This window comes from Flavobacterium sp. ALJ2 (assembly GCF_015594725.1).
Lineage (GTDB): Bacteria > Bacteroidota > Bacteroidia > Flavobacteriales > Flavobacteriaceae > Flavobacterium.
In genome coordinates this window covers 1-57,671 of sequence record NZ_JADNRC010000007.1, presented here as the reverse complement: position 1 = coordinate 57,671, position 57,671 = coordinate 1, and the positions used below count along the sequence as shown (strand labels likewise).

Genomic DNA, 57,671 nt, shown 5'->3' with positions numbered 1-57,671 from the left:
TGCGGTTAAACCTGCTGTAACTCCTGGTTTATCATGACCTGAAACTTTTAATAAAATAATCTCTTTATCTTCTGTTGTCATTTTATCTTTATTGATTTAGAAGTGACAAAAATCGACAATCTATTGTTGATAAAAAAGAATATGCTTTGTTTTCTTGTAAAGAAAAAACACAAATCGGCATAATTTATTTAAATAATTTATTCTTTGTTTCCAAAGCTTAGAATAGCCTATATTGAAGCAACTCTAAATAAAAAAAGATTATTTAGAACAACTAGAGAGACAAGTAAATCTTGCCCTAAAATTATTCTAAATAATATTCTGATAATTACCTAATGGTAATTGTTTAATTTAACTACTTGGCATATTCTCATCAAAATTTACCATCCAGTTTACTCCAAACTTATCGGTAAACATTCCGAAATAAGCACCCCAAAAAGTTTTATCCATTGGCATAAATGGATTCCCTCCTGCTGAGAGTCCGTTAAAAATTCTATCGCCTTCTTGTGCACTTTCGACATTAATTGAAACTGAAAAATTCCCTCCAAAAGTTACAGCACCAGATTGTTCGGTACTATCGCTTCCCATTAAAATAGTTTGACCAATTGGTAAACTAACATGCATAATTCTTTCTGCTTCTTCACTGTCACTTGATGCTTGAGAACAATTCTCGTCTGCAGGCATATCTTTGAATTTTCCAATGTATCCAAATTCGCCTCCAAAAACTGATTTATAAAATAGAAATGCTTCTTCGCAATTTCCATTAAAAATTAAATAGGGATTTACTGCTGCCATGATATTTTATTTTTATTGTTAGTGTTTTTATTATTTTTCTTCTGATAATTCTTTTACCATTTCTAATCCTTTCGGAAAAACTTCTTTAAAATAATCTATATATTTCTCGAACGTATCAACTTTAGCTTCGAGAACTGTAAAACCATCTTCTTCGGTCAATCGATAGGTTTCCATTACTCCACTCCACTTTTTTGTTGCTTCATCGATGGGTAATTCTTTAAAGTCTTTTATTTCACCCAAATGCTTAAAAGCCATATATTCATTTGGAATTTTAGTTTCGATAACACTATACATTCCTTCTCCGTTAGGCGACATGAAATGTATTTTATCGCCTTCATTCCAATCACTTATAGTGTGTGAACCTTCGCAAAAAACACTTGTCCATTTTTTGTAGGTTTCATCCTCCCATAAAACTGACCAGATTTTTTCGACTGGAGCTTTAATTCTAATTGCAAACTCTAAAGTTTCCATGAGATTTTATTTTGGTATTTTACTAAAATCCATAAATAAAGAATTCCAGCGATGTCCATCTAAATCTGCAAAAGCACAACCATACATCCAATCACGACTTTCTGCAGGAGCTGCAAAAACATTTCCTCCTGCTTCTAGAACTTTTTGAGCAAGAGCATCTACTTCTTCTTTACTTTCAGCATCTATAGAAATTAACACTTCTGAACTTGTTTTTGTATCTGTTAATTTATTTTGAGAGAAATCTGTAAACATATTCTCTTCAAAAAGCATTATTACAAATTTACCTTCACCAACGAGCATACAAGTTGATTTTGGTGTGTCGTGTTCTTCATTAAATGAAAATCCAATTTTTGAGAAAAAGGCTTTCGATTTTGCTACATCTTTTACTGGCAAATTGAGCCATATTTGCTTTATCATTTTTTGATATTTTAAGTTTTACACTATTTATTTCAAACCATATAAGCAATGTAAGTTCATTTAAGCTGGGCTTACAAAACGCTGTTTTTATTTAATTTCATGTTTTTCAAAAAACTTTGTAACGCTGTCCCTTTATACCTTCCTTAATTACTCTCTACATAATTTTTAAAATTATCAAGAATAGCTTGCCATCCTTGCTGCTGAAAATTTTCTGGATTTTGTGTTTCGGGATCAAAACTTTCGATTATTTCTACTCCGTTTTGGGTTTCATTAAAACTAATTTCAACTTTTCTCCCATCAGAAATTATATATTCAATAGCTTCGTTCTCTTTTACCAAGGTATATTCTCCTTCAAAATCAAAACTCATGCTTCCGTCTCTGGCTGCCATTGTCGATTTAAATTTACCTCCTGTTTTTAAATCATTCTCAGCGTATGGTGTATGCCATTCTGGGGAAGCATTATTCCATTCTTGTATATGTTTTGGAACTGTCCATATTTCCCAAACTTTTGCTATTGGAGCCTTTACTGTGCTTTGAACTGTTATCATATTCAATTGATTAAAATTATCCTTTATAAATTGACTTTTAATTTTTTGGCGCTTGACTTTCATCCATGAAAAATATTTCCCAATGATGTCCATCTAAATCTAAAAAAGCTTTTTGATACATCCATCCGTAATCTTTGGCATCCATGTATTCTGTACCCCCAGCTTTTACTACTGCTTCAATTATTTTATCTACTTTTTCTCGGCTATCAACAGATAACGCCATTAAGACTTCGGTCGTGGTTGCTGTATTGCAAATTTGTTTTTGGGTGAATGTTTTAAAAAACTCTTCTAACAAAAGCATTGCAAATATATTTTCTCCGATTTCTAAACAAGCTGCTTTATCATCTGTGAAATTTAAATTGAATGTAAAACCTAGTTCCGTAAAAAAAGCCATACTGCGATTTAAATCTTTTACTGGAAGATTTAAGAAAATTTCTGTTTTCATTTTTATATAAATTTACAAATTATTTAAAGCAAATTTAAAGTAATCACCTAGTCTTTAGACTATAATAAAAGTCATTTTTAGGGTCATTTGAGACAAAAAAACTATTTTTGTATCGGCTATTTTCATTTAAAAAAAGAAATAATGAGTAAAAAAGTTGGGTTAATCGTTCCATATGACTATAAATTATTGAGTATTGCTGCTATACTGGAAGTTTTTGAAACTGCTAACAAACTACATCCTGAAGGTGAAAAACCGTTTGAAATATTCATTTTTCAATCCTCGGAACAAATAGAGCAAGAGAAATTATTTAATTATAAAGTTAATTCTATCCAATCCTCTGAAGAAAAACTCGGATTGGTTTTAATTCCTGCATTTACTACGGATGATATGAGAGGAATGATTGCTAAAAATAGCCATTTTATTCCTTGGTTAAAAAAACAACATTTACTTGGGGCAGAAATAGCCAGTTTTTGTACTGGTGCTTTCTTGCTTGGTGCTTCTGGATTATTAGATGAAAAGTTAGCTACGACCCATGTTGATGCCTGTAGTGCTTTTAACCAATCGTTTCCTTTAGTAAATTTAAAACCCGAAGAAACATTAACCGTCGACGGAACGCTTTATACAAGTGGTGGATCAACTTCTTCTTTTCATTTACTAATTCTTTTGGTTCAGAAATATTGCGGAAATGAAGTAGCTGTACAAATTGCTAAAATTTTTGCCATTGATTTAAATCGTCATAAGCAAAGTTATTTTAGCACTTTTCGTCCTAATCATTTACATAATGATATTCTTGTTGCTCAATTGCAACACAAAATAGAAAATGAATACAGCACAATAGAGAAACTGGAAGAAATCACTAAAGATATTCCAACCAGTAATAGAAATATGACTCGAAGATTTAAGCTGGTAGTTGGCATTCCTCCTATCGAATACTTGCAAAACATTCGTGTAGAAAGTTCTAAAAAATACCTTGAACAAACGCAACTTTCTATATCCGAGATTATCGAAAAAACTGGTTACAATGACCCGAAATCTTTTAGAAAAGTTTTTTACAAAATGGTAGGAATGAAACCGATAGAATATCGGGAGAAATTTAGAGTGAGATAAAAAAAACCTGTCCAAATAAATGAACAGGTTAGGATGAATCTTTGACAATGTTTAAAATTTTGTCGAAGATATTTAAAGATTTATGAAGCGATTTCTAATCGTTTCAATAAATTTTTATTTAATGTTTCTTTGGCGTACTCTTTATCAATTTCTAATATTTTAACATCTGAACTTGGTAAATCATACATGGCATCAGTTAGGATAGCTTCGCATAACGAACGTAATCCACGTGCTCCTAATTTATACTCCAAAGCTTTTTCTACAATAAAATCCAATGCTTCATCAGTAATCGTAAACTCTACCTCATCCATTAAAAACAATTTTTGATATTGTTTGATTAATGCATTTTTAGGCTGAGTAAGAATTGCACGCAATGTTTCTCTATCTAAAGGATCCATATGCGTTAAAACTGGTAAACGACCAATGATTTCAGGAATCAATCCAAAGTCTTTGATATCTTTTGGAATGATGTATTGCAATAAATTGTCTTTGTCGATATTATCCACATTTTTTGATGTACTATAACCAACTGCCTGACGGTTTAAACGTTTTGAAATAATACGTTCTACTCCATCAAAAGCTCCTCCGGCTATAAACAAAATATTTTGTGTGTTTACCTCAACAAATTTTTGGTCTGGATGTTTACGTCCTCCTTTTGGTGGTACATTTACAACTGTTCCTTCTAATAATTTTAATAATGCTTGTTGCACTCCTTCACCCGAAACATCACGTGTTATTGATGGATTATCGCTTTTACGAGCAATTTTATCTATTTCATCAATAAAAACGATTCCTCTTTCGGCTTTTTCCACATCGTAATCAGCAGCTTGAAGCAAACGTGTCAAAATGCTCTCTACGTCTTCTCCAACATATCCTGCTTCGGTTAAAACGGTAGCATCAACAATTGCCAAAGGAACGTCTAACATTTTTGCAATGGTTTTAGCCACCAATGTTTTTCCTGTTCCGGTTTGACCAACCATAATGATGTTACTTTTTTCTATCTCTACTTCGTCATCCAACTGTTGTTGCATTAAACGTTTGTAATGATTGTAAACCGCAACAGACATTACTTTTTTAGTTTGATCCTGACCAATTACATATTGATCTAAGAATGCTCTAATTTCTTTTGGTTTCTTTAATATTAAATCACCAACTAGTTTTGAGCTTCCACTTGATTTTAATTCTTCTAAAACAATTCCGTGTGCTTGTTCGATACACTTATCACAAATATGTGCATTAATACCAGCAATTAATAAATTGGTCTCTGGCTTTTTTCTCCCACAAAACGAACATTCTAATACTACTTTTGCCATTTTTTATATATCAAGTTTAAGGTTTCAAATTGCTAATATTAACTTGAAACCTTAAACTATTTTTTTTATCCTCTTCTCAAAACCTCATCAATCATTCCGTACTCTTTAGCTTCATCGGCAATCATCCAATAATCACGCTCACTATCTTTATGTACTTTATCAAAAGTTTGTCCTGAATGCTGAGAAATGATATTGTATAATTCATCTTTTAGTTTCAACATTTCGCGTAAATTGATTTCCATATCTGTAGCAACTCCTTGTGCCCCCCCAGATGGCTGGTGAATCATTACTCTTGAATGTGGTAAAGCCGAACGTTTTCCTGCTGCTCCTGCACATAATAAAACAGCTCCCATTGAAGCAGCCATACCTGTACAAATTGTAGCTACATCTGGCTTAATATATTGCATTGTATCATAGATTCCTAATCCTGCATAAACACTTCCTCCTGGAGAATTTAGATAAATCTGAATATCCTTAGATGCATCTGCGCTTTCTAAAAACAACAATTGTGCCTGAACGATATTTGCAATTTGATCATCAATCCCTGTTCCAAGGAAAATAATTCTATCCATCATTAATCTTGAAAAAACGTCTAACTGTGAAATATTCAACTGACGTTCTTCTATAATATATGGAGTCATATTAGTTGGATTCATTGCACTTACGATTTTATCGTAATACATAGCATTTACTCCTTGGTGCTTTGTAGCAAATTTTTTAAATTCTTTACCGTAGTTCATATTTTTTTGTTCTAAGTTGTACGTTACTATATTATATGTATAATTATTTAATCAAAGGTCATACCTCTATTTAATCAAAGGTCATACCTCTTTATAAACAATGCCAATATGTCTTATTTTAAATTTGAAGCCTAAAAAAAGAGCGCCAAAGAAAAATATTCTTTTGACGCTCAAATATACTTATTTTTTTTAGAAATTATTCTCCGTAAGAAGCAGCAATAAATTCTTCGTAAGTTACTTCTTTAGTTGTTGGATTTGCTTTTTCTTTAAACAATACCAATAACTTCTCAGCTACCACTTGTTCTGAAAGTCTTTTTACTTCTTCTTGGTTTGACAATACTCTTGCTACAATTCCCTGAACTTCTTCGTCTGTTGGATTTGTTTGTCCAAATTGAACCATTTGTTGTTTGATTGCAGTTGTTGTGAACGCTTTCAAATCTTCGAATGTGATTTGGATATTACTTTGAGCCATTGCTTTTCCTTCAATCAATTGAAAACGTAATCCTTTTTCTGATCTTGCGTATTCAACTTCTGCTTCTTCTGGAGATAATTTTTTCTCACCTACAGTTTGTAACCATTTTTTAAGGAATTCAGCTGGCAATTCAAATTTAGTGCTCTCAATTAAGAAATCTTGAACATCTGCTAATAATTTTTGATCTGCTTGCTGCGCAAATTGAAGCTCTGCATCTTCTTTAATTTTTGCTTTCAAATCTTCTAATGAAGCTACTTTACCTTCACCAAAAAGTTTGTCAAACAATTCTTGGTTTAATTCAGCTAATTCAGCTCCGTTGATAGCTTCGATAGTAAAGTTAACATCTACATCTAAACCGTGAACATCATCATGACCTACTTTTAAGTAATCCATTAATTGGTGATCATCTTCGAATAAACCTTTAGTATTTACAGTTACAACATCTCCAACTTTTTTACCGATGAATTTATCCGCAGTTTTTTTATCTTTAAAGATAGAAAGTGAAATTGTTGTAGTATTATTGATTCCTTTTTCTTCGTTTGCAAAAGTTCCTGTAATATCAGAATCAGCTGCAACTACGTCTTGAGGAATTGCTTTTCCAAATTGTTTTTGGATACGCTCTACTTGACCATCGATTAATTTATCATCAGCAGTAACGATATATTTTACGATATCATTTTTAGCTTCAAGATCAATTTCGAAATTAGGTACTAAACCAATTTCATATTCGAATACTAATTCTTCAGCATCCCAATCAAAATTTTCGTTTACTTTAGCAAGAGGAGTTCCAAGAAGATTTAATCTTTCAGATTGTACATAACGCTCCAAAGCCAAATCAACTACTTTTTTAACTTCTTCTTGTTTTATTGCTTTCCCGTATTGTTTTTCAACAAGGTCTTTAGGAACTTGTCCTTTTCTAAAACCTTTTACAGTTGCCAAAGGCATTTTTTCGTTTAATCTTTTTTGAACTTGACCTTTGTAATCCATATGAACAACGTTCAATACAATTGTCTCATTTACTGCGTTTATTGCTACTCTTTTAATATCCATCTTCTTCTTTAATTTACATAATAAAATTGGGTTGCAAAATTATAAAATTTTTGCAACCCAACCAAGCTTTTTAATATATTGATAAGAAGTGCTTTTTACACCCCTCCCTTCTTATTATTTTATCTATCTTCTCCTACTATTTTATACGTAATAGACTGTAGAATAGACAGAACGACACTAAATAGTAGTGCGGTCCAAAACGAGTCAACTGTAAACCCGCCAACAATTTTGGTACAGAACAAAATAATTATAGCATTAATAACCAACAAAAACAACCCAAACGTAATCAAAGTAACTGGCAATGTGAATAATACTAATATCGGCTTAACAAAAACATTAAGCAAACCTAATACTACTGCAACAATTAAAGCAATAGTAAAGCTAGCTACATGAACGCCTGGCATAAAATGGGCAATTAGCAATACTAAACCTGCGGTAATCAATATTCTGAGTAATAATTTCATGTTTTTTTCCGTTTTAAAATTTATTTAAAAGTAATAAAGTTTTCATTAAAAAATAATTATTTCTTCAAAAACTCAATAGATAGTCCATAAAACATCTTAGGGTTTTCGGCATGTAGCCAATGTCCAACATTAGGAATTGTCTCGATATTGGAGTCTGGAAAATGTTGCTTGATATTCTCAAAATCCGAATCTAAAATATATCTTGAAGCACCTCCTCTAATAAACAATGTAGCGTTATTAAAAACCAAATTAGCATCTAGTTCTTTTCCAATAACTTCTAAGTTAGTGTTAAAAACTGGTAAATTAAATCGGAACGCTAATTGTCCCGGCTCTAGCCAATACAGATTTTTCATTAAGAATTGTCTTGTACCAAAATCAGAGATATACGCTGCCAAAATAGCTTCAACATCATTACGACTTGGTTTTACCGAAAAATCAACCGCATTTAATCCAGCCAAAATATCTTGATGATGTTGCGGATAATACTTAGGAGCAATATCGGCAACGATTAATTTATTAACTTTCTCGGGATGTATTGCAGCAAAAAACATAGCTATTTTACCCCCCATCGAATGCCCTATAATATCGACTTTATCCAAGTTATTGGCTTGACAATACTCAAAAACATCTTGTACCATTGCCTCATAAGTAAATATATCTGAATGAAAACTACGCCCGTGGTTACGTAAATCTAAAATATGAACCTGAAAACCATCGGCAGCAAATTGAGTACCGAGCGTTTTCCAATTATCAGACATTCCCAAGAATCCATGAAGAATCAATAATGGTTTTCCCTCCCCTTCTATTTTTGAGTATAACATAACTATTTTAATTTTCGCAAATACATATTAACCACATTATCTAATCCAAGATAAAGTGCTTCTGAAATTAGGGCATGCCCTATTGAAACCTCTAATAATCCTGGAATATTTTGTTTAAAAAACTCAATATTATCCAAACTTAAATCATGTCCAGCATTGATTCCTAAATTAAGCTCATTTGCTAATTTAGCCGCTTCGGCATAAGAATCAATTCCCTTTTCGTTTCCTAGACTATATTGATGTGCAAAAGCCTCTGTATATAATTCGATTCTATCTGTCCCTGTTTTTTTAGCGCCTTCAATAATTTCAAGAACTGGATCTACAAAAATCGAAGTTCTGATTCCATTACGCTGAAACTCCTGAATCACTTCTGTCAAATACGATTGATTTTTTATAGTATCCCAACCTGCTGAAGATGTAATAGCTCCGATTGCATCTGGAACCAATGTTACTTGATCTGGCTTGCATTCTAAAACCAAATCAATAAAATTATGCTGTGGATTTCCTTCAATATTATATTCTGTATATACAATTGCTTTTAAATCGCGTGCATCCTGATAACGAATATGGCGTTCGTCTGGTCGAGGATGTATTGTAATTCCTTGACCTCCGAACTTCTGAATATCGGCAGCAACTTTTAATAAATCAGGTACATTTCCTCCTCGTGCATTACGTAACGTTGCAATTTTATTGATATTTACGCTTAACTTTGTCATATAAATGGATATTAATTCTAGTAACACTATATTTGTTACGACAAAAATACAAAGTAAAACTTAGGAGTTTTTGCTATTTTTTGATTATTTTGCATCAAATATTGCTAATTGAATTATGACAGACATTACTAATTACATTACCAATGACTTTAGGGCTATAAATAGTCAAGAAACCATCGCTTCGGTGCAGAATTTTTTTGCTGACCTGAGCTTCTCTCATTTTCCTGTTTTGGAAGACGGAGTATACATTGGCTGTATAGCCTCTGATGATATTGAAACTTTTGATGGTGACAAAAAAGTAATTGATTACAAATATACTCTCGAACACTTTTTTGCCCGAAACAATATGATTTGGCTGGATGTACTGGAAGTTTTCGCTAAAAACCACACTAACTTAATCCCCGTTTTAGACGAAAACAATATTTATCTTGGGTTTTACGAAATAGGTGACATTATCAAATTCTTTCATGAAACACCCTTTTTAAAAGAACAAGGCGGTGTAATAATCGTAAAAAAAGGACTTCTGGATTATTCTATGAGTGAGATTACTCAAATTGTAGAGAGCAACAATGGAAGAATCTTAGGTGCATTTGTTTCTGATGCCAACGCAGACAGTATTGAAATAACCATTAAAATTAGTCTAGGAGCTATGAACGAAATTATTCAAACCTTCCGAAGATACAATTACGAAATTATATCAGAACACCAAGAAGACACCTATATTAATAATTTAAAGGAACGCTCTGATTACTTAGACAAGTACCTTAATATATAAAAAATTAGGCGATGTGTCAATTAGATAATTTTCACATTATGCAATTGACAAATTATCTAATTGACACATTATTTAATCAAAAAGAATGAAAGTAGCTATCTACGGACAATACTATCTAAATAGTACAGACCCAATTATTAAAGACATATTTGTTTTTTTTACCTCGAATAATGTCGAAATGGTTATCGAAGCCAATTTCTTGAAAATGCTTCATGAAAAAAAGATAATCGAAAAAGAATACAAAACTTTCTCAACTCATACTGAATTAGATAGCAGCTTTGAAATGCTCATAAGTATTGGTGGAGATGGAACTATTTTAAGAGCTGCAACATTAATCCGTAATTCAGGTGTACCAATTTTAGGTATCAATGCAGGACGACTGGGATTTCTTGCTACTGTACAAAAAGAGAACATAGCAGCATTTATGCAATTTGTAATTGATAAAAAATATACCGTATCTGAAAGAACTTTATTAAGTTTAACGACAGAACCAAAAAATGAAGCAATAGAAGAACTTAATTTTGCAATGAATGAAGTTACAGTAAGCCGAAAAGATACTACCTCGATGATAACAGTAGATACTTATTTAAATGGGGAATATCTAAATTCATATTGGGCTGATGGATTAATTATATCAACACCAACAGGTTCAACAGGGTATTCATTAAGTTGTGGTGGTCCAATATTAACTCCAGATGTAAACAGCTTGGTGATTACACCGATTGCACCACATAATTTAACAGCCAGACCGCTTATAATACCAGACAATACCGAGATTAAACTTCGAGTATCAGGAAGAGAAGATCATTATCTTGTTTCATTAGATTCAAGAATAGCCTCAATAAAAAATGAATCTATTTTAACCATAAAAAAAACCAATTTTAAAATAAATATGGTTGAAATTCCTGGAGAAACTTTCTTAAAAACCTTACGCAACAAACTACTTTGGGGGGAAGACAAAAGAAATTAAGCTTTTTTCAAGCATAATTTATACTATTTGTAGCGGTTTTATCGTTTTACAAGTATCGTATATTCAGTAATTGCTGAGATATTTCGTCTATAATTCAAAAAAAGACAGTTTTAACTTTATCAGCATTGATTCGTATTGATTATTATTATATTTGCACGCAATTTTTAATTAAATGAACAAAATTTTTAATTTATTGTTATGTTTCTTTTCCTTTACAAGCATGAACGCTCAGATACATGAGGTTGGTGTTTTTTTAGGAGGTAGTAACTATATAGGAGATGTAGGAAGCACAACTTATATTTCACCAGACAAACCTGCCTTTGGCATATTGTACCGATGGAATAAAAGTCCGAGACACGCCTATCGCTTTTCATATACACAATCAACAATCACTGCAAATGATCTAGATTCAAGAGAAGGAGGTCGAAAACTAAGAGGATATCGTTTTGACAATACGATTAGAGAACTTTCTGCTGGTCTTGAATTTAATTTTTTTGACTTTAATTTACATGAAGGCAAAAGAAAGTTCACACCATATGTGTTTTCGGGTATTAATTATTTCAGATATGATGAATTATATATTCAATCTGGCGAAACAAAAAAAGAAAAAAACACAGGTTCATTCGCAATTCCAATGATATTAGGTGTGAAAACAAATTTAACTACTAATTTTGTTCTAGGATTAGAAGTTGGCGCACGATATACTTTTACGGATAATTTAGATGGAAGTAATCCAAATAATGATAATTTAAAATCATTACGTTTTGGAGACTTAAATAATAATGACTGGTATGTTTTTTCAGGAGTTACTTTAACGTATACATTTGGAAACAAACCTTGCTATTGCCCCTATTAAAAAAATGAATTTAGACACAATAGATAAAACAAACTTACCACGACATTTAGCCATCATAATGGATGGAAATGGGCGCTGGGCTAAACAGCAAGGTTTCTTAAGGGCTTTTGGTCATGAAAATGGAACAAAATCTGTAAAAGAAACTATCGAATCCTGTGCCAAGATAGGAATCGAATATTTAACATTATATGCCTTTTCAACCGAAAACTGGAATAGACCTAAGTTAGAGATTGAAACATTAATGAAGATACTTATAAATTCATTAAAGAAAGAGCTCAGTACATTGCAGAAGAACGACATCAAACTTAATGCAATTGGAAATTTAGAAAAATTACCTAAATCTGCACAGAAAGAACTGTTGGATGTTATTGAAAAAACAAAAAACAATACAAGGCTTACGCTCACATTAGCTTTAAGTTACAGCTCTAGAGAAGAACTTATAAACGCTGTTAGAATCATCAGTAATAAAGTTAAAAATAATATAATTTCAATAGACACTATTGACGATTCAATTATAAATGAGCATCTTTACACGCAAAATTTACCAGATGTAGATTTATTAATACGAACAAGTGGAGAACATAGAATAAGTAATTTTTTGTTATGGCAAATTGCCTATGCAGAACTATATTTTACTAATGTCTTATGGCCAGACTTTAAAGAAAAGGATTTATATGAGGCTATCATTAGTTATCAAAAAAGAGAACGTAGATTTGGAAAAACAAGTGAACAAATTAAATGATTTTTTAGTGTTACAAAAAAGAATAAAAATAGTACTTACCTTATTGGTTTTTGGTAGTTTTTCACAAATAAAAGCGCAAGAAAGAATTCCTTTTGACCAAGGGAAAAAATATATTCTTGCTGACGTATCTGTAATTGGTAAAATAAGCTTCAATGAGCAAACTGTTGTCACTTTTTCTGGCTTACAAAAAGGACAGGAAATAACAGTTCCTGGTGAAGAAATAAGTGGAGCCATCAAAAAGCTAGGAAAGCTAGGGCTTTTTGACGAAATTTCATTCTATGTAAACAGAATTGAGAATGATAGCATATATCTAGATTTAGATATTATAGAACTTCCAAAATTAAACGATGTAAAACTTGTTGGTATTAAGAAAGGTAAAATTGAAGGATTAATTAAAGACAATAGTTTAACAAAAAATAAAATTGTAAACGAAAATTTAATTACAACTACCAAGAATTACATCGAAAACAAATACAAAAAAGAAGGTTTCTACAATACCAAAGTAACCATTACTACTACTGCTGATACCACCTCTACAAACCAAGTAAACATGCTGGTTCGTGTAGACAAAGGGGATAAAGTAAAAATTAGCAAAATAGAATTTGAAGGCAACAAACAATTGTCAGATGCTACTTTGCGTAAGGCAATGAAAGATACCAAGCAAAAGAATCCTATTCGTATTTTTAAAGCCTCAAAGTTCATCAAAGACAAATACAAAGGTGATTTAGAAAAAGTTATTGCTAACTACAAAGAAAAAGGATATAGAGATGCTCGAATATTATCTGACACTATTGTTTACGATAAAAAGAAAAATACATTAGCCATAAAAGTAAATATTGAAGAAGGAAACAAATACTACTTTGGTAATATCAAATTCTTAGGAAACACTGTATATACAGACCAATTATTAAATCGTTATTTAGGTATTAAAAAAGGAGAAACATATAACGGTGTGCTTCTAGAAAAAAGGATTGCTGACAAAACAAAACCTGACGCTGAAGATATCACCAATTTATACCAAAATAACGGGTATTTATTCTCTAACATTAATGCTGTAGAAGTAAAAACTGTAAATGATACTATTGATTTTGAAATAAGAGTTACCGAAGGTCCAATTGCATATTTTAATAAAATCTCTGTTGTAGGTAATGACAAAACAAATGATAAGGTAATTTACCGTGAGTTAAGAACTAAACCTGGCGAAAAATACAGTAAAGATTTATTAGTAAGAACAATACGTGAAATTGGACAATTAGGATTTTTTGACCCTGAAGCAATTGATCCAAAATTCAAGAATGTAGATGCTGCTGCAGGAACTGTAGATATAGAGTACAATCTTGTAGAAAAAGGATCTAGTCAGATAGAACTTCAAGGAGGATATGGAGGCAGTGGTTTCATCGGAACTTTAGGACTTTCATTTAATAACTTCTCTGCTAGAAATTTATTTAACAAAAATGCCTATAAGCCCTTACCAATGGGTGACGGACAAAAAGTAGCACTTCGTTTACAAGGAAGTACTTATTTCCAAACGTATAGTGTATCGTTTTCTGAGCCTTGGTTTGGAGGAAAAAAACCAGTACAGTTTAGTACATCGATATCATACAGTACACAGTTTTTAAATAACTACATTACACAAAAAGTAGACAGAAGCAAAAGTTTTAACATCTTAACATTATCTGTTGGTATAGCAAAAAGATTATCAGTACCAGATGATTACTTCGTATTATCACAATCGGTTAGTTACCAACACTATGATTTGCATAATTACAACACTGGATTGTTTACTTTTGGTAATGGAACTTCAAGAAACTTAGCATATACTATTGGACTAACCAGAAGTAACAAAGGGGTAAACCCAATATTCCCAACATACGGTTCAGAATTTAGTGTTTCTGCAAAACTGACTCCTCCTTATTCATTATTTAATGGAATCAATTATGCTGATTTAGCGAATCAGAAAGAATATAAATTAAAAAACACTACTGATAGAGGAAATGTTCCTGATGCAAATGGAAACATGGTGCAAATTGGAGACTACGTTGATGCAAACAACAATAAGGTTAATGATTACACTCTTGCCGCTACTGATCAAGGAAAAGTGGATCAAAAGAAATTTAATTGGCTAGAATACTACAAAATTAAGTTCAAAGCTGATTGGTATACAAAAGTTTATGGTAAATTAGTACTACGAACGCTAACTGAATTTGGTTTCTTAGGGGCATATGACCAATCTAGAGGCGTAGTTCCTTTTGAAAGATTTTATTTAGGTGGAGATGGTATGGCAAACTATTCTATGGACGGTAGAGAAACAATAGCATTAAGAGGATATGAAAATGGTTCATTAACGCCGATACAAAACGGAGAACAAATTGGAGCAACGATTTATAATAAATTCTCTTTAGAATTACGTTATCCAATTACATTGAAACAATCGGCTTCGATTTATGTACTTACATTTGCAGAAGCAGGATCGTCTTACCCAAGTTTCAAAGACTATAATCCTTTCGACTTAAATCGTTCTGTGGGAGCTGGTTTACGTGTATTCATGCCAGCATTTGGATTATTAGGAATTGACTTTGGTTACGGATTCGATACATTACCAGGACAAACAAAACCAAGCGGTTTACGCACACACTTTATTATTGGACAACAATTTTAATCGTATTGGTTAAAAAATTTCAAATAAAATTAATGTTATGAGAAAACAATTTTTATTTATAATTTTGGCTTTGATAGTAGTAAATACAAGTCAAGCACAAACCAAATCTACAAAAATAGGATACATCGACATGGAGTATATTTTACAAAATGTCCCTAACTATAAAGAGGCTCAAACTCAATTAGAGCAGAAAGCCGAAAAATGGAAACAAGAAATTGAAACTAAGAAATTAGAAATCAATAAACTTAAAGACGCTTTAAAAGCCGAGAAAGCATTATTAACGAATGAGTTAATTGATGAAAGAGAAACTGAAATCAAGTTTCTTGAAAAAGAAACATTAGATTATCAACAACAACGTTTTGGTGTTAATGGAGATTTAATCAGACAAAAATCAGCCTTAGCAAAACCAATACAAGATCAGGTTTTTACTGCTGTTCAAGATATAGCAGAAGCTAAAAGATATGATTTTATATTTGATAGATCGTCTGACTTAACAATGCTTTTTGCTGCAAAAAGATATGATGTTAGCGATCAGGTATTAAGAGTAATTACAAGAACCGACAAAAGAGAGCAGTTGACAAAAAAACAACTTGCAATAGAAGAAGAAAAAGAGAATAAAGAAAGTGCAATTGATGAAAGTCCTGCTTTACAAGAAAGACAAAAAATCTTAGATGAAAGAAAAGCTGCAAGAGATAAAATATTAGAAGACAGGAAGGCAGCTCAAGAGGAAAAGATAAGAATATACGAAGAAAATAAAAAAGCAATTCGTGACGCAAGGGAAGCTAAAAAAAATGGCACGGTTTCTGAACCAGTAAAAAAAGAAAGTACACCTTCAGTAACTCCAAGTACAGAAGCAGTTAAAACAACAGAGGCAACAAAAACAACTGCAACTGATGATACAAGAGCTAAACAAGCTGAAGAAAGACAAAAGCTTTATGACGAACGTAAAAAAGCTTTAGAAGAAAGAAGAAGTAAAATTTTAGAAGAAAGAGAAGCTGCCAAAAAAGCGAGGGAGCAAAAGGCAAAAGAGGACAAAGAAAAACAAGGAAATACGACCAATAATTAATTAATATTTTAAAATGATGATGAAACAAATGAAAACTTTACTAATTGCTGCAATACTAGTTTTAGGAGCAAATCAAATGAATGCACAAGCGAAGGTAGCTCACGTTGATGTAAGTGAAATTATGTCTAAAATGCCAGCAATGATAGATGCACAAAAACAACTTGAAAAACTAAGTGGTACATATGATGCAGATTACAAGAAAATGGTTGAAGAATACCAAGCAAAATTAAAAAAATACGAAGCTGAATCAGCTACAGTAACAGATGCAGTTAATGGAGAACGTTCAAAAGAAGTTCAAGATATGCAAAAAAGAATTGTAGACTATAGAGACAATGCTCAAAAAGAATTACAACAAAAAGAATCTGACATTGTGAAACCATTAATGGAAAAAGTGAGAGCTTCTATCCAAAAAGTTGGAAAAGCAAAAGGATATCAATATGTTCTAGATGGTTCTACTCTTTTATTAGCTGATGGTCCAAACGTTACTGCTGATGTAAAAAAAGATTTAGGTTTCTAGAAAACTTTCTTAATAATAAAAAAACTGCTCCCCAATAAAATGGTTCGAGCAGTTTTTTTATACATGAAAATTAATTTCATCACACTCAAAAATCCTCATTAAAGTCTTTTTTTTGATTCCAAAAAATACTTAACTTTGTTTTTATGACAAATAATAATTCTATAGGCGTTTTCGATTCTGGCATTGGTGGCACTTCTATTTGGAATGCAATTCATCAATTACTTCCAAATGAAAAAACCATTTATTTAGCTGACAGTAAAAATGCTCCCTACGGCCAAAAAACCAAAGAAGAAATAGTTACTTTAAGTAAAAAGAATGTAGACTTTTTATTAGACATGGATTGTAAATTGATTGTTATTGCATGTAATACTGCAACTACAAACGCAATTAAAGAATTAAGAGACCAATATTCCATTCCGTTTATAGGAATTGAACCCGCAATAAAACCTGCAGCAATAAAGTCTAAGACACATACTATTGGAATTCTTGCTACTCAAGGCACTCTAAATAGTGAACTTTTTAATAAAGCAACTGAGATATATCAAGATATTAAAATCATTGAACAAGTTGGTCATGGTCTAGTACAGTTAATTGAAAACGGAGATCTAAACTCTCCTGAGATGACACTACTTCTGGAGTCTTATCTCAAACCAATGATTGAGGCTAATATTGATTATTTAGTCCTAGGCTGCAGTCATTATCCATATCTAATTCCTCAGATAGAAAAAATCCTGCCAAAACACATTCATATTATTGACTCTGGAGAAGCTGTAGCTAAGCAAACCCAAAATATACTACGTGAGAAAGTTGGATTTAATAATGAACCCGCAGGTGAACCTGTGTTTTATAGTAACAGTAATCCAAAAGTTTTATCGGATATATTAGGAAACAAATATAAAGTTGAAGAAAAAGTTTTTTAGTAATTAATCCGTTTTTCTCTTAACAAAACATATCCCACCCAATGATAAATTAAGAGATAATTTATGATAATTCTCTTTTATAAGACCATCCCCTATTTTTCCTTTTTGTCCATAAGAGTACGAAATATTCAGAGCCGAGAAAGCATTATATTCCAAAGGAAGGCTTAACCCTAACGAAAAAGACATATTATTAACTCTCTGATTATCGACTTCAAAATATCCTGCATCATAATTTATTCCTGTTGCGTAGCTAATACAATCTATATATTTTTGCGCATTCTTATTGCTTTTATAAGTTAGCATGTTCAAAAGGTTTCTCTAGAATTCAACGATCCTATATTATTAAAATCAATCCAAAAAAAAGCTTTGATTGGTGATAAAGGATTCCTATTAGCGAAAGCTATAAAAATGCATTCTTCTAAAAAATAAATTTATGATTATTTCTCCTCTTCTTTAAACCAACTCGAATACATTACATAATTATTAGAAATACGTTCAATTTCGCCAGCAAAGTCAGACTGGTCGATATCTTTCACTTTCTTAGCAGGTACTCCTGCATAAATACTGCCTGAAACCACTACTGTATTTTGAGTTACTACAGCACCAGCAGCAACAATAGCATTACTTTCTACAACACAATTATCCATTACAATTGCTCCCATCCCTATTAATACATTATCATGTATTGTACAACCATGTACAATTGCATTATGACCTATAGAAACATTATTACCTATTATTGTTGGATGCTTTTGGTACGTACAATGAATAATTGCTCCGTCTTGAATATTGACTTTATTCCCTATTTTAATAAAATTTACGTCTCCTCTAATTACAGCATTGAACCAAACACTACATGAATCTCCAAAAGAAACATCACCTACAATTGTTGCATTTTCGGCTACATAGCAATCATTTGGAATATTAGGCGTTTTCCCGTTTACAGATTTTATCAACATGAGTTTATTTATTTAAAATGAATTATAATTAGTTTATTGCAGGACAATCGCAATCATATTTTTCACGCTTACAGAATAAATTAAGCCCTAAAGTAATCTGATGATATGCACCATTATCAAATTTCACATTACCTGTAACTTGAGAATAAGTGTAGGCAAACATAAAATTTTTATAATTAACTCCTAAAATAGGTGTTATGTATTGTAGTTTTTGAGTAGAAATACTTGAGCCATTATAATATTGTGAACCATCAAAACTTCTTCTATAAGATAATCCAGCCCAAAGATTGCCAAAATCCATATTCTTATAAGCCTTTAAATTAAAATCAATTAACTTCTCTTTGGTTTTGTCAAATAATTGAAAAAGTACCGAAGGCTCCCATAATAGTTTCCTTTTATTTCCAAAAACATATCCTGCACTCAAAAGATATTTTCTTAGATTATCACTTTCAAATTCCGTATATATTTGTCGTCTCGTTTCTAATACTCCTTGAACCGTTGCATGAGCATAAAAATTAAGAAAATTATATGATGCCCCAAAATCTACATTAAAATAAGAATCCTTTTGAATGTTTCCAAAAACAATCGGGTCAAATTCTCCAAATGAAGTTTCGTCTAACTGATTCTGAATTACTCCTGCATTAATACCGAATGATAGCTGATTTAAATCGATTTCATCTCTCGAAAAAAGAATATGATATGCATAAGTAAGTTTAATTCCTTTTTGAGAATGATATCCATTTTTATCATTAAAAAGTATAATTCCTGCCCCTGATCTATCACCTACTCGACCGTTAAAACTTAATGTCTGAAGCGCTGGCGCATTATCCTCTCCAAACCACTGTTTACGTGCCGTTAATCTAAGTTTGGCACAGTTTGCTGCTCCAGCCATCGAAGGATGTATCAGGTAATAATTATCCGACAAGTAATCTGAATAAACAGGAATGCCTTCTTGAGAATAAGAATATGAAAATATAAATAATAATAAAAATGAATATTTAATTTTAAAATACATTAAAGGTAGCTTTATTTAAAATAGATGTAAAAAACTTATTTCAGCATCAAACAATGATAAATAGTATTGAGATAGATAGAATAATACGTTATTTTTATATTAAAAATCAAATATAACTATTAGTAGAAAATAACTTTAGTAAATTTGTAAAAAATTACTAAATCATGACAAAACTCACTATAAAAGAAACGCAAAATCCAAGCATATTAAAATTTGAATTTCCAGACTTTATTACTAAGAATGAGAGCTTTGAATTTAAAAATATTGACGAAGCTAAAAACTCTCCATTAGCACAAAAGCTATTTTATTTACCGTTCGTAAAAACAGTATATATTTCAGGGAATTTTGTTGCCATCGAAAAATACAACATCGTTGAATGGGATGATGTAAAAGACGCTGTAGTAGATCAAATCGAAACATTTGTAAATGATGGTGGCATAATCATATCTATTGACGAAAACAAACCAAAAAAACAACCTATAACTGTTTATGGTGAGTCAACTCCTAATCCTGCTGCTCTAAAATTTGTGGTAAGCAGAATGTTGACAAAAAATGCAATTGAATACAAAAATATTGATCAGACTGCATCTTCTCCACTTGCTAAAGAATTATTTAAATTTCCTTACGTAAAAGAAATTTTCATCGATGAAAATTACATCTCAGTAACTAAATATGAAATTAATGACTGGCAAGAAATTACTCTTGAACTAAGAACTTTTATTAAACAATATATTGAAAATGGAGGAACTGTTTTAGACGAAAGTTTAATTGAAGTAGCAACCAAAAATGATGTTACCAAAGATGAAGCTTTTGATAAACTGGATACAACATCTCAACAAATTATCAATATCTTAGAAGAATATGTTAAACCTGCTGTAGCTGCTGATGGCGGAAACATTGCTTTTGACTCCTATAATGATGCTGACAAAACTGTAAAAGTGATTTTACAAGGAGCTTGTAGCGGTTGTCCTTCATCAACATTTACTCTTAAAAGCGGTATAGAAAATATGCTAAAAAGTATGTTGAATGATGACAATATAAAAGTAGAAGCTGTAAATGCATAAACAACTTTTATAAGAAAACAAAAAAGCGCTTCATACGAAGTGCTTTTTTTATCTAAAAATAAATACAAAATACTTATTATCAATAAATTATAACAAAACAATTATAATAACTCTTAAAAAAAGATTAATATTGTAACCTATATTAACCAACAAGAACTATTATGGGATTATCATCATTTTTTAAGAATTTATTCGGCACTGCTAAAGAGTCTGCTACTGAATTAGCAAACCAAGCCGAAAATACATTTGAACAAGCTAAAGAAGCCGCAGCGCCATATATTGAGAAAGCGGAAACTTTTGTTGGAGAAACAATAGAAAAAGTTAAAGAAGCATCTACTCCTTATCTTGAGAAAGCGGAAACATTTGCTGGAGAAACAATAGAAAAAGTAAAAGAAGCATCTGCTCCATATCTTGAAAAAGCAGAAACATTTGCTGGGGAAACAATAGAAAAAGTAAAAGAAGTATCCGCTCCATACGTCGAAAAAGCTGAAACAATAGCTGGAGAAACAATAGAAAAAGTAAAAGAAGTATCCGCCCCATATGTCGGAAAAGCTGAAACAATAGCTGGAGAAACAATAGAAAAAGTAAAAGAAGTATCCATTCCAATATTAGATAGCGCCCAAGAACATGCTCAACAGACAAAAGATGTAGTTACGGATTATACTGAAAAAGCTTCAGATGATTTAGACAAAGTAGTTGATTCAATTAAAGAAAAAGCTACAGCAACAGCAGATACTGTTGTTGAGGAAACTAAATCAATTGCAGCCGATATTGTCAATAAAACTTCAGATGAAGCATTAAATAAATAGTTAAAGATAATAGCAATATTTATTAATAAAAATAATTAATTTTTATCTTTGCCTAACTAATTCAAACCTTCTCACAGAGAAGGTTTTTTTATACTAAAAAAATGAATACAAATCCCGAACAAATTAGTGGTTATATTAACCAACTTATCCAAGTATTGGTTGATTATTCGCCTAAACTAATATCTGCCTTGCTTATTCTATTTGTAGGCCTTTATATTATACGCGTTATTAATAGACTAATACGCCGTGTAATGGTAAAAAGAAACTTAGACCCTACCCTGACTAAATTTCTTGCTGATATTTTATTATGGGCTTTACGAATATTATTATTTGTATCATTTATTTCTAAACTAGGAATAGAAACATCTTCATTTGTAGCCATTCTAGGAGCTATGGGTCTTGCTATAGGTTTATCTCTTCAAGGATCTCTTTCTAATTTTGCAGGAGGCATGCTAATTATTCTTTTCAAACCTTTTAAAGTTGGTGATACTATTGAAGCTCAAGGCATCGTTGCTACTGTATCTGAAATACAAATTTTTGTAACTAAACTACTCACTGGAAACAACCAAACTGTATTTATACCAAATGGAGCTTTATCTAATGGTACAATTATTAATTACTCTATTCAAGGACAACGAAGAGCCGACTTAACATTTGCAATTTCTTATGAAGCAGATCTTAAAAAGGCTAAGAGTATTATCGAGAAAATTTTAGAAGACAATCCAAATGTACTTAAGAATCCTGCTCCTGAAGTTTTTGTGAAAAATTTAACCACAACTTCTGTTGAATTTGCTGTAAGACCTTGGGCCAAAAAAGAAAATTTTGGCGCTGTCTTTTCGGAAACATTAGAAAGCTGTTTAATCGCTTTTGATGAAGCTGGAATTTCAATACAACCTTTTACTATGGAAATAAGTAAGAATGTTTAAAATAAAAGATTATTGTTTTTTAGGTGTCGTAACCATAAAGTCTTTCAAATAATAAGGTTCAAAATAAGCGACATCAACAGTGTCGCTTATTTTGAATTTATCATAGCTTATGATACCCATTTCTTTTGCAGAAGGGTATTTAGCATCTTCTAAAAAAATAAAATTTTCTTTTGTTAAAACTGACTTGCATTTTTCAGCACAATCACCAACAAAATAAAGTATTTCATTATATTCCTCAAAAGATTTTTCAGTAATTATCTCGGCCAAAACTTCTCTTTGCTTTTCAAACTTTGAATTAAATACTGCGCTATATACTTCCATTCTTCTTGCATCTAGCATTGGAACTATTAATCCTTCGGTAATTTTAGCTTGAGAAGCTAGTGCTTGCAAAGTATCAATCGCAATTAATGGAATGTTTAACGCAAAACACAATCCTTTTGCTGCCGAAACTCCTATACGCAATCCTGTATACGAACCTGGTCCCTGACTAACCGCAATTGCAGATAAATCTTGAAATGAAATTCCAGCTTCCTGAATACATTCTTCGATAAAAACATGTAATCTTTCAGCATGAGAATAACCTTCTTCGGAAATCTCTTTACACAAAATTATTTTTCCTTCTTTTGCTAAAGCAACAGAACAGTTTTTTGTAGCAGTTTCAATATTAAGAATGTAAGCCAAACTATTTTTTTATTTTATGGTTAACAAAAACAATCTAATTCTATAATAGAACTAGATTGCCTTGTTATTATTATTTTTTTACTTTTTCAGATTTAAGACTGACCTTATCTCCTGAATTCAAATCTTTCGAAACGGTGGTATATGGTCCCGTAATAACCACATCACCAGCTTTAAGTCCTGATGTTACTTCGATATTTGTATCATCTTGAATTCCGGTTTTAATGATTCTAATTTTAGCTTTATCTCCTTCTTTCACAAAAACACACTCGAATTTTTTGTCGTTTTTAGGAGCTGTTTTTTTATCATTTGGATCTTCAATTTTAATTTCTTTTACTGCTGCTGTATCCGATTTTACAACTACTGAACTTATTGGCACTGCGAATACATTCTTTTTTGTATTTGTTATAATATCAACTGTTGCAGTCATTCCTGGTCTAAAAGGAGAATATGCCTCTGGTTTTTCTTCTAATAAATCTTTATACGATTCTTTTAGAATTCTTACTTTAACTTTAAAATTTGTCACTTGATCTGATGTTAAAGTACTACTAGCTGAGTTTGAGATACTAGTTACAATACCTTTAAATTGTTTTTTCAAATAAGCATCTACTTCTACATTTGCCTCGTCTCCAACTTTAATTTTTACAATATCATTTTCATTTACATCTACTTCAACTTCCATATTATTTAAGTTTGCAACTCTTAAAATTTCTGTTCCTGCCATTTGCTGTGTTCCTAAAACACGTTCTCCTAGCTCAACATTAAGTACTGAAATTGTTCCATCTGCAGGAGCGTAAATAGTAGTACGTCTTAAATTATCTTTAGCTTCATTTACAGATGCTGAAGCACTTTGTACTGCAAAATAAGCATTCTCTTTGGCTGCTTTTGCTACTTCAAAAGAAGCAATTGCTTTATCCCAATCTGACTTAGAAATTATTCCTTTCTCAAATAATTTTTTATTTCTCTCATAACTAGCCTTTGCTTCTTTAAAAGACGCATCTGATTGACTCAAACTAGCCTTAGTTCCTGACAGATTAGAAAGAGTACGATTATATCCTGAAGTATATAAATCAGGATTAATTTTTACCAATAAATCTCCTTTCTTAACAACCTGTCCTTCTTTTACATTTAGTGCAATAATTTCTCCCGAAACTTCTGATGAAATTTTCACTTCAATTTCCGGCTGAATTTTTCCCGTTGCCGAGACTGTTTCTACAATAGTTGACGCTACTACTTTTGCAACTTCTACTTCTGTACCTGCATCTTTATTTCCTATTACACCTGCTTTCGAAAATCCAATTAAGACTGCAATAACTATAATTGCCCCACCTAATAAGAAATAAATTGTTTTTTTTGACATAATAAACTAGTTTTTAACTATCGGAATAATAGGAATTCCAAAATAGAATTCTAATATTTTTGTTTTAAAGATATAATCGTATTTTGTTCTAATTACTTCTGATTGTGCATTGGTCAATAATGTTTGTGATTGATTAAAATCAAAAGCATTCATTAAACCTACTGCAAATTTTTCTTTTGCATAATCGTATGCTCCTTGTCTTGCTTCTAATGCTACTACAGCTGCTTCATGTGCATTTAAAGCTCCTTTTGTGTCTGTGAAAGCAGTATAAACATTACGTTGCAAATCTAAGTTTTTTTGCTCTAAATCAATTTTAGATTTCTCTAAACTTACTTTATTACGTTCTACATTATTTCTCACAGAAAAACCATTAAAAATCGGAATCGATAATTCTGCTCCAAAAGACTGTCCTTTGTTATCACTAAACTGATTCCAAAATGGAGCTGGACCTATTACAACAGGAGTCCCCCCAACTAGCGTGGTTCTATCTGAATTTGAAACTCTAGAGTTAAAGTTATAAAAACCTCTTAATGAAGGCTGATAGGCTCCTTTGGCAATAGCAACATTCTTCTCTGCAATTTCAAGATTAGTTTTAGCAATTTTTAGCTCAGTTCTCGTTTCTTTAGCCTTTTCATAAATCGCTATAGGCGATTGTGCCAAAATAGTTTCTCCAGCATTAATATTTGTATCATCAACTACATCAAAATCATTGAACTCTTTTAATTGTAATAACTGTGCTAAACTTAATTTAGAGATTAACAATGTATTCTCTGCTACAACGACATTTTGTTTACCTGTTGCTACCGTTGCTTTAATGTCTAGTAAATCTCCTCTTGGAATTGTTCCTGCTTTTACCAATTCGTCTGAACGTGTATATTGCTTTTCGCTAATTGCAAGCTGCTCCTTTTGTACTTTTAAATTTTCTTTATTAAAAAGCACTTGCAAAAAAGCATTAGCAACATTAAGCGAAATATCCTCTTGCATTTTCAATAATTGATATTTAGAAGCCATTATTGATAAGTTTGCTTTTCGTAATGCATTCTGATTTTGCAATCCTTTATAAATATCAACTCCTACAGATGCTCCTGCAGAGGTAAACTGTGTCGTTTGATTACGTAAAAGCCCAGTTGTAATATCCTGATTTAAACCAATATTCCATGAATGTGATACTTGTGCATTGGCTGTAGGAAGAAATTTTCCAAATGCATCCTTTTTGTCGATAGCAGTAGTTTGAGTATCCAGTTCCGATTGCTTAATCGAGATATTGTTGTCTAATGCATATCTTACACATTCTTCAAGAGTCCATTTTTTAGTTTGCGCCTGTATTGACGCTCCTAATAGTAAGACAAAAACAAGATAAATATATTTATTATTTTTCATAAACTTTGAATCAAAGCATAGCAAAGATACTACACAAATTTAACATTTTTTAAAAACCAAAAATTCTTTTTTTTTTAACTATTTCTTATTTTTTTCTTCTTCTTTTATCAAACCCTGATTCCAAATTTTTATTTTATCAGTCGCCGTAATTCCACTTTTTACCTGTACATAAATTCCATCACTAACTCCTAAAACAAGATCTTTTCTTTGAAATTTTTGTGGTGCCGTTTCTACTTCAACGTATGGTTTTTGAGTTTTCTTATCAAATTGTACTAATGATTCTTTTATAGCCAAAACTTTTTCTGCTTTCTCTAATATAATTGATGCATTTGCACTTAAACCTGCTCTAATAAATGTATCATCTCTATTTTCAAGTGTCCCTTTTATTTGAAACTGAATTGCTCCATTTTCTACTACCCCTTTTGGTGCAATATAACGCAAGGTTGCATCAAATTTTTTATTTTCAATAGCTCCAATGGTAATTTCGATGGGCATATTTTCTTTTATTTTTCCAACTTCTGATTCGTCAATTTTCCCAACAAAAATCATCTTTCCAACATCTGCTACACTAGCAATTGTAGTTCCTTCATTAAAATTGTTACTCTCAATAACCTGATTCCCTACTTTTACTGGCACATCTAATACCATTCCGTTTACTGTAGAACGAATTAAGGTATTAGCATAATTTCCTAGTCCTGATGTGGTTCCTGTTTTTACAATATCAAAACTTTGCTTTGATGACAAATAACTTTGCTTAGCCTGTTTATAAGCTAATTGTACTGCATCAAAATCATTTGCAGAAATCACTCCTTTATCAAACAATGTTTTTTGTCTCTGGTATAATTTTTCTTGGTTGTCTAATGCAATTTTAGCAGTTTGAACCTGATTTTGAGTGTTGCTTACATTAGATACATTTGCAACAACTTTTATCTTTGCAATCATATCTCCTGCTTTAATACTTTCTCCTGCTTTAATATAAATAGCTTCAATAATTCCTGAAATGTTAGGTTTGATAAGCACCTCTTCATCAGGCTGGATATTACCCGTTGCGATTGTATTTTTAACTATCGTTTTTATTTCAGCTTTCTCTGTTTCATAAACAATAGGTGACTCTTGATTTTTTGCATACAAATAATACAAAGCACCAAAGAAGACTACTGCAATAAAAATTAAAATGGTTATGGTTACTCCTTTTTTCATTTTTTTTTGTTTAATCGATTATTTTATTGATTGATAATTTATTCTGTTCGCAAAGCATCTACTGGCTTCACGTTTATTGCCGTTTGCGCCGGAATAAATCCTGCCAACAAACCTGAACCTATTAAAATTAATAATGCCACAAAAACAACCCGTAAATCTACAGTTGGACTTGCAAACATTGTATTACTATCAGCAGGCATCGAAGCGAGTACCATATTAAGAATTGCAATGACTCCTGTAGCAACTGCAATCCCTAACATACCCGAAATAATGGTTAAAAATATAGATTCTGAAAGTATTTGTCTTCGAATTGCTCCTGGTGTTGCTCCCAATGCGCGTCGTATCCCTATTTCTTTAGTTCTCTCTTTTACTACAATAAGCATTATGTTAGAAATTCCGATAACACCCGAAATCAAAACCAATGTACCTACAAAATAAGCAATAAATGTTAAGATTGTAAACAATCCTTGTACTTGATTAAATCGTTCAAACAAATCAAAATTCCCCACTGCTCTATCATCAGTAGGACTAACAGAATGTCTTTCTTTTATTAATTCAATTATTTTAGGCTTTAGTGTTGTAATTGATACTTTATCATTTGCTGTAAGTGCCATCCAGCCTACTTTATCTCCATAATTAAAAGCTTGCTGAAAAGTTGTAAAAGGAACAAATATATTTTTCTGCTCTGCCTCCGCACCTCCATTGTTTTGATTTTTAGAATAATACACTCCAACTATCATAAAATTAACCCCATTTACTTTAACATAAGTTCCTATAGTTTCTTCTTCTTTTCCATAAAGTTCACTTATAACTCCTTTTCCAATAACTGCTACTTTTCTATTATGCTTAATATCTTGTTGGTTTAAGAAACGTCCTTTTATAATAGTCATTGGTTGTTGCATTATAAGTTCCGGATAATCACCATATATAGTAAAAGCAGAAGTTTTAGTTCCTCGAACTACATTATTGGCACCATTAAAATCTCCTAATTGATTTCTCGGCGAAACATATAATAAATCCGGAAAAGCCTCTTTTAAAGCCATCACATCACTATTCTTAAAATCATATCGGCGAGTTTTAGGCAACCCTTTATATGCTTTTGATGTGGTTTGACTCCACATAAACATGGTATTTGTTGCTATTCCATCAAATCCTTTTTTTACTCCATTCTCCAAACCATTTCCAGCAGCAAGTAATATTACCAAAATGAATATTCCCCAAAATACACCAAAAGCAGTAAGTACTGTTCTAAATACATTAGCAGTTAAAGCTTCTAAAATCTCTTCCCAATTATCTCTATCAAACATAATTATTCGTCTCTAAGTGCTACAATAGGTTTTATTTTTGCTGCTCTATATGCTGGAAAAAAACCAGCCATTGCTCCCGCAAATACAAGTAAAACAAGGGTGGTCAATGCCACACTAAAATCAACTTCCGGATTTAAAAAGAATTCACTTTTTATCATTGGACCTACTACTTCTAGCAATAACAAACTTGCTAACAAACCAATAAAACCTGCAATTGTAGTAATAAAAATAGATTCATGTAATATCATTCCAATAATAGAAATTGGAGAAGCTCCAAGTGCTTTTCTTATACCAATTTCTTTAGTTCTTTCTTTTACAATAATTAACATAATATTACTAACTCCTACAACACCTGCAATAATAGTACAAATTCCTACCCACCAAAAAAACAATCTGATGTAAAGATTTAAATCATATACCTGTTTTGCATCTTTAACTGAATTGTATAAACCAATACCACTATCATCATCTGGAGCTACAATATTTTTACTTTTAAGAAGTGCTTTTAAATCTTCACTAAATTTTTCAGATTCGGCCAAAGCTTCTTCATAAGTAGCTTTTTTATTTAAAGTAAAAAACAAATTACTCACTTTGTCTCCTACTCCATATGCTCTTTGTGTTGTTGTCATTGGTAAATAAACTCTTGTTTCTTCTCTTTCACCTGCTGGATCTGTAAAAACACCAACGACTTTAAAATTGATATTATTAATTGCTATTTGTTCACCAAGCGGATCTTTATCTTTAAACAAGTCCGTTTTTACTTTCATTCCGATAACGGCAACTTTTTCATAATTCGCTAAATCTTTGCTATTTATAAATCTCCCCATAACAACTGTACCATTTTCAATCCCTAAATAGTCAGGATCTACTCCTCTAAATTGATACGTTGAAGATTCTTTTCCATAACTCACTGAAGCTCCCCAGAAATTATAAGTTGAAGCGCGTTTATCTAATTTATCCTCAAATTTTTGAATTGATTGTGAGTAATCACTATTTCTAAACTGAATTTGTCTCCCAGGATTTAGTCCTTTATATTGTTTTGTAGTAGTACCAGACCAAACCTCTATAATACCTTCGGCATCACGCTCGAATTGTTTTTCGATTCCGTTTTGAAGGCCTTTACCTGCTCCAAGAAGAATAACTAATATAAATATCCCCGATGCCACAGAGATACCTGTAAGAAAGGTTCTTAATTTATTTTTAGCAATTGCCTCAAATATTTCTTGCCAACGTTCAATATTAAACATAAGCTGATGCTCTAACTTGTTCTACGTATTTATCATCGATAATTAGTCCGTCTTTTAAGACTACATTTCTCTTACACATTGCTGCAATATCTGGTTCGTGGGTTACAATCAAGATTGTTTTTCCTTCGTCATTAATTCCTTGAATCAATTCCATTACTTCATAAGAAGTCTTTGTATCTAAGGCTCCCGTAGGCTCATCTGCTAATAAAACTTTTGGATTAGATGCTAATGCTCTAGCAATAGCTACACGTTGTTTTTGTCCTCCAGAAAGCTCACTTGGTAAATGGTGAGAATGCGAATCTAAACCTACTTTTTTTAAATAATTCAATGCAATCTCATAACGTTCTTTCCTTTTTATTCCTTGATAATATAAAGGCATAGCCACGTTATCTAAAGCCGTTTTATAATTAATCAAATTAAAAGATTGAAATACAAAACCTAAAAATTTATTTCGATATCTAGACGCTATAGTTTCATTCAAATTTTTAATCGGTACATTATCTAATATATATTCTCCAAAATCTGCTTCATCCAATATTCCTAAAATATTAAGTAATGTTGATTTTCCAGAACCAGAAGACCCCATGATAGCAACCAACTCTCCCTCTTTTATATTGAAATTAATCCCTTTTAAAACATGCAATTCAGATTTTCCCATTTTATAGGATTTATGTAAGTCTTTAATTTCAATCATGGTTTGTTAATTTTAAACAATAATACCTGTTTTGCCCAGCAATTTACTATAATAAAATGTTAATAGTATTAATCTATTACATCAATAAGACTAAATCTTTATCAAAATGTTACACTTTAATCTTAAAATATATTTGTTTTCTTAATTTTGCATCTTAAAAAAAACACAATGAATAAATTATTTTCGTTTCTAATACTCCCAATGGTCGTGTTATTTATAACCAGTTGTTCCTCTTCTCAAAAATTAGCAACATTAAAACCCGAACCTGATGATGCCAGTCCATTACTATATGACAACACACCTTCATTTATTAATTTACCCATTACTGTAAAACTAAAAGACATTGAGAACCAAACTAATACTTTGCTTAATGGTTTAATTTACGAAGACAACAACATTGAAGATGATGATATCGAAATTAAAGTATGGAAGTTAGCCCCTATAAAAATCGAGGCTGATCCTGCTAATCCTGGTAAAAAAATAAAAACTATTTTACCATTAAAAGCGCTTGTAAAATACCGAATAGGAACTAAACAGCTTGGTGTCGAATTATACGATACGCGAGAATTTAATTTGAATGGAGTAATTACATTAATCAGCTCAGTAGGTCTAACCAACTGGAAATTGAATACTAAAACCGAATTAAAATCATTAAATTGGAATGAGAGCCCAACAATGAGTGTTTTTGGAAAAAATATGCCTGTAACTTATCTTATAAATCCAGCCGTTTCTATTTTCAAATCAAAAATAGAAAAAAGTATTGATGCAGCAATCGAAAAATCAATGGATTTTAAACCAAATGTTTTGGCTGCTTTAGAAAAAATCTGTACTCCATTTCAAATGAATGAGCAATACGAAAGCTGGCTTAGAATTGTACCTATAGAAATATACTCTACTGACGCAAAGCTAAAAAATGATTCTTTTTTGCTAGAAATGGGTATGAAATGTAATATGGAGACAATAATTGGCAAGCAACCTGAAAGTAAATTCAGTGCTTCTAAAATAGTTTTAAAACCTGTAGCAAAAATTCCAAAACAAATTACAGCTAACATCGCTGCAGTTTCAAGCTACAAAGATGCTTCCAAAATCATGTCTAGAAATTTTGCTGGGCAAGAATTTGGAACAGGAAGCAAAAAAATTACCGTTAAAAATGTTGAAATCTGGCATAAAGAAGGGAAAATGATTATTGCCTTAGATGTTTTAGGAGCTGTAAATGGTACACTGTACCTGAACGGTTTTCCAAAATATAACCCACAAACAAAGGAACTTTATTTTGACAAACTTGACTACGTTCTAGATACAAAAAGTAAACTTACCCGTACCGCTAACTGGCTTATGCAAGGTTATATTTTGAAGAAAATGGAAGAAAGCTGTCGTTACTCCATTCAACCAAACTTAGAAGAAGGCAAACAAAGCATGCTTACTTATCTTAAAAATTATTCGCCTATGTCGGGAGTTTTTGTAAATGGAAAAATGGAAGATATCGAGTTTCAAAAAATAGAATTAACAAATCAAGCCATTATTGCTTTTATAAAAGTTAATGGAACTGTGAATGTCTCGGTAAACGGATTGAAATAAAACCCAGTTTATGCGTTTTTCTTTTTAGATTGATACATTCTATAAATCAAATATCCAATTACCACTACAAGCAAATATGGAACTACCATTAAGTAAACGATTCCATCATTTACTGCTTCTGCTTGTTTTGTGTTTTCGTCTCCACCTAAAGCGGCACGACACATTGCGCATTGTGCATTGGCACCTATATTGAAAAAAAAGATAACCAACAAGAAACTAATCTTTGCTAGTCTAGAAACATTATGTTTCTTGTTGTTTGTATTTATATTAAACATAATAAGGGGAAATCATTAAATAAACAATCACTCCGGTAATAGCAACGTATAACCAAAGTGGAAATGTAACTCTTGCAATTTTTTTGTGGTTTTCAAAATTTTTCGCAATTGCACGAACATATGTTATCAAAACTAATGGAACAATTGCAATTGACAATAATATATGAGAAATTAAGATAAAGAAATACACATATCGAACTACTCCTTCTCCTCCAAATTTGGTAGAGTCTGAGGTCATATGATATGCAATATACATTACTAGAAAAGCTAATGACAAAGCTATTGCTGTAGTCATCAAGCGCTCATGAAGCTTTCGATTTCCTTTTTTAATAGCCATTACTGCAACAATCAGAACCAAAGCTGTAATAGCATTTATTGTAGCATAAATAGGTGGCAAAAAAGTAAGTGGCTCTACATTATATCCAAAATCTTTAAGCTTAACTCCAAATAAGATAGCCACTACAACTGGAATTACAATTGAAACAAGTATGATATACTTGTTGTATTTTTTCTCTAATGAATTATCCTCCATCTTATTCTTCTAATAATATATTTATATCTTGTTGTATATCTCTAACTCCTTTTTTATCCAATCCATCGTAATAAAGTATTGGATTACCAAATTCGTCTTTACGACAACGAATATCTCCATTTTTATCTATTAAAGCAAACAAACCTGAATGCTCAAAACCTCCACTCACTTTACTGTTTGTTCCTGCGTATAAATTAAATCCCTTATTGGATAAATCCATAATAACATTTTTATCTCCTGTTAAGAAATTCCAATTAGATGACTTAACCCCTAACATTTTTGCATGATCTTTTAAAACTTCTGGTGTATCATGAACTGGATCAATTGTTATTGCAACAATGCCAAAATTTGGATTTCCGAAAAATTTCTTCTCTATTTCCAACATACTCAAATTCATCTTAGGACAAATTGATGGACAGGTTGCAAAGAAAAACTCCAGAACATAAACCTTACCTTTATAAGTTTCATTAGATATTTTAACGTTATCCTGATTTACTAATTCAAATTTAGGAGCTGGACCAATTTTTACTAATTTCCCATCATCCTTAACATTTTTACCTTCAACACTATCTAAACGACTGCCCTTTACAATTGTATCATTTTTTACTCTATCTATAATTTTAGGAATAGCATAAATACCAAAAATCAATACTATAAATGAAATTCCGATATATGATTTGTTTTTAAACATGATAATATAATTTTAAAGTTGTTTTGTTGCATTATGATTTTTCTTAAGAGCTGCACGATATTCATAAAGAATAACCTTAAAATCATCCAGCATTTCATTACTTAACTCCGAAGGGTGAAATGTATTATACCCTTCTTTATAATCATTTTTATCTTTACGTCCTCTTAAATTGCGTTCTTTATCAACAATAAAAACGTTAGGTGTTCCTAGATGCTGATCTAATTTTCCAACTAAATGCAATTGGTCGTAATATGTACTAATTTCAGATGGAGGTGCAAAAACAAAATGCCATTGTGATACATCTGTAAACGCTGCTAAAGCATCTACTACTCTTCGTACATCCTCTTCTGTTCCTAAAGGACAAATTACAACAAATTGTAAATCTTGGAAACCATGATAACGCTGGTAAACTTTTTCATTTAAATTAAAATAATTACCACGATTTTTCAAAATTTCAGTTCCTGAAAAACCTAGTATAGTTATTTTATTATCTAAACCAACTTTTTCACCTCTTAAAGACTTCCAGTCTCCTAAGTTGGTAATTTTAGGTGTTACAACAGGTAGTTTAGTAAAACCATTCACGCCAGATGCAAAAAAAAGATAAGCAACTATAGGCAAAACGAAGAGAACAAAAAGAACTATATTTTTTTTCATTATACAAGGGAAAAAATTAAAGTACAAAAATAAAAAAAGGTACGCAATGCGTACCCTCTTTTTGAATTAATATCATGTTAAAAATTCCATTTAATGGTAGAATCTTTAAAAACCCCAAAAATATAATGTCCTTCGGTTAAGAGAATGAACAATAAATACGATACTAGGAAAATAACTGTTGAAACAACCGACCATCTTAGGCCACTTTTTTCACCCTCCATATGCATAAATGCCCAAACTATATAATAAGCTTTATATATTGTTAGAATATAAAATATCCAATTCAATAAATTTAAACCTATAAAATAATTAAACTCTAATATTCCTGGCTTATAAATCCCAAGGATAACCTCTACTGTTGTTACAAATGATAAAAGTGCAAAAACAAACCAGATTCTTTTTGTATGTGATACATATTCGTGTGACATAATAATATAAATCTAAAATTAAACTAAGTAGAAAACTGTAAATACAAATACCCAAACTAAATCGACAAAGTGCCAGTATAAACCAACTTTCTCTACCATTTCATAGCTTTTTCTCTTTTCATAAGTACCTAACAACACATTAAAAAAGACAATAATATTGATGATAATTCCTGAGATCACGTGAAAACCGTGAAAACCTGTAATAAAGAAAAAGAAATCAGCAAACAATTTATTTCCATATTCGTTTCTAGTCAAATTAGCACCTTCTACAACGTAATGCGCTTGACTTAATCTCGCTTCTGACTCTTCTCTTGTTAGAATAGTTTTTTGCTTTTTCTCTGTAAGTTTTTCTGTTCTTACTAATAATTCAGGATGCGCTTTAAAACCTGCTTGCACTTCAGCTACTGAATACGTTGGCAATGTTTCTGCATCGCTCATAAACCATTTACCTTTATCTCTAGTCAATGCTTCTCTTCCTTCTGGTAACTTCACTGCAAAATCTGCAAGAGCAACACGTTTACCATCTTTATCTACAAACTGAAGCAAACTACCTCCTTTTGTTTCAATAGCACCGTATTCTCCTTTGATAAAGTTTTTCCATTCCCAAGCTTGTGATCCAACGAAAATCAAACCTCCAATAATAGTCAAAAACATATATATTGCAACTTTGCTTTTCTTCATTTGGTGGCCTGCATCAACAGCCAAAACCATTGTTACAGATGAAAAAATCAAAATAAATGTCATTAATGCGACATAATACATGGGCGCTGATACACCATGCATAAAAGGGAAGTGATTAAACACTTCATCAGCCAATGGCCAAGTTTCAATAAATTTAAACCTAGAAAAACCGTAAGCCGCTAGAAATCCAGAGAACGTTAAGGCATCCGATACGATAAAATACCACATCATCATTTTACCATAACTTGCTCCTAATGGCTCATTGCCGCCTCCCCAAGTTTTTTCTTCATTATTTGCAGTAGTAACTGTCGCTTCCATAAAAGATATTCGTTAAAAAGTTCCCAAATTTACGTTTTTTTCTTATTTAAAGAAATATAAAAATAAAAATAAATAGACCCACAAGAAATCAAGAAAGTGCCAATACATTGCACCTAGTTCTATTCCAAGAGTTTGAGTCGAATTGTATTTCTGTTTAAAATGATTATAAATAATAACTAAAAGAGAAATGATCCCTCCAGCTAAGTGAAATAAGTGTGTAACTGTTACAACATACAAGAAAGTCGTTGTAATTGTACTCTCTGCACCTGTAAAATAGTACCCATTTGCTACGATTTGTTCAAATCCTACAAACTGTAAAACCACAAACAAGATCCCTAATGCTAAAGTAGTCAAAAGTAAGTTAGTTGTTGCTTTTCTATTGTCTTTTTGCATTGCTGTTTTAGCTAAATGAAAAGTAACACTACAACCTATAATAACCAAAGTACTATAAAAAAACGCTGATGGCAACTGAAAATCCTTCAACCAATCAGTTCTTGACTTACTAACTACAAAAGCACTTGTAAGTCCTGCGAACATCATAGTCATACTAACCATCGCGAACAATAAAATTAATTTAGATGACTTAGCGCTCCTTGCTCTATTTTCATCTGCTGTCATTGTCATTTCCATAACTATCTTAAAAATTTATCAAATATATAAATTAATTGCAACAAAGTAATGTAAGAAACACTTACCAACATTAATGTTCTTGCTGCCTTAGCTGTTCTTAACTTATACAAACGAACTGCATAAATCAACATCCAAACCCCTAACAAAAACACTAAAACTGCTGCTATTGGCGTAATAAACAATTTACCTGTATAACCTAAAACTGGCAATAGTGACGCCACTATAAGCCACACTGTGTACAAAATAATCTGTAACGCAGTTCCTTTATCTTTTTTCCCGGTAGGAAGCATAAAAAAACCCGCTTTTTCATAATCCTCATACAAGAACCAACCAATTGCCCAAAAATGAGGAAACTGCCAGAAAAACTGAATTAAAAAAAGTGTCCCTGCTTCAATACCAAAATCTCCTGTAGCAGCTACCCATCCTAACATAAATGGTATTGCTCCTGGAAAAGCACCTACAAAAACTGACAATGATGTTACCGTTTTTAATGGTGTATAAACACTAGTATATAAAAATATAGAAATCGCACCAAACATTGCTGTTTTAGGATTGATCGTATAGAGTAAAGTTAATCCGATAATTGTAAGCACACTTGCAACAAACAAAGCTACTTTAGGCGACATTCTACCCGAAGGAACTGGACGATTCTTTGTTCTATCCATTAAGGCATCCAAATCTTTCTCGATAACCTGATTATAAGCATTTGAAGCTCCTACCATACAATATCCTCCAATTGCTAAAATTAGAAGTACTGACCATTGAAAAGGATGTTTATCATCAAATCCAAGTAAATAACCTGCAATTGAAGAAAACAAAACACTTACAGCGAGTCCTGCTTTTGTGATTTCTTTAAAATCATTAAAAATAGATTTGAGTGAAAGTGTATTTTGTGTTGCGTCCAATGCGTTAATATTTTTGTTTTTCCAAAACTGGTGCAAATGTACAAATTAGATTGCAGAATTCAGGACGATAAAATTACATTTTTCAAATGAAGCATCCAAATACACCCTAATTTCACCATAAAAGTGTGTCAATTGCAAAAAATCTTACTAAATGTTTTAATAATCAAAATACCAATTAAAGACATCTGCTCTTAATCCGAAAGTAAACCATGTTGTACTTTGCTTAAAAGTAGCCTCAGTATCTTTAGTTGGATCAAAACTTCTGTAAATCAAGCTTCCAAATAATTTTAAATTAGTTGCTGGATTTACCAAATACCCAGCTTGTATATCTGTAATAAAAACTGCTGTTTTATTTCCTTGCCCAACTTTTACACCAGTGTTATAGGGTCTTTTACTATCATAACTTTTATAAATATTCGACCCATAATTAAATGAATCCTCTGTTGTATCAAAATCTAAACCTCTTGTACCTGTCGTTATTTTTGCATCTGCAAAATACCTTCCCTTATGATATCGTGCTATTGCAATAAATTCACTAAAATTACCACCCCATTGATGTCCAATACTTTGATTATTATGCCCGTAATTTGTAATAACTGCGCTATGTGAATATACATAGGGACGCACATGATTATACTCTAACTGCACTAATAAATTTGGAATTTGAAAAGCATTATAATATTTAGCCCCTAATTGATATCCGAATTTATTCTTCCAGCTTTTTTCTCCGCTTTTCATATCGCTAACCGAGAATTCATCTAAAAGAAATTGTCCGTATAAATTTATTTTATCATTCCATTTGTATTTTGCTGTTAAACCTAATAAAGCATTACCGCTTTTTGATGAGGAAGCAAATTCTACTGATCTATAAAAAATTATCGGATTAGCAAAAGCCATATCAAAGCCTCTATCATTACTATTGGTCCAAATTACAGATTCAAAAAAACCTAAATTTAATCTATTTGTAACATTTAAACTTAAATAATGATTAGCCATGAATTTGCTTGCATATGTTTTATCAACTGTTGCGTCTTGTCGAATATCTTTAAGAAACATATAGGTATTGGTATACTTTATCTTCCAAAAAGTTGTATTCATTTTAAAATACGGATATGGACTTGCCCCATCACTTTCTAACAAAGAACGATATCCATCTCCTATAAAATTCCTTCCATAACCCAATTGAAAATTAAAAATATTACTCGGTGTATAAGTCAAATTTGCTTCGGCTGAAGGGAAATCAAAACCATTTGTTTTAAACTCCTTACCTATTCCAATTCCTGGAACAACCCCTGGATTTCCTCCCGAAGGCTTTATAGATTGCGCATAGCTATTGTAGTAATCTGCAAATCTTCCCTGACTTTCAAAAACAGTTGTTGTAAAGTTAAGTTGCTTACCCAATCCTCCTCTAAAATTAAGCGCTCGAGTATTTACATAAGTGTAAGAGATATCGCTTTTTGTATCCTTACCTACTTGTAAATCCATAATCGCATTTAATGTAAACCAATACCCTTCTCCTTCAATTTCGACTAAACTTTCATTCCAAAGCTTACGCCCAAACCAACTAGAAACATTCTTTTTAAGCGATTCATTCACCGCTTTAAGATTATAATACTTTGAAACTTCTGCGTACGTATATGGTTTTGATGCTGTATGGTTATTACTCCCAACTCTATTCATCGCTCCATCAAATTGAGCGTAATAACTATGAGAAAACGGGATATTTAAATGACTTTCGAACTCTGGATTTGTATATTTCTTATAAACTATACTATCCAATTCAGTTAATGGTCTAGTAGCTGGTTTAATAATTTTAGCAGCTGCTATAGATTCTTCTGAAATTTGCCCTGCCGTTTTTAGCGGTATGTTAATTATGATTGTATATTTAGAATAGGTAGGTTTTCCATCATAAGTAGACGATTTAATCTTTGGAAATGCTGCAAAAACACGCTTTGTTTCCTGGACTAATTCATCATTATTTGCATTAACATATATCACTTTGAACTCTCCCGCTTTATCAACCTCAAAAAGCACTTTAACATCTCCCTTATAATTATTCTGTTTTAAAGCTGATGGTACTTGAAAATTATTAAATACAAAATCTTGAACCTTATTATAAAAACAACCTTCTAAATCCTTCGATTTTAAATTTTCGCAAGTTGGGAAAACTGGAAACTCTTCGGAAGTAAAGCTGGAATTAACAGTTAGATTATTTGCTTCCTGAGAAAGAGCTAGTAATGAGTATAATGTTATAAGAAAAGTTAAGAAACCTTTATTCATATAGTTTGGGGTTGTGAATTTTAGTATTGGCTATGCGAAACTTCTCCGTTTGCAATTGCTTTAGCATTTGAAGTTCCTATGCGTTTTACTCCAAGATTAATCATTTCAACAGCTTCTTCGTATGTTCTCACTCCACCTGCAGCTTTTATAGGTAACGGCGAAGCATTTTCAAGCATCATAATAATTGATGGAACTGTAGCTCCATTAGGCAAGTTGTTTTCTGTTTTATAAAAGCCTGTAGATGATTTTACAAAAACAGAAGAATATTCATTCTCTTCAAAATTCTGAATAATTATATTTTTTATTAGCACTGATAATTGTATAATTTCTTTATCATTAAGCGCAGCAACTTCTATAATCCATTTTACAACTTTACCATTAGTCAATCCTAATAATGTACACTGCAAAATTTCATTTTTAACTAAATCAATTTCTCCATTTTTAAAGGCTTTATAATTACATACAAAATCTAGCTCATTTGTCCCATCTTGTATTGCTACATTTGCCTCTGCAATCTTTTCTTCAAAACTTGAGTCCCCTTCCAGAAAGTCAATTACTGTTCCTATCAAAAGATTCGATTTAGCATCTGAAATCATTTCCTTAGCTAAGCTTACTTTATCCGGACGAATCATTATCAATTTGAATTGCTCTGTTATAGCTTCTTCAATCATATTCTTAACTACCTGTGTGTTTTCAGCTTCACTTAAATTTGCCTGCTCTGCAGTTTTTAAATATGTTGAGTCTAAGTATTGTCTAATATTCATAGCCATAATAAATTAATTGCATTAAATCCTAATTAACAAAAATACATTTTATATTGAGATAAGCCTGGAATTAACGGCTACTTTTATCTAGCTTGTAGATAACAGAAAATCTACTATAAATAGCGCATCCTATAAATTTCCAAAAACAAAAAATCCCACCTAAGTGGGATTCTTTAATTTACTATTTTAGTGATTAGCTTATTAAATAGTAGCACTGCAATTATTGCTGATGTTGCTCCTAGTGAATTTGCTAAAAAATCCATCATGTCTGCACTTCTTGTTAAAGTGTATTTACTTTGCAAAAGTTCGATTATAATTCCAAAAAAGGTTGAAAAAACAAAAGAGAGTAATAGTGGTCTAAAATCATCCGCGTTCTTAAATTGTTTTTTAAAATATAAAAACCACAGAAAAGTAAAGCCAAAATAAAAACAAAAATGAACTAATTTATCTATGTTGGGTATAGTTACAACTGGTATATTACTTGATTCAGTTAAACAGAGAAAAACAATAGCCCCTGTCCACAATATAGCCAAACATAAAAAAAATATTTTTTTAAGCACCTATTAATTCTTTATAAGCTTCATCAGATAATAAAGAATCTAATTCAGATGTATTTGATATTTTAATTTTAATCATCCATCCAGCTCCATAAGGGTCTGAATTTACTGTTTCTGGAGCGCTTTCTAAGCTATCATTAAAAGCAATAATCTCTCCAGACAAAGGCAAGAACAAATCTGAAACTGTTTTTACTGCTTCAACTGTTCCAAAAACTTCATCTTTATCAAGTGTTTGATCTAAAGTCTCTACTTCAACATAAACGATATCTCCTAATTCTTTTTGCGCAAAATGAGTAATTCCTACTGTCGCAACATCACCTTCAATGCTAACCCATTCGTGATCCTTTGTGTACTTTAAATTTGCTGGTATATTCATAATAAATACTTATTGATAATTGATAATTGAATTTTAATAGGGCAAATGTAATAATCTTCTAATCAAATTCTCTTTAGAATCTGAAATTTAATTTCCAAAATTATATCGAATGGTAAATCCTGATCGAATATTCGTTAGAGGATATAAAGTCGAAATTACTGCTTTAGAAAATGAATGATCATAATAAAAAATTGCTGTTAGGTTCTTACTAAATGAATAATCAGCTGTAATTTTTATTGACCAAATATTTTGTCCTGCAGCCAATTGATTGTTATCATAATCTAAATAACGAACCATTGTTTGATTATTTCGATATGACAAATCTCCTTTTAAATTGATATCACTTTTTATGATTCCTGTAGGGCTATCTGCCAATGTCGATGAAAAAATCACATCTTTGATACGATATCCAAGACCTATAATATATTCCATTCCTTTAACTTCTGTCAATAAATTATTATCAAAACTCATTGACAATGCTCTATCTTTTTTAATTTCCGTAAGTACTTTAAAAGAACTCTTTAGCTCAAAATCCATTCTGATAAGTGGACTAAATTGTTCCACTAAATTCACATTAGACATGATTGTTGGATTATAAAAATTATCGTTATCTGGCTCTCTTTCGCCTGGATGTTGGTCATATTTAAAATTAGAACGATACTGGTTAATTGTATAAGACGCTCTATAGTTATGTTGCAATGAGAAGCGCTTGAAATTTTCTTTAAAGTATCTATAACGCATCAACCCATTGTACTTTATACTCCAGTTTGGAAGTGGAAAACTTCTAAAAATACCTGTTGAACTACTTGAGGCATTGCTCCCTGAATATGCTGCCAAAAATGAAGGAAGTAAAACTGCCTGATTGCTTTTTGTATATCCTATTGGGAATCCTTCATTTGCAAGATACAAAGCATATTTAGGATCTCCTGTTCCAGGAATAGGATTAAGTATGTCTCCATATCTCGGGATTTCTGCTCCTGCACCATAATGACTTTCTGCCAAACGATTTGCAATTACCAGACGGTTGGATCTAAAATCATCAAACGCAGATGAGAAATTTTCATCACTTGTAGAAAATGCTGTTTTTATCAAAATAGTCGAAATAGAAAACATTCCATAATTATATGGTGATCTCGCATGATATAATCCTGTTGCATCAACATCATATTGCTCGGAAAAATTAGCTGAATATGTACGATCTAAATTCAAATCTATTTTAAAATCTGGTAACAAATCAATATTTGCTGTAGCCTTAAGCATCTTGCTTGTTACCTGTGAAAAGTTCTGGTTAAAATCCTGATAATTGGTTAACCAGCCATTTTTAGCAGCCTCATAACGTACATCATCCTGACTTCCAAAAATAAACCCTAATGATGGTCGAGATGAGCCTAAGAATCCGACACTTGGAGTATACCCAGGCAAAACTGTTCCGCTATTTACTGTATAATTAACCTGAATATTTTTTACACTTGTTAACATTCCTATTAAACCATCTTGAAATGCACTGTTTTTTGCCAATGCTTGATTTGTATTTACTACTTTCTCCCCTGGTTTTGGTACAGTTGGTCTTGACTTAGGGGTTTTAGCACCTCCTTTTGTAAGTCCTAAATACTTATAAAGTGTATTCATATTCATTGTCGCAGTAAATGTATTCGAATTTGCATTTTGAACTGTATTCCCTAAATCATACAAATTCCCATTATCATCTTCATATCTTGATAATGCCTCCGAAGTACGTTGCCAACTATAATCTCCTGTATAAGAGTAATTTGCTTTTAAAAACCCTAATGCAGGTATTTTATATAACGGTATTTCATAATTTAAAACTAATTGTTGCATATGCTGATTTGGTGTACCAATATCCCAGTAACTATCCCAAATACTAAAGCTATCGATTGGCTCATTATCAGCATTCAAATAATTTTTAACAATATTATTAGATGATGCTGTATAGTTTATTTTTAATGATTTTGTAAGATTAAAATTAAATCCATATTGATAATTAAATGCAAAATTTCTTCTATACAATGGATCTAATCCGATACCTTCAACATTGTCAACTTGTCTAAACTCCTGACGATTGTATTGTCTTATAATATTAGTATTAAATGTTATATTAGATGGCAAATAATTAAAATTAAAATCACTTAACATTTTCCAATAGTCACTTTTCTTGAAATATTTACTTTTCTTAAATGGCTCAACTGCTTTTGACTGAAAGCTATATGCATAATTCACAGTTGTACTCGATTGCTGATCTTCATAACTTCTTATCTCATAATCATGACGTTCTACTTCATTGTATGATTGTGAAAACGTAAAATTTTCAGGGTCATAAATATGTTGCTTTTGTTCAGGTGCTCTATCTTTTCTAACTCCAATGAAATTGATACTTCTACGCTTTGTATAATCAATAGCTCGGTTTTTTATATTCTTTTTTTCTGCAGAATTTGTAGTTATATCCAGTAACTGTTTAAGTTTAATATCTTCGTTAAACGGGTCGTATTCTGGAGTAATTATCTCTTCTCCTACTGCATAATTAAAAGGTAAATTAATCCCCCATTTTGGTGGTAATAACTTTCCTAAATTTAAATTAGTTACAATATTATATTGTTGTATATCTTCTCTACTTCTTTCATTTGGCCCTTGCTCCAAAGAACCAAATCCTATTGTACTTTTTCTACCTGTAGCAGAAACTGTGGCAAAATCAGCAAAATTAGTATCAAGGTTCAGCACTGCTGCCATTCCTCCTTTATTATCCATTTCAGCTAGACGCAACTCATTAAGCCAAACTTCTCCTTTAATATCTTCGCGGGTATCTGCGTTTTTAACACCTACCATTAAATTTCTAACTAATCCAAAATTTGGATTTCCTTTTATTCCTAATCGCAATTTACTATCTCCATCACCTTCTGGATTATTTAGATCATCATCTGGATAATATATTCCGTCAAGCGGGAGCGTATTTGGATCAATCTTCATTGCCTTAATTTTCATCTGCGTCAATAATTCAAGAGCCAAATCAATATTATTTTCTTCAGGCCAAACAACTTCAGGACTTAAAGGCGAACAATCTGAACCTGTCAATGATGTTGGAATTGTTACTTTTAAAGGCATTTCAATTTGATAGAAATTCTGAGTAAAATCATTTCCAAAACGGATAAAACCTACCATTTGTCCATCTTTCAAAACTACTTCATCTGGTAATGATTCTGCATGCAAAAACATTTTCAATCTGTTGTATTGGCGCATATCAACACTTACATTTTTAAATACTGCTCTAGAATCTTTTGGTTGCAAACCATTTCCTGAAACTCGTAATGCCAATGCCTGTTCATTTTGATTAATAATCGTATTATTATTATACAATTGTTCTCGTGCTACTCCTGGAGGTGACACATAATTTATTGGACATCTGGTGCTATTCTCTTCAATATTTACTGCCGAAACATCAAAATTTGTATTATCATCTTCTACATTAACATCTGTAGGGTCCAATGTACTTGTATATCTTCTCCACTCTCCTCTTACTAAATCTAATGCTCCAAAACGAACTGTAACATTGCTTCCAAACCCCGTCATAAACATTCTCATAAAACGAATTGATCTAAAATCGGATATATTACCAATGGTATTTTGAGGTTGCGAAACAGGAATCTTAAACTGAATCCATCTTGCATCGGTAACTGAACCATTTGCCATTGTTACCTGAGTATTTTTTATATCTGTAATATAATTTTGTCCTATACTCATATTTGGCTTAATATCAATACCATACTCATAGTAGGCATTAATCGTATTCATAGTGTTATCTCTATTGATATCTTCGACATCTGGAAGTGTCGTTGAAGCTCTATTGGCATCATTTATATCTACTGCTGAGTTTCCTTCTACTCCATTATAATTTTTATAACGATCTAGAACTCCTCCTGTAGTATTTAAATAATACCTGTAATCATCTGCTGCTGGATCTGCCTCTGAGGCAAAATTATTATAAATTGTTCCTTCTTTGGCATTTGGCAAACCATCTAAACCAACATCCTGATTTGCTCTATTAGCACTATTATTATCAAATGCATAGATTAAAGATTGTGATGCCGGAACATCTCCCCATAAAGGCTGTGGCTTCACTAATATTTGATTTGGCCCTAAACCATTTTCATATTGTTTTCTACCATCTTTCAAAATATCTTCTGAAATTTCTCCCAAATTAAAATAAACCTTACCTGTATTAGTTTGATCTGTCTGTCCTGCTCCTACAAATGGATCTAATACCCAAAACTGGATATATTCAACATTTCCTTGTTCAAAATCAGTTGAACTCAAAGCACGCATTATCCCTCCAAAATTATCTTTTGGACTCGTTGCATAATTTAAATTATTGTTATAAGGTCCTCTTTCTGATGGATAGTATGTTAAATCTAACGTATTTATTACTTGTGATTGTCCTTGGGCAATATCAGTTAGCGGATACAATTCCTCACTATAAATTCTACGGGTTGAGTTCAACGATATATCATCATTAGTAATTCCCGATGGTTTCGAAGCATAAAAAATTGGATCGATTGTATACCATGCTAGTTTTGCTCTTTTAAAACCGTAACTTAAATCATTATTTTTTGCATTAAAATTATAGGTACTTACAGCATTTTCTTCTGGTGTTGATGCCAAACTCCACGCATATGCCGAACGCATATCTATTGTTGACTGCGATCCTTCAAAATCATCTACATAAATAGTTGATTCTCCTTCAAAATTATCTGCTTTTGGAGTTCCAGGTTTTAAGAAAGCAACTTCTCCTCTTATCGAAAGATTAGATGGAACATCAGTATCCATAAATGGCAATTTATTTACCAATCGGGTAAAGAAAGGAACTTCTGTAGAGAAATTTGTATTGAAACCATAAATCATATTATTTACAGATTCCTGTCCGTAACTTGATTTTTGTGTAAATGGCTTCTCTGTCATTTGCAAAAAAGTACCTCCAACAGTAAAATTATCTGAAATTTTATGCTGTACATCTATTCCCATAAATCTTCGGGTTTGTTGTCCGAAAATAGAGTTATTCTCTAATGATATTTCAATTGGTGTATTTGATGCCTGAAGTGAAGGGTCTAAAATCTGAACTCTCCCTAATTGATAATTTACACTATAATCAATTCCTTCGACTAATACACGTCCTGCTGCAGTTACAACAACCGATCCTTGAGGAACATTAAAAGCTCCAATAGGAATTCCGTCACCTCCTGTAGATTTATATTTACCTCTTAATAAGAATTTATTTTTATCACTATCTTGTAAGGCTCCTGATTGTGTATTGGCATACATATTACGGAATACATATTTACTCTGATTCGGGTTGTATGTACTTGTATTACGATAGTCTTCTCCTGCACTATTTGATAATTTAGAAAACAATAGTTCTCCAAAAGGTTCTTTGGTTGTAAATATAATTCTACCATTTTGAGCATCTACTGTTAAGCCTGGTAAGAAATCAAAAAAACCATCACCTCCTGTTTGTGGATCATTATTATAATTTAATTTATCCAAATTAAATACTTTTAACAAAGGTGTATCGGCTACCTTGTTACCTGGAGTAGGATTTTGTGGAAACGGTGTTCCTGAAACTGGTGTAATATAGTTTATAGGAGATGGATCCGTATATAATATATTAAATCTAAAATCTTCTTGTTTTATTTGATATGCCCCAGGTATCTGATAGATATTTTTCATCATCAAATTCCAAACTGGATTTTTAACATTTGTCAAATTACTTTTTAGCATTTTTAAAATCAAACTCTGCGTTATGATTACTTGGTCTGAAGGGTTATTTCCTGTTACAAGTGTACCATCTACTCCATCGTTTCCAAATTCTCCAACTTGGTATACCTGATCTCCCATTGTATATTCATAGGCTACTGCCAGAACTTCATCATTTGCTAATCGCTGTTGCAACGAAACATATCCTAATTGTGGATTAAATGTATATTCATTTGGATTTAATTTCCTTGCGTTTTCTAATTTCGAATAATCCTGACCTTCACTTACTGTTATAGCATTAAATCCTTTACTTGAAGTAACGATTTCACGGATCTGACTGTTTAAAAAACCTGTTCCTGCAGCAATTAATTTTGGGTCATATTTATTATTACCATTATTTGATGGGGTATTGATTGGGTTTAAAAACATCCCAGCAGATGGATTTAAAACCACAACTTCGCTATCTGAAATTCCTGATAGCTGCCCTTCACCTAAATCCTGAAGTGCAATAATATTTCTTAAATTATTATTTGTTGTACTAACTCGATTTTGCTTATTAGTTACCCAAACTTCTAATCTTGTTATTTGAACACGACTATCAATAAAAGGATAGTTTTTTAATGATGAATCGTATTTATTTCTAAAGTACTGAGATAAAAAGAAGTGCCTATCATTATCATAATTCAGGGCATATAAATCGAAATTCTGAACTGTTCCTCCCCCTTCGGCTACTACACTTTTGGCTTGGGATTTTTGTTCTGAGAATACTCCTGTAATGGTAGTTTTCCCAAATTGTAATTGAGCTTTTACCCCGAATAAACTTTGTGCTCCTCTGATTAAAGTACTATTAAGCGGCAAACTTACGTTACCAACTTCAATTTTTTGGATGATATCGTCTTCGGATGGTGAGTATTCTAATTTTATTAAATTTTGAAAAGCAAATGTAGATTGTGTATCATAATTAGCATTTACATTTAATCGTGTACCTACTTTTCCTTGTAAGCTCATACTAATACGCTGATCAAAATCAAAAGAAAGGTTTGATCTATTTCTAGGAGAAAAGGATGGATTGTCTTGTTTTGTATAACGAGCTCCTAAATCTATTTCTACCGAACCTGTTGGTTTTACATCGATGGTATTACTTCCGAAAATAGATTCAAAAAGTCCTGATTTAATATAATACCTAGGCAATAAATCTTTCTTCGCCTCTTCGCTTCCATCTTTTTTACCATCTATAGCATCTGCTTTTTTCTTAAAATACTCTCTTCGAGATTCTTTTAAGATTAATCTTTCGTACTCTTCTGGCGTTAAAATAATAGGATAATTGATAGAAAATCCATCTACGGTATTAGTATAGATATAGCGATCCGTTAAAGGATCATAGGTATAAGCAGAAAGTATGCTTTGCGGATCTTTTATTTGTATCTTACCAACAGAATACCCTGCTTTTGTTGTATCTTGAGCCTCTTCTTTCACTTGAGCTTTCGATACAAATCCACAAAATAAAACCAGTAAAGAAATACAAATTTTACGCATATATTCGGTGTGTTTTTATGTACGTTTTTTTATAAACTTTTTAAAGCTTTCTTAATTATTGACTCAACAGTTGCTTCAGGATCTTCTTTTATTATTTTTTCAATCACCTTTTCAGATGTTTTTCTAACAAATCCTAAAACTTCTAAAGCAGATAACGCTTCATCTCTATTTGTATTGTTTTGAAGCATCGAAACTTCATCTAAATCGTACAATTTAACAATTTTTTCTTTCAAATCGAGGATTACTCTTTGAGCTGTTTTGTTCCCAATACCTTTTATTGATTGAATTACACCGACATCTCCTGATGCTATTGCATTAATAATTTGTTTCGGATCTAATGAAGACAACATTGTTCTGGCAATATTTGCTCCAATTCCCGATACGGATAATAACATTCTGAAAATTTCTCTTTCAGATTTTTCTACAAAACCAAATAATGTATGCGCATCTTCTTTTATTAGAAGATGCGTATACAATTTTATAAAATCATTATTTGGAATTAATGAATACGTATGCAGGGATATATTTACATGATACCCAACTCCTCCACAATCGATAACAACTTCGGTAGGGGTCTTTTCTACCAATTTCCCTTGCAAATGTGCAATCATAATATAATGTTAATAAGTGCCAAATATAACAAAATTTGAAGTAAAAATACGACAACTATAAACAATACTTATTTACACCTTATTATTTAACTGAATTATTCTTTTTTAACTCTTTTTCCTGAGCATCTATAACTGCGATAGCCGACATATTTACCATCTCTTCTACACTTGCTCCCAATTGAAAAATATGAACTGGCTTACCCATTCCTAACATTATTGGCCCTATTGAATCTACTTTATTCAACTCTTTTAATAATTTATAAGTAATGTTTGCCGATTCTAAGTTAGGAAAAATAAGTGTATTTACTTTTTTACCTGCTAATTTAGAAAAAGGGAATTTTTCTTGAAGCATTTCAGGATTCAAAGCAAAATCTGCTTGAATTTCTCCATCTATCACTAATTCTGGATGATTTTTATGCAAGTAAGCAACTGCTTCTCTCACTTTTGATGCTCCTGGGTTTGTTGAAGATCCGAAATTAGAATATGAAACCATAGCAATTACTGGCTCTACACCAAACATCTTCGCTGTTTTCGCAGTCATAATAGCAATTTTAGCTAAATCATCTGCAGATGGGTTTATATTAATTGCAGTATCTGATAAGAACATTGGCCCTCTATTGGTCATCATCATATTTGCCGTAGCTACAAGTGAAGCTCCTGGTGCTTTTTCAATAAGTTGCAACATTGGCTTTACAACCGATGGATAACTTCTTGAATGCCCTGTTACTAATGCATCTGCTTCTCCCTCATTAACCATCATTGCAGCAAAATAGTTTCTTTCGCGCATTAATTTTTGAGCATCTAGCAAAGATATTCCTCGTCTTTCTCTTGTTAACCAATAAGATGACGCAAATTTATTTCTTCTTTCCTCTTGATCTTTCGTTTTAGGATCTATAATTTCTACATCTGCATCAAAACCTAATTCAGCTTTAAGTTCTAGAATGATTTCTTTATTTCCTAATAATATAGGGAAACCGATACCTTCTTCATATACAATTTGAGCTGCTTTTAATACATTTAAATGATCTGCTTCGGCAAAAACAATTCTTTTTGGATCCATTTTTGCTCGGTTTGTAATCAAACGAACCATTTTATTATCATTTCCTAAACGGTCTAAAAGTTCTTCTTCGTACTTTTCCCAATCTGTTATTGGATTTAAAGCGACTCCTGAATCCATTGCAGCTTTGGCTACTGCCGGTGCAACTACGGTAATTAATCTTGGATCAAATGGTTTTGGAATTATATACTCTCTTCCGAATCCTAATTTAGTAGCTCCGTAAGCAACATTTACTTGTTCTGGAACTGATTCTTTTGCCAATGAAGCTAGCGCTCTAACAGCTGCCATTTTCATTGCTTCGTTAATTTTAGTAGCTCTTACATCCAAAGCTCCTCTAAAAATATAAGGAAACCCTAATACATTGTTTACTTGGTTAGGATAATCAGAACGACCTGTAGCCATAATTATATCTTTACGGGTTGCAATCGCTAAGTTATAATTGATTTCCGGATCTGGATTTGCCATTGCAAAAACGATAGGATTTTCGGCCATTCCTAACAACATATCTGCTGTCATGATATCTCCTGATGATAATCCTAGGAATATATCTGCTCCTTTTAAACCTTCTTCTAAGCCAATTGGCTCAATATCTTTAGCATATTTTAATTGTAAGGCAGATAATGCAGGGTTGTTTTTTGTTAAAAGCCCTTTACTATTATACATTAAAATATTCTCTACTTTTACTCCTAACAGAACATACAAATCGGCACAAGCTAATGCTGCTGATCCTGCTCCTGAAACTACCATTTTTACATCTTCGGCTTTTTTATTTGCCAACTCTAATGCATTTATTAAAGCTGCTGAAGATATAATTGCAGTTCCATGCTGATCATCGTGCATTACTGGGATATTAAGCTCCTCTACCAATCTTCTTTCTATTTCAAATGATTCTGGTGCCTTAATATCTTCCAGATTAATTCCTCCAAATGTTGGAGCAATATTCTTTACCGTCTGAATGAATTCTTCAATATCTTTTGTCCCAATTTCAATGTCAAAAACATCAATATCCGAAAATATTTTAAATAATAGTCCTTTCCCCTCCATTACTGGTTTTGATGCTTCAGGACCAATATCTCCTAAACCTAAAACCGCGGTTCCATTAGTTATTACAGCAACAAGATTCCCCTTTGCAGTGTATTTATATACTTCATTTACATCTCTTGCAATTTCTAAACACGGCTCAGCAACACCTGGTGAATACGCCAAAGACAAATCTCTTTGGGTTGCATATTTTTTGGTTGGAACTACTTGAATTTTCCCTGGAGTTGGCTTTGAATGATACAATAAGGCCTCGCTTCTTTTACTATCTTTATTCATTGTTTTTAGATTTTATTCTAGTTTACAAAGATATAAGTCTTGGCTTAAAAAGGAAGCTTTTTACTATTCTTTTATTCAAAATGATATTTGATTATAATCAAAAAAAAATAACCCGATTAATTTTGGGTTATTTTTTAATATACATTTTGTTTGTTTTTTTACTGTGATATATAAGAATTTAGATGATTAATGGTGTCTTTTTGAATTTCTATTATCGATTTCACAACATCACTTATAGAAATAATTCCGACCACAATACCATTATCTACTACTGGTAGATGTCTTATTCTTTTGCTACTCATTAATTCCATACATGAATCTAAACTATCGGATAAGCTTATTGTAATAACATTACTTTCCATGATTTCATGAACAAAGGTCTCTTTTGAAGATTTGTCTTTCAGTACAATTTTTCGTGCATAATCTCTCTCGGATAATATCCCTTTTAACTCTGTTCCATCTATAACTAAGATGGCACCAATGTTTTTATCACCCATTACTTTTAAAGCTTCGTAAACGGTGGTTGATGAAAGTACTGAGTAAACCTCTTTTCCTTTCGTACTTAGTATTTGATTAACAGTCATATCTGATATTTTTATGAACTATAAATTTAAAAAAAAACAAGTTACAAATAACATTGTTTTTAAATTTAACTCAAAAACTCATTCAATTTGACATAAAAACCAATAAAACAAAGCGGTTATTGTATTTTTTTTAACGCTTTTACTAATAGAAAAAATGCTTTTTCTTAATTAAGAAAAAGCATTTTTTGTAAATAGTGGTATTTATTAGATGTACTAATATATTATTCCATCGAAACGATAATAAATTCGCTTCGCCTGTTTAGCTGATGTTCAGCTTCTGTGCATGGTACTCCATCTGAACAGTTGTTTACTAACTGACTCTCTCCATATCCTTTTCCTGTTAATCTATTTGGGGCGATACCATTTTTCACCAACCATTGTACGGATGTTTTTGCTCTTCTATCTGATAAATCTATATTATATTTGTCCGTTTGTCGGCTGTCAGTATGTGAACGCACATCGATTTTAATCTTTGGATATTGCTTCATTACTGCTAATATTTTCTCTAATTCAAAAGCTGCATCTTTACGAATGATGGATTTATCCAAATCAAAATAAATAATCGGAATATCAAGTGTTTTGGCTAAATCTGTTCCAACACCTATTGGCTTAATTCGTTTTTCTAAAGAAATTGATAGATTAGTTTCTCCTGTCACAGTTTTAATTGCAACTGGAAGTTCTTTGGTTTCATAATCTTGCTTACTAGCTCTTATATAGTAGTTTTTACCACAATCTACTTTAAATGTATAGCTTCCGTCTGTTCCTGTTACAACTTCGGCTATTACTTTAAATTGTTCGTCTAATAAGATTACTTTAGCATTATCTACTATTTTGTTAGTCTCTAAATCGACTACTATTCCTTTTAATATTTGCTCACAAAGTAGTTTTCGGATCTCGGTAAATCGATAGATATCATCGTTTCCATTTCCTCCTTCTCTATTAGATGAGAAAAATCCATTTCTTTTTTCGCTGTCAATGATAAATGCAAAATCATCCTGTTTGCTATTTATTGGTGCCCCTAGATTCTGTATTGCTGAAAAAGTTCCTTCATTACTAATTTTAGATACAAACACATCTAGTCCTCCCAAACCTGGTCGCCCATCACTGGCAAAATAGAGTTCGTTTTCTGCTGAGATAAATGGAAAAGTTTCTCTTCCTTCGGTATTAATTGCTGGTCCTAAATTTTCGGGTTTTCCAAAACTTCCATCGCTACTAATCGTTACACTATACAAATCAGATTGCCCTAAAGTTCCTGGCATATCTGATGCAAAATACAGTTTCTTTTCATCTTTACTTAATGCTGGGTGCGCTGTACTATATTGATTACTATTGAATGGTAATTCGGTTACATTCGTCCATTTACCATCAGCAAAATCTGCTTTATAGAGTTTTAGCAGTGTAATTTTTTGCTCATCTATTCCTCTTTTACCATCTAGAAAATTGTTTCTTGTAAAATACATTGTTTTCCCATCCTTTGTAAAAACTGGCGTAGATTCATTAAATTTAGAATTGATTTTATTTTCGAATCGTTCTGGTTTCCCAACTGTTCCATCTGATTTTAATTCAGCCGAGTATAGATTTGTAAATGTTTTATTTGTCCATTTGAATGTGTTTCTGACTACTCCTCCTGTATCTCTAGCTGATGCAAATACGATTTTATTATCATAATAAGCACTTCCATAATCTGTTTGTATTGAATTAATTCCTGCATCTGCTATTTTGAAGCGACCAGAATTAGCTTTTATCTGTTCAAGGTAATTCTTATTATTTTTAAATAGTATTCCTCTCTTATCTGTATTTATTTTTTTATTGAAAGCTTCCAAAGTTTTATCTGCTTTAGCATAATCTCCTGTAGCTTTTAAAGTTTGAGCATAACGGTAATAATACTCTGGTTCTTGCTCTGTGTTCATAGCAAAAAGAGCATCATACCATTTGGCTGCTTTGATTAGTTCTCCATTAAAATAGTAAGCGTTCCCTAATTTCTGGAACATTTTATCGTCTTTATACCCTTTTTCAGCTACTCTTTCATAAGTTGCAATTGCATCGATATATGCATATTGAGCATAATCTTTATCTGCTCTCTTCTCTATTCCCATTTGCGCATTTGATTTTAGCGCAATCAGAACTAAAAAAACAGTGCAAATTATATGTTTAATTTTCATCTTTGGGGATTTAGAAGAATCTTGGTGAGGTTATTCGGCTATAATTATTAAAGAATTCGAATCGTAAGAATATCTCATGAGACCCTGAGTTATAATTATTTAATCTAGTAGTTTCACGATCGTATGCGTATCCTATATACAACCCATCGCTTACCTGAAACCCTACCATAGCACTTAATGCTGCACTCCATCTATATGCCACTCCTGCTACAAATTTGTCATTAAACATAAAGTTTGCTGAAAGATCTACTTGTAATGGGGATCCTTCGATCATTTTGGTAAGTATTGCTGGTTTAAATTTAATGTAGGGATCTAAATCAAATACATATCCTGCTATTAAATAATAGTTTATTTTCTCCTTAAAAATAGCTACCTCATTTTTCTTATCACTGTATCGATTCGTTTCAATAAAATTAGGCATTGATAATCCGATGTAAGCTTTATCAGAATGCCAGTATACACCTGCTCCAATATTAGGAGTGAATTTGCTATTTAGATCTTGGAATTGTGGGTCGCCTTGATGTTCTGGATTTAATTTATTTATATCCAAATTGAATAAGTTAGCCGTTGCTTTGATTCCAAAAGACAACTTAAAAGTTTCTGATGTTGGAATTGTATAAGATAAATCAGCCGATAAAGTGTTCTCGTTTGTTGGTCCTATTTTATCATTTACAAGCGAAACTCCTAATCCCAGATTACTGTTATTTAGTGGTGTATTTAATGAAAAACTGCTGGTTTCTGGCGCACCATCAAGTCCAACCCATTGGGTACGATATAGTCCGAAGATACTCATTGCACCTCTTGACCCTGCATATGCTGGGTTTATATTGATGGTATTGTACATATATTGCGTGAACTGCGCATCTTGTTGTGCATATCCCACAGCGGAAAAAAATATAAAAACTAAAGCTAATTTTCTCATTTATTTTTCTTTTAAGAATGGCTTAGTTTTTTTATTGCTAAGCCTTTTCTATTTGTTTTTACTATTATTTATTAATATATAAATATCCGGCTTTTTGATGCGCATTTGATTCACTATCCTTGTATTTTAAGACATAGTAATATGTCCCTACTGGCAATCCTTCTGACTTTTGAACTGTTGTACGTCCTTCTGAGAATCCTTTAAAGGCTCTCTCTTCATTATTGTAACTATCTCGTTCAAACACTAGAACTCCCCATCGATTATATATCTCTACTGTATTATCTGGATAACACTCTAGCCCTTGGATGTAGAAACGTTCGTTTCGAGAATCTCCGTTTGGTGATATAGCATTGAAAACTTTGATCACACAACCTTCAATTGGAGAAACTGTTGGGTTATCATCTACTTCACTTATATTATCTGATTCATCCTCTACTGTAATTCCATTTGCACTTGTTCCAAATACTGTTGCTTGGTTACTTATTTTTCCTAAATTAATATCTGATTGCTTGATAACATAAGTGCCTATAAAAGAATTTTCATCTACTTCATTTACTCCTAATGTTATCGGCCCTCCTGACATAACAAGTCCTGGAAGCTTATCATCTATAATAACATTTAAAAGAGGTGTGTTTCCTGTATTTGCAATTTTGAATTTATACGTTATTGTTTCTCCTGCATTAGCATAACCGCTATTATTTTCATCATTAAACACTGCAGTTTTCACAACTGCAATCGATGGAACTTCCACAAAAATTGTAACCTTAGCAGTAATACAGTTTGATCTATTTATCACATCACAAATTTGATATGTTAGCGTATAAACTCCTCCTGGTGTATTTGGTGCTACATCTACGGTGCCATCTACATTTAATGTTATTCCTGACAAAACTGTTAGGCTTTTTAAAGTAACAACCGCTGGATTGATTATTTTACCTCCATTCAGCCTATCATTATCTAATACATTAATTATCTCTAATGCCCCATTAATACCATCCGCAAAAATCACATTATCATCTACTGCATCTATTACTGCTGCACCTACAGCAACTACTGAAGTTACAGTATCGCAATTTCCTTGATTTGTTACTTCACATATTTGATATTCTACATTATAATTTCCTGCTGGGGTATTTGGAGCTACTGTCACTGTTCCATCAGGATTCAACATCAATCCTGTTGGCACACTCTTTGGCGTCAAAATTACATCTCCAGGATTTGTTCCTATTACTACTTTATCTCCATTTAATATATCATTTGATGTTAGTGGCGGAGTAGTTCCTCCTGTGATTCCATTAATCAAATCAGTAGTTTCTGTTACAGCATCTATTACTGGTTTTTCTACTACTACTGTAACTTTAGTTGAACTACAATTTGTTATGCTCAACTTCTCACAAATCTTGTACTCTATCTCATAATTATCTGCTGGTGTACCTGATGCAACCCTGATCGTTCCGTCTGCATTTAATGTAATTCCTGTTGGATATGTACCTTTTGGTGTCAATGTAATTTCTGATCGAACTACTGCTTTTCCGTTTAGAGTATCATTATCTAATACTGAAACTGCTGTATTCCCTCCTTCTTTTCCATTGATTGTAGCTGGTATGTCTTTATTGGCACAAATAACATTATTCATAACAATATCATTCGATCTTACTGATGAACAGCTCCCCAAAGTAGCTATAATTGTATAACTTCCTGATGGTGCCGTTACCACATTACCAGTTTGAGTTACCCCTATTGATGGAATGACATCATACTTATACTGTACATCATAATTTTCAATACTAAAGCTTCCTATAACATTTACACAATTAGGCTGTACCACTACTTTCAACAAGGGTACTTCTGGTGTAGCCAATTGAGCTGCATTGCTAAATGAAGCTGATGCTACTGAAGTACAATTTACATCTCCTGAGGTAACTGTATAGTCTGTTCCAATAGCCATACCGCTGATAAGACCTGAAGCATCAACTGTTGGCCCTACTGGATCAAAAGTATATGTATTACCTGTAACATAATTATCTATTGTACTGCTTACTGTAACTAAACATGTAGCTGGAGTAGATCTAATTAATGGCCTTACTGGAGTTCCTGGCTGTGCATTGATTACTGCCTCAACTGATTCTACAGAAGTACATGCTCCTAATGTAGCAGTTACTTTATAGCTTCCTGCTGGTGCTGTTACAGTACTTCTATTTTGAACAACATTTGTTAATGGAGTTATTGTATACGTATAAGCTGGATCATAATTAGTAATTGTAAAACTTCCAGTAGCTGTTGCACAAGTAGGTTGGGTAATTGCACTTATTGTTGGCTCTGCTGGGGTTACTGGCTGGGCATTGATTACAACATCTGCTGATGGCAATGAGGTACATCCTACTGCATTGGTTACTGTAAAATTATATGTTCCTGCTGTTAATCCTGTTAGTTCTTTTGTTGCTGTGTTTCCTGTTATGTTTCCTGGATTAATTGTCCAAGTACCTGATGGCAATCCACTTAAAGTAACACTTCCTGTTGCTAATGAACAAGTTGGCTGTGTAGGTACATTAT

General features: G+C 31.9%; 54 protein-coding genes (1 of these 54 running past the window's edge). 13 read left to right on the top strand and 41 right to left on the bottom strand.

Going from position 1 to position 57,671, the window contains the following annotated elements; translation table 11 throughout:
- The 6 genes from serB to IUY40_RS09645 form a co-directional block, all read right to left on the bottom strand.
- Nucleotides 1-81, bottom strand: partial view of a phosphoserine phosphatase SerB gene (gene serB, locus IUY40_RS09670; protein WP_195736668.1) — the 5' portion only. Its footprint begins 1,149 nt before the window's first position; the window shows 81 of its 1,230 coding nt (coding positions 1-81); it begins with the start codon at nt 79-81; its stop codon lies off the left edge, out of view.
- A 267-nt stretch (nt 82-348) separates the two neighbouring features.
- Nucleotides 349-792 carry a VOC family protein gene (locus IUY40_RS09665; RefSeq protein ID WP_195736667.1) on the bottom strand — a complete coding sequence of 148 codons (444 nt, stop codon included), beginning with the start codon at nt 790-792 and terminating at the stop codon, nt 349-351.
- 30 nt (nt 793-822) lie between these two features.
- Complete coding sequence (locus tag IUY40_RS09660; protein ID WP_195736666.1) at nt 823-1,263, bottom strand: SRPBCC domain-containing protein; 441 nt, start codon at nt 1,261-1,263, stop codon at nt 823-825.
- A gap of 6 nt (nt 1,264-1,269) precedes the next feature.
- Entirely contained in the window at nt 1,270-1,680 is a 411-nt protein-coding gene (locus IUY40_RS09655; protein ID WP_195736665.1) for a VOC family protein, read from the bottom strand.
- 143 nt (nt 1,681-1,823) lie between these two features.
- Complete coding sequence (locus IUY40_RS09650; protein WP_195736664.1) at nt 1,824-2,228, bottom strand: SRPBCC family protein; 405 nt, start codon at nt 2,226-2,228, stop codon at nt 1,824-1,826.
- Nucleotides 2,229-2,265: 37 nt separating this feature from the next.
- On the bottom strand, nt 2,266-2,673 hold the full coding sequence (locus tag IUY40_RS09645) for a VOC family protein (protein WP_195736663.1): 408 nt from the start codon (nt 2,671-2,673) through the stop codon (nt 2,266-2,268).
- Nucleotides 2,674-2,814: 141 nt separating this feature from the next.
- On the opposite strand from IUY40_RS09645, the gene IUY40_RS09640 reads away from it, so the two are divergent.
- Nucleotides 2,815-3,780 carry a helix-turn-helix domain-containing protein gene (locus IUY40_RS09640; RefSeq protein WP_195736662.1) on the top strand — a complete coding sequence of 322 codons (966 nt, stop codon included), beginning with the start codon at nt 2,815-2,817 and terminating at the stop codon, nt 3,778-3,780.
- Between the two features lie 80 nt (nt 3,781-3,860).
- On the opposite strand, the gene clpX is transcribed toward IUY40_RS09640, so the two are convergent.
- The 6 genes from clpX to IUY40_RS09610 all read right to left on the bottom strand — a co-directional run bounded on the left by clpX (nt 3,861) and on the right by IUY40_RS09610 (nt 9,356).
- Nucleotides 3,861-5,093, bottom strand: a complete 1,233-nt coding sequence (gene clpX, locus IUY40_RS09635; RefSeq protein WP_195736661.1) for an ATP-dependent Clp protease ATP-binding subunit ClpX — start codon at nt 5,091-5,093, stop codon at nt 3,861-3,863.
- Nucleotides 5,094-5,158: 65 nt separating this feature from the next.
- Complete coding sequence (gene clpP / locus IUY40_RS09630; RefSeq protein WP_039114814.1) at nt 5,159-5,833, bottom strand: ATP-dependent Clp endopeptidase proteolytic subunit ClpP; 675 nt, start codon at nt 5,831-5,833, stop codon at nt 5,159-5,161.
- Between the two features lie 196 nt (nt 5,834-6,029).
- Nucleotides 6,030-7,355, bottom strand: coding sequence for a trigger factor (locus IUY40_RS09625; protein WP_195736660.1), 1,326 nt, complete (start codon nt 7,353-7,355; stop codon nt 6,030-6,032).
- A 119-nt stretch (nt 7,356-7,474) separates the two neighbouring features.
- Nucleotides 7,475-7,819 (bottom strand): phage holin family protein, encoded by a 345-nt coding sequence (locus tag IUY40_RS09620; protein WP_195736659.1) that lies wholly within the window; start codon nt 7,817-7,819, stop codon nt 7,475-7,477.
- 56 nt (nt 7,820-7,875) lie between these two features.
- Nucleotides 7,876-8,640, bottom strand: a complete 765-nt coding sequence (locus tag IUY40_RS09615; RefSeq protein ID WP_195736658.1) for an alpha/beta fold hydrolase — start codon at nt 8,638-8,640, stop codon at nt 7,876-7,878.
- A 2-nt stretch (nt 8,641-8,642) separates the two neighbouring features.
- Nucleotides 8,643-9,356, bottom strand: a complete 714-nt coding sequence (locus tag IUY40_RS09610) for a pyridoxine 5'-phosphate synthase (protein WP_195736657.1) — start codon at nt 9,354-9,356, stop codon at nt 8,643-8,645.
- A 115-nt stretch (nt 9,357-9,471) separates the two neighbouring features.
- Between IUY40_RS09610 and IUY40_RS09605 the strand changes: the two genes are divergently transcribed.
- The 8 genes from IUY40_RS09605 (at nt 9,472) to murI (ending at nt 17,861) form a co-directional block, all read left to right on the top strand.
- Complete coding sequence (locus tag IUY40_RS09605; RefSeq protein ID WP_195736656.1) at nt 9,472-10,131, top strand: CBS domain-containing protein; 660 nt, start codon at nt 9,472-9,474, stop codon at nt 10,129-10,131.
- Nucleotides 10,132-10,216: 85 nt separating this feature from the next.
- Nucleotides 10,217-11,101: an NAD kinase gene (locus IUY40_RS09600; RefSeq protein ID WP_195736655.1), complete on the top strand. Its 885-nt coding sequence runs from the start codon at nt 10,217-10,219 to the stop codon at nt 11,099-11,101.
- A 172-nt stretch (nt 11,102-11,273) separates the two neighbouring features.
- A complete protein-coding gene (locus IUY40_RS09595) occupies nt 11,274-11,957 on the top strand; it encodes a DUF6089 family protein (RefSeq protein ID WP_195736654.1) in 684 nt (227 codons plus the stop codon).
- Nucleotides 11,958-11,961: 4 nt separating this feature from the next.
- Complete coding sequence (locus IUY40_RS09590) at nt 11,962-12,699, top strand: isoprenyl transferase (protein WP_195736653.1); 738 nt, start codon at nt 11,962-11,964, stop codon at nt 12,697-12,699.
- Nucleotides 12,632-15,358, top strand: a complete 2,727-nt coding sequence (gene bamA / locus IUY40_RS09585) for an outer membrane protein assembly factor BamA (protein ID WP_195736652.1) — start codon at nt 12,632-12,634, stop codon at nt 15,356-15,358. The genes IUY40_RS09590 and bamA overlap by 68 nt, the downstream gene beginning before the upstream one ends.
- A 37-nt stretch (nt 15,359-15,395) precedes the next feature.
- A complete protein-coding gene (locus tag IUY40_RS09580; protein WP_195736651.1) occupies nt 15,396-16,424 on the top strand; it encodes an OmpH family outer membrane protein in 1,029 nt (342 codons plus the stop codon).
- A gap of 19 nt (nt 16,425-16,443) precedes the next feature.
- Nucleotides 16,444-16,941, top strand: coding sequence for an OmpH family outer membrane protein (locus IUY40_RS09575; protein WP_195736835.1), 498 nt, complete (start codon nt 16,444-16,446; stop codon nt 16,939-16,941).
- Nucleotides 16,942-17,084: 143 nt separating this feature from the next.
- Nucleotides 17,085-17,861 carry a glutamate racemase gene (gene murI, locus IUY40_RS09570; protein WP_195736650.1) on the top strand — a complete coding sequence of 259 codons (777 nt, stop codon included), beginning with the start codon at nt 17,085-17,087 and terminating at the stop codon, nt 17,859-17,861.
- 3 nt (nt 17,862-17,864) lie between these two features.
- Here the strand turns inward: murI and IUY40_RS09565 are convergent, their stop codons facing one another.
- The 3 genes from IUY40_RS09565 to IUY40_RS09555 form a co-directional block, all read right to left on the bottom strand.
- Nucleotides 17,865-18,164 (bottom strand): hypothetical protein, encoded by a 300-nt coding sequence (locus IUY40_RS09565; RefSeq protein ID WP_195736649.1) that lies wholly within the window; start codon nt 18,162-18,164, stop codon nt 17,865-17,867.
- Between the two features lie 134 nt (nt 18,165-18,298).
- Nucleotides 18,299-18,820, bottom strand: a complete 522-nt coding sequence (locus IUY40_RS09560; RefSeq protein WP_195736648.1) for a gamma carbonic anhydrase family protein — start codon at nt 18,818-18,820, stop codon at nt 18,299-18,301.
- 28 nt (nt 18,821-18,848) lie between these two features.
- Nucleotides 18,849-19,835, bottom strand: a complete 987-nt coding sequence (locus IUY40_RS09555) for a type IX secretion system membrane protein PorP/SprF (RefSeq protein WP_195736647.1) — start codon at nt 19,833-19,835, stop codon at nt 18,849-18,851.
- Nucleotides 19,836-19,999: 164 nt separating this feature from the next.
- Between IUY40_RS09555 and IUY40_RS09550 the strand changes: the two genes are divergently transcribed.
- The 3 genes from IUY40_RS09550 to IUY40_RS09540 all read left to right on the top strand — a co-directional run bounded on the left by IUY40_RS09550 (nt 20,000) and on the right by IUY40_RS09540 (nt 22,634).
- Nucleotides 20,000-20,899: a NifU family protein gene (locus IUY40_RS09550; protein WP_195736646.1), complete on the top strand. Its 900-nt coding sequence runs from the start codon at nt 20,000-20,002 to the stop codon at nt 20,897-20,899.
- A 161-nt stretch (nt 20,900-21,060) separates the two neighbouring features.
- On the top strand, nt 21,061-21,708 hold the full coding sequence (locus tag IUY40_RS09545; RefSeq protein ID WP_195736645.1) for an apolipoprotein A1/A4/E family protein: 648 nt from the start codon (nt 21,061-21,063) through the stop codon (nt 21,706-21,708).
- Nucleotides 21,709-21,809: 101 nt separating this feature from the next.
- A complete protein-coding gene (locus IUY40_RS09540) occupies nt 21,810-22,634 on the top strand; it encodes a mechanosensitive ion channel domain-containing protein (RefSeq protein WP_195736644.1) in 825 nt (274 codons plus the stop codon).
- Nucleotides 22,635-22,643: 9 nt separating this feature from the next.
- On the opposite strand, the gene tsaB is transcribed toward IUY40_RS09540, so the two are convergent.
- From tsaB to IUY40_RS09505, 7 genes are all read right to left on the bottom strand, one after another.
- Complete coding sequence (gene tsaB, locus IUY40_RS09535) at nt 22,644-23,315, bottom strand: tRNA (adenosine(37)-N6)-threonylcarbamoyltransferase complex dimerization subunit type 1 TsaB (protein ID WP_195736643.1); 672 nt, start codon at nt 23,313-23,315, stop codon at nt 22,644-22,646.
- A gap of 70 nt (nt 23,316-23,385) precedes the next feature.
- The gene (locus IUY40_RS09530) at nt 23,386-24,672 is read right to left on the bottom strand and encodes an efflux RND transporter periplasmic adaptor subunit (protein ID WP_195736642.1); all 1,287 of its coding nucleotides are present in this window, start codon (nt 24,670-24,672) and stop codon (nt 23,386-23,388) included.
- A gap of 6 nt (nt 24,673-24,678) precedes the next feature.
- Nucleotides 24,679-26,052: a TolC family protein gene (locus IUY40_RS09525; RefSeq protein ID WP_195736641.1), complete on the bottom strand. Its 1,374-nt coding sequence runs from the start codon at nt 26,050-26,052 to the stop codon at nt 24,679-24,681.
- Nucleotides 26,053-26,130: 78 nt separating this feature from the next.
- Nucleotides 26,131-27,252: an efflux RND transporter periplasmic adaptor subunit gene (locus IUY40_RS09520; protein WP_195736640.1), complete on the bottom strand. Its 1,122-nt coding sequence runs from the start codon at nt 27,250-27,252 to the stop codon at nt 26,131-26,133.
- Nucleotides 27,253-27,290: 38 nt separating this feature from the next.
- On the bottom strand, nt 27,291-28,559 hold the full coding sequence (locus IUY40_RS09515; RefSeq protein WP_195736639.1) for an ABC transporter permease: 1,269 nt from the start codon (nt 28,557-28,559) through the stop codon (nt 27,291-27,293).
- 2 nt (nt 28,560-28,561) lie between these two features.
- Complete coding sequence (locus tag IUY40_RS09510; RefSeq protein WP_195736638.1) at nt 28,562-29,806, bottom strand: ABC transporter permease; 1,245 nt, start codon at nt 29,804-29,806, stop codon at nt 28,562-28,564.
- Nucleotides 29,799-30,500, bottom strand: coding sequence for an ABC transporter ATP-binding protein (locus IUY40_RS09505; RefSeq protein ID WP_195736637.1), 702 nt, complete (start codon nt 30,498-30,500; stop codon nt 29,799-29,801). The genes IUY40_RS09510 and IUY40_RS09505 overlap by 8 nt, the downstream gene beginning before the upstream one ends.
- 168 nt (nt 30,501-30,668) lie before the next feature.
- On the opposite strand from IUY40_RS09505, the gene IUY40_RS09500 reads away from it, so the two are divergent.
- Nucleotides 30,669-32,078, top strand: a complete 1,410-nt coding sequence (locus IUY40_RS09500) for a DUF4403 family protein (protein WP_195736636.1) — start codon at nt 30,669-30,671, stop codon at nt 32,076-32,078.
- A gap of 8 nt (nt 32,079-32,086) precedes the next feature.
- Here IUY40_RS09500 and IUY40_RS09495 read toward each other — a convergent pair whose 3' ends face one another.
- From IUY40_RS09495 to IUY40_RS09405, 19 genes are all read right to left on the bottom strand, one after another.
- Nucleotides 32,087-32,353, bottom strand: a complete 267-nt coding sequence (locus tag IUY40_RS09495; RefSeq protein ID WP_195736635.1) for a hypothetical protein — start codon at nt 32,351-32,353, stop codon at nt 32,087-32,089.
- Nucleotides 32,346-32,885, bottom strand: coding sequence for a DUF420 domain-containing protein (locus IUY40_RS09490; protein ID WP_195736634.1), 540 nt, complete (start codon nt 32,883-32,885; stop codon nt 32,346-32,348). Before IUY40_RS09490 ends, IUY40_RS09495 begins: the two co-directional genes overlap by 8 nt.
- Before the next feature lies 1 nt (nt 32,886).
- Nucleotides 32,887-33,576 (bottom strand): SCO family protein, encoded by a 690-nt coding sequence (locus tag IUY40_RS09485; protein WP_195736633.1) that lies wholly within the window; start codon nt 33,574-33,576, stop codon nt 32,887-32,889.
- Nucleotides 33,577-33,588: 12 nt separating this feature from the next.
- A complete protein-coding gene (locus IUY40_RS09480) occupies nt 33,589-34,230 on the bottom strand; it encodes a hypothetical protein (RefSeq protein ID WP_195736632.1) in 642 nt (213 codons plus the stop codon).
- 77 nt (nt 34,231-34,307) lie between these two features.
- Nucleotides 34,308-34,658, bottom strand: a complete 351-nt coding sequence (locus IUY40_RS09475) for a cytochrome C oxidase subunit IV family protein (RefSeq protein WP_195736631.1) — start codon at nt 34,656-34,658, stop codon at nt 34,308-34,310.
- A gap of 18 nt (nt 34,659-34,676) precedes the next feature.
- Nucleotides 34,677-35,657: a cytochrome c oxidase subunit 3 gene (locus IUY40_RS09470; protein ID WP_195736630.1), complete on the bottom strand. Its 981-nt coding sequence runs from the start codon at nt 35,655-35,657 to the stop codon at nt 34,677-34,679.
- Nucleotides 35,658-35,699: 42 nt separating this feature from the next.
- On the bottom strand, nt 35,700-36,287 hold the full coding sequence (locus tag IUY40_RS09465) for a cytochrome c oxidase subunit 3 (protein WP_195736629.1): 588 nt from the start codon (nt 36,285-36,287) through the stop codon (nt 35,700-35,702).
- 2 nt (nt 36,288-36,289) lie between these two features.
- Nucleotides 36,290-37,192 carry a heme o synthase gene (gene cyoE / locus IUY40_RS09460; RefSeq protein ID WP_195736628.1) on the bottom strand — a complete coding sequence of 301 codons (903 nt, stop codon included), beginning with the start codon at nt 37,190-37,192 and terminating at the stop codon, nt 36,290-36,292.
- A 156-nt stretch (nt 37,193-37,348) separates the two neighbouring features.
- On the bottom strand, nt 37,349-39,472 hold the full coding sequence (locus tag IUY40_RS09455; RefSeq protein WP_195736627.1) for a gliding motility protein RemB: 2,124 nt from the start codon (nt 39,470-39,472) through the stop codon (nt 37,349-37,351).
- A 20-nt stretch (nt 39,473-39,492) separates the two neighbouring features.
- Nucleotides 39,493-40,236 (bottom strand): deoxyribose-phosphate aldolase, encoded by a 744-nt coding sequence (deoC, locus tag IUY40_RS09450; protein WP_195736626.1) that lies wholly within the window; start codon nt 40,234-40,236, stop codon nt 39,493-39,495.
- A 173-nt stretch (nt 40,237-40,409) separates the two neighbouring features.
- Nucleotides 40,410-40,796, bottom strand: a complete 387-nt coding sequence (locus IUY40_RS09445; protein WP_317190910.1) for a VanZ family protein — start codon at nt 40,794-40,796, stop codon at nt 40,410-40,412.
- A complete protein-coding gene (gene gcvH, locus IUY40_RS09440) occupies nt 40,789-41,169 on the bottom strand; it encodes a glycine cleavage system protein GcvH (RefSeq protein ID WP_195736625.1) in 381 nt (126 codons plus the stop codon). Before gcvH ends, IUY40_RS09445 begins: the two co-directional genes overlap by 8 nt.
- An 87-nt stretch (nt 41,170-41,256) precedes the next feature.
- Nucleotides 41,257-48,465, bottom strand: a complete 7,209-nt coding sequence (gene sprA / locus IUY40_RS09435; protein ID WP_195736624.1) for a cell surface protein SprA — start codon at nt 48,463-48,465, stop codon at nt 41,257-41,259.
- A gap of 29 nt (nt 48,466-48,494) precedes the next feature.
- Nucleotides 48,495-49,076, bottom strand: coding sequence for a Holliday junction branch migration protein RuvA (ruvA, locus tag IUY40_RS09430; protein WP_195736623.1), 582 nt, complete (start codon nt 49,074-49,076; stop codon nt 48,495-48,497).
- An 82-nt stretch (nt 49,077-49,158) separates the two neighbouring features.
- Nucleotides 49,159-51,450: an NADP-dependent malic enzyme gene (locus IUY40_RS09425; protein WP_195736622.1), complete on the bottom strand. Its 2,292-nt coding sequence runs from the start codon at nt 51,448-51,450 to the stop codon at nt 49,159-49,161.
- 158 nt (nt 51,451-51,608) lie between these two features.
- Nucleotides 51,609-52,034 carry a CBS domain-containing protein gene (locus tag IUY40_RS09420; RefSeq protein WP_195736621.1) on the bottom strand — a complete coding sequence of 142 codons (426 nt, stop codon included), beginning with the start codon at nt 52,032-52,034 and terminating at the stop codon, nt 51,609-51,611.
- A 221-nt stretch (nt 52,035-52,255) separates the two neighbouring features.
- The gene (locus IUY40_RS09415) at nt 52,256-54,196 is read right to left on the bottom strand and encodes an OmpA family protein (protein ID WP_195736620.1); all 1,941 of its coding nucleotides are present in this window, start codon (nt 54,194-54,196) and stop codon (nt 52,256-52,258) included.
- 10 nt (nt 54,197-54,206) lie between these two features.
- Nucleotides 54,207-55,118: a type IX secretion system membrane protein PorP/SprF gene (locus tag IUY40_RS09410; RefSeq protein WP_195736619.1), complete on the bottom strand. Its 912-nt coding sequence runs from the start codon at nt 55,116-55,118 to the stop codon at nt 54,207-54,209.
- 64 nt (nt 55,119-55,182) lie between these two features.
- Nucleotides 55,183-57,671, bottom strand: a 2,489-nt coding sequence (locus IUY40_RS09405; RefSeq protein ID WP_195736618.1) for a gliding motility-associated C-terminal domain-containing protein, incomplete at its 5' end; no start/stop codon positions are given.

Bases quoted from the DNA above. Each gene is read 5' to 3' on its own strand.
- IUY40_RS09665 (WP_195736667.1), bottom strand. From the start codon at position 792: ATGGCAGCAGTAAATCCCTATTTAATTTTTAATGGAAATTGCGAAGAA.
- IUY40_RS09660 (WP_195736666.1), bottom strand. From the start codon at position 1,263: ATGGAAACTTTAGAGTTTGCAATTAGAATTAAAGCTCCAGTCGAAAAA.
- IUY40_RS09655 (WP_195736665.1), bottom strand. From the start codon at position 1,680: ATGATAAAGCAAATATGGCTCAATTTGCCAGTAAAAGATGTAGCAAAA.
- IUY40_RS09650 (WP_195736664.1), bottom strand. From the start codon at position 2,228: ATGATAACAGTTCAAAGCACAGTAAAGGCTCCAATAGCAAAAGTTTGG.
- IUY40_RS09645 (WP_195736663.1), bottom strand. From the start codon at position 2,673: ATGAAAACAGAAATTTTCTTAAATCTTCCAGTAAAAGATTTAAATCGC.
- IUY40_RS09640 (WP_195736662.1), top strand. From the start codon at position 2,815: ATGAGTAAAAAAGTTGGGTTAATCGTTCCATATGACTATAAATTATTG.
- clpX (WP_195736661.1), bottom strand. From the start codon at position 5,093: ATGGCAAAAGTAGTATTAGAATGTTCGTTTTGTGGGAGAAAAAAGCCA.
- clpP (WP_039114814.1), bottom strand. From the start codon at position 5,833: ATGAACTACGGTAAAGAATTTAAAAAATTTGCTACAAAGCACCAAGGA.
- IUY40_RS09625 (WP_195736660.1), bottom strand. From the start codon at position 7,355: ATGGATATTAAAAGAGTAGCAATAAACGCAGTAAATGAGACAATTGTA.
- IUY40_RS09620 (WP_195736659.1), bottom strand. From the start codon at position 7,819: ATGAAATTATTACTCAGAATATTGATTACCGCAGGTTTAGTATTGCTA.
- IUY40_RS09615 (WP_195736658.1), bottom strand. From the start codon at position 8,640: ATGTTATACTCAAAAATAGAAGGGGAGGGAAAACCATTATTGATTCTT.
- IUY40_RS09610 (WP_195736657.1), bottom strand. From the start codon at position 9,356: ATGACAAAGTTAAGCGTAAATATCAATAAAATTGCAACGTTACGTAAT.
- IUY40_RS09605 (WP_195736656.1), top strand. From the start codon at position 9,472: ATGACAGACATTACTAATTACATTACCAATGACTTTAGGGCTATAAAT.
- IUY40_RS09600 (WP_195736655.1), top strand. From the start codon at position 10,217: ATGAAAGTAGCTATCTACGGACAATACTATCTAAATAGTACAGACCCA.
- IUY40_RS09595 (WP_195736654.1), top strand. From the start codon at position 11,274: ATGAACAAAATTTTTAATTTATTGTTATGTTTCTTTTCCTTTACAAGC.
- IUY40_RS09590 (WP_195736653.1), top strand. From the start codon at position 11,962: ATGAATTTAGACACAATAGATAAAACAAACTTACCACGACATTTAGCC.
- bamA (WP_195736652.1), top strand. From the start codon at position 12,632: ATGAGGCTATCATTAGTTATCAAAAAAGAGAACGTAGATTTGGAAAAA.
- IUY40_RS09580 (WP_195736651.1), top strand. From the start codon at position 15,396: ATGAGAAAACAATTTTTATTTATAATTTTGGCTTTGATAGTAGTAAAT.
- IUY40_RS09575 (WP_195736835.1), top strand. From the start codon at position 16,444: ATGAAACAAATGAAAACTTTACTAATTGCTGCAATACTAGTTTTAGGA.
- murI (WP_195736650.1), top strand. From the start codon at position 17,085: ATGACAAATAATAATTCTATAGGCGTTTTCGATTCTGGCATTGGTGGC.
- IUY40_RS09565 (WP_195736649.1), bottom strand. From the start codon at position 18,164: ATGCTAACTTATAAAAGCAATAAGAATGCGCAAAAATATATAGATTGT.
- IUY40_RS09560 (WP_195736648.1), bottom strand. From the start codon at position 18,820: ATGTTGATAAAATCTGTAAACGGGAAAACGCCTAATATTCCAAATGAT.
- IUY40_RS09555 (WP_195736647.1), bottom strand. From the start codon at position 19,835: ATGTATTTTAAAATTAAATATTCATTTTTATTATTATTTATATTTTCA.
- IUY40_RS09550 (WP_195736646.1), top strand. From the start codon at position 20,000: ATGACAAAACTCACTATAAAAGAAACGCAAAATCCAAGCATATTAAAA.
- IUY40_RS09545 (WP_195736645.1), top strand. From the start codon at position 21,061: ATGGGATTATCATCATTTTTTAAGAATTTATTCGGCACTGCTAAAGAG.
- IUY40_RS09540 (WP_195736644.1), top strand. From the start codon at position 21,810: ATGAATACAAATCCCGAACAAATTAGTGGTTATATTAACCAACTTATC.
- IUY40_RS09530 (WP_195736642.1), bottom strand. From the start codon at position 24,672: ATGTCAAAAAAAACAATTTATTTCTTATTAGGTGGGGCAATTATAGTT.
- IUY40_RS09525 (WP_195736641.1), bottom strand. From the start codon at position 26,052: ATGAAAAATAATAAATATATTTATCTTGTTTTTGTCTTACTATTAGGA.
- IUY40_RS09520 (WP_195736640.1), bottom strand. From the start codon at position 27,252: ATGAAAAAAGGAGTAACCATAACCATTTTAATTTTTATTGCAGTAGTC.
- IUY40_RS09515 (WP_195736639.1), bottom strand. From the start codon at position 28,559: ATGTTTGATAGAGATAATTGGGAAGAGATTTTAGAAGCTTTAACTGCT.
- IUY40_RS09510 (WP_195736638.1), bottom strand. From the start codon at position 29,806: ATGTTTAATATTGAACGTTGGCAAGAAATATTTGAGGCAATTGCTAAA.
- IUY40_RS09505 (WP_195736637.1), bottom strand. From the start codon at position 30,500: ATGATTGAAATTAAAGACTTACATAAATCCTATAAAATGGGAAAATCT.
- IUY40_RS09500 (WP_195736636.1), top strand. From the start codon at position 30,669: ATGAATAAATTATTTTCGTTTCTAATACTCCCAATGGTCGTGTTATTT.
- IUY40_RS09495 (WP_195736635.1), bottom strand. From the start codon at position 32,353: ATGTTTAATATAAATACAAACAACAAGAAACATAATGTTTCTAGACTA.
- IUY40_RS09490 (WP_195736634.1), bottom strand. From the start codon at position 32,885: ATGGAGGATAATTCATTAGAGAAAAAATACAACAAGTATATCATACTT.
- IUY40_RS09485 (WP_195736633.1), bottom strand. From the start codon at position 33,576: ATGTTTAAAAACAAATCATATATCGGAATTTCATTTATAGTATTGATT.
- IUY40_RS09480 (WP_195736632.1), bottom strand. From the start codon at position 34,230: ATGAAAAAAAATATAGTTCTTTTTGTTCTCTTCGTTTTGCCTATAGTT.
- IUY40_RS09475 (WP_195736631.1), bottom strand. From the start codon at position 34,658: ATGTCACACGAATATGTATCACATACAAAAAGAATCTGGTTTGTTTTT.
- IUY40_RS09470 (WP_195736630.1), bottom strand. From the start codon at position 35,657: ATGGAAGCGACAGTTACTACTGCAAATAATGAAGAAAAAACTTGGGGA.
- IUY40_RS09465 (WP_195736629.1), bottom strand. From the start codon at position 36,287: ATGGAAATGACAATGACAGCAGATGAAAATAGAGCAAGGAGCGCTAAG.
- IUY40_RS09455 (WP_195736627.1), bottom strand. From the start codon at position 39,472: ATGAATAAAGGTTTCTTAACTTTTCTTATAACATTATACTCATTACTA.
- deoC (WP_195736626.1), bottom strand. From the start codon at position 40,236: ATGAATATTAGACAATACTTAGACTCAACATATTTAAAAACTGCAGAG.
- gcvH (WP_195736625.1), bottom strand. From the start codon at position 41,169: ATGAATATACCAGCAAATTTAAAGTACACAAAGGATCACGAATGGGTT.
- sprA (WP_195736624.1), bottom strand. From the start codon at position 48,465: ATGCGTAAAATTTGTATTTCTTTACTGGTTTTATTTTGTGGATTTGTA.
- ruvA (WP_195736623.1), bottom strand. From the start codon at position 49,076: ATGATTGCACATTTGCAAGGGAAATTGGTAGAAAAGACCCCTACCGAA.
- IUY40_RS09425 (WP_195736622.1), bottom strand. From the start codon at position 51,450: ATGAATAAAGATAGTAAAAGAAGCGAGGCCTTATTGTATCATTCAAAG.
- IUY40_RS09420 (WP_195736621.1), bottom strand. From the start codon at position 52,034: ATGACTGTTAATCAAATACTAAGTACGAAAGGAAAAGAGGTTTACTCA.
- IUY40_RS09415 (WP_195736620.1), bottom strand. From the start codon at position 54,196: ATGAAAATTAAACATATAATTTGCACTGTTTTTTTAGTTCTGATTGCG.
- IUY40_RS09410 (WP_195736619.1), bottom strand. From the start codon at position 55,118: ATGAGAAAATTAGCTTTAGTTTTTATATTTTTTTCCGCTGTGGGATAT.